The sequence below is a fragment of the uncultured Clostridium sp. genome, from assembly GCF_963527835.1.
Classification (GTDB): domain Bacteria; phylum Bacillota; class Clostridia; order Clostridiales; family Clostridiaceae; genus Clostridium.
The window spans coordinates 1-52,138 of sequence record NZ_CAURTC010000027.1 but is presented as its reverse complement, the minus strand read 5'-3'; the positions used below and the strand labels follow the sequence as shown (position 1 = coordinate 52,138).

Sequence of the window (52,138 nt, the reverse complement as noted above, 5' to 3'; positions counted from 1 at the left end):
ACCAATTCAAGCATTCTTACACGAGGTGTCGCACTTAACTTGACAATTCATCAAAATAAAAAAATGAGGTGCATAGGAATTAATCTTTGCACCTCATTTTATGAATATTATAGGAGGACAAAAAAATACCAACCACATTAATATTGTAGATCTAAAAATTATGCCTATTAGATGCCCGTAACAGGGTTATATTTAATTTTTCCAGTGCAAAAAGTATCTTTAACATATTCTAAAAGTTCCATAGAAGTAGAAGCAATAGAAACACAGGGAGAAGGAAATTGTTTTTTTATATAAAGAGTAACAGATTATATTGCTATTAAGTAACTATAAATAAGTTATAATGATGGATTTCAAAGGTCATGCTTTATCTTTAGCACAAGACCCTTCGACAGAAATGTAGGGGGATTTAGTTTATATTTCTATTAATTGACAATGTATTTATAATAAGTTATAATAATTTAAAATTAACGAAAAAAATTATTTGTATAACCTCAAGAATATGGTTTGAGGGTATCTACCAGGAACCGTAAAATCCTGATTACAAAGAAAAGGATACGTCTTTTTTCTTTGTAATCAGGATTTTTTATTTTAAGCAAAATTTAATTAGTAATTTTAGGAAGGTCGTGTCTTATGAAAATTGATATGGATTTATTGAAGAAAAGAATTAAAGCAGCTAATAAGGAGGTAAAGGCAGATACTGTTGTGAAAAATGGGAAAATACTAAATGTTTTTACTGGAGATATCACGAAAGGAGATATAGCTATTGTAGATGGAATTATAGCAGGTATTGGTCAGTATGAGGGAGAAGAAATTATAGATGCACAGGATAAAGTTATAGTCCCTGGATTTATTGATGGACATATGCATATAGAAAGTACAATGTTGACACCACATGAATTATCAAAGGTTCTTATTCAACATGGTGTTACTACAGTAATGGCTGATCCTCATGAAATTGCAAATGTTGCAGGTACAGCGGGGATTAACTTTATGTTAAATGCATCAGAAGAATTGCCTATAGATGTATTTATTATGCTTCCTTCATGTGTTCCAGCAACTTCATTTGAAAATAGTGGAGCAAAACTTGATGCAGAGGATTTACAACCTTTTTACACACATCCAAGGGTTTTAGGACTCGCAGAATTTATGGATTTTTCGTCTATAGTGAATTTAAATGAAAAAATGTTACAGAAAATTATTAATGCTCATTTAAATGGAAGTATTGTAGATGGACATGCTCCGGGACTTAGTAAAGAAGAGCTAAACGTATATATATCTACAGGGATTTATGCAGATCATGAATGTGCTAATGTTAAGGAAGCAAAGGAACGTTTAGAATTAGGTATGTATTTAATGATTAGGGAAGGTACAGCAGCTAAAGAATTAAAAAAACTAATAAAAGTTGTAACTCCAATAAATTCAAGAAGATGTATGTTGGTTACAGATGATAAGCTACCTGATGATTTGATTGATGAAGGTAGCGTAGATCATAATGTTAGGCTTGCAATAAAAGAAGGACTAGATCCAGTTACAGCGATTCAAATGGTAACAATTAATGCAGCAGAATTTTTTGGTCTTCGTAGTTTTGGAGCAATAGCACCAGGGTATCAAGCTGATTTATTAATATTAGATGAATTACAGAACATTTCAATAGATAAAGTTTTAAAGAAGGGAAAATGTGTTGTAGATAATGGGAAAATAAAGAAAGAAGAATTTAAAATAAATGATAACAGTAAAGAATTAGCTATAAAGTTACCGAAGATAAATATGAAAGAGTTAGAAAAAAATGATTTTGAAATACCTTTATCTTCTGATTTATGCAATGTAATAGAAATAGTTCCTAATAGTCTAATAACACATCATAGAGTTGAAAAAGTTGATACAGATAAAGGCAATTTTAGTGCATCAATTTCTAATGACCAATTAAAGATGGCTGTAATAGAAAGGCATCACGCAACAGGAAATATTGGATTGGGAATTGTTAAAGGCTTTGGTATAAAAAATGGAGCAATTGCAACAACGGTAGCTCATGATTCCCATAACATTGTAGTTGTTGGAACTTCTGATGAAGAAATGTTTTTAGCAGTTAATCATCTTAAAAAGATGAATGGAGGAATTGCAATTGCTTCAGGTAAAGAAATTATAGCATCCTTACCTCTTGCTATAGGAGGATTAATATCTGAGAATGGCTATTTAGAGGTTCAAGAACAACTTAAAATTTTAAATCAAGCTTTAAGTACAATAGGAGTTGATGCAGATTTTAATCCTTTTCTAACTTTATCATTTTTAACTCTTCCAGTTATTCCAGAAATTAAGTTAACAGATACAGGATTGTTTGAATTTAAAACATTTTCTCATATAAAAGTCCAAGCTTAAAAAAATTATATTCATAGACTTTTTATTGATGTTATTTCTTGGGAAATAACACAGTATATAAGCAACTTCATCATAGTGCTATGATGAAGTTGCTTTAAATATAATTAAGATAAAGAATAATTAGATAGAATAGTTGGGTTTTACATATTACCTTTTGCTTTTAGAATGAAACTTACGAAAATTTAAAATTTCGTAGGTTTTTAAATTTGCAAAAATTTAGGAAAATATTCTATAATTTATCTAAGGCATTTAAGTAATACACAGGCAGATTATGTAAAGGAGAAATTATGAATAAAATTAAGTTTAGAAATTTTATAAAAAAGATATTATTATTAGTAATGATTTTTACAGTTAATGGATCAACCATTGCATTTGCAAGAGCTGGAGGTGGTGGGCATTCAAGCTCATCTCATAGTAGTTCATCAAGTAGCAGTTCTTCAGGAGGTGGTAATTTATTTGAACTTATAGGTATTTTTATTGTGTTGCTTTGTATTTTTTCAGCTGCAAAATTTGTTTTTAAATTAATATTAGATAAAAGAAAAGCTAAAAGTATTTCAGTAATAAAGAAATTATATCAAAATGATAATAATTGGAATTATAATGATATGAAGAGAGATATTGAAGAAGCCTTTTATAAAGTGCAAGCTGCATGGATGGAAAGAAATCAAGAGTTAGCAAAAGAATATATGAGTGATAAATTGTATAATAAACATAAATTAGAAATTAAAGAGATGAGGATTAAAAAAGAAATAAATATTCTTGAAGAAATGACGTTATTAAGTGATGACCCTATTGGAATACAGGATTTTGAAGGTATTAATAAAGATTGCATATGGGTTCATATTAAGGCAAAGTCAAAGGATTATACAGTTGACGAAAAAAACGGCAAAATAGTAGAAGGGGACGCTGATAAGATTGTTCATTTTGAAGAATATTGGAAGTTTATAAGAAATGAATATAGATGGATATTAGATGAGATAAGGCAAATAGATGATATAAGGGCTTTAAAGTTCTTTAAAATAAAAGTTAATAATTAGAAAATTTAATGAACACAATTTCCCTCAATTAAATAAGAATACATTTTTATATAATAGTTTAAAAGTATTTGTTCACATCTTTTAATGGATTTTCATTAGGAGATGTGTATTTTTATGTAGAACTAAAATTTCATTACAATTTTAAAGAACAAAAAACATAAATTTTTCTGTACATTTTAAATAGTGGTATCTATGTTAATATAACAAAAATGTAATATTAATGATATATAATTCCATTTATGATATAAATAGAAGCGTATAAAATAATATATATGAATTTAATAATATTAGTTAATACAAGAAAAAAGGGAGAATTATAAATGGAAAACATATTAAGTGTAGAAAAAATTGAAAAATATTATGGCAGTAAGGGTAATATAACAAAGGCTATAGATAATATTAGTTTTAAAGTGCATGAGGGAGAGTTTGTTGGAATAATGGGACCTTCAGGAAGTGGTAAAACTACATTACTTAATTGCATATCAACTACTGATAATGTCACTGTTGGAAAGATAATGATAAATGGTAGTGATATTACAAGGTTGAAATCAAAAGAATTAGATAAGTTTAGACAAAATGAGTTAGGTTTTATATTTCAAGACTTTAATTTATTAGATACACTTACAGGTTATGAGAATATTGCTTTAGCATTAACAATAAAAGGGGAGAAAAGTTCAAAAATAGATGAAAAAATTAAATTAGTAGCAAAACATTTAGAAATAGGTTTGGTATTAGATAAATATCCTTATCAAATGTATGGTGGACAAAAGCAAAGAGTTGCTTCAGCAAGAGCAATAGTAACTAATCCATCTTTAGTCCTTGCTGATGAACCAACAGGGGCGCTAGATTCAAAATCAGCTAGACTATTACTTGAAAGATTTAAAAGTCTAAACGAAGATTTGAATACTACCATACTAATGGTAACTCATGATGCCTTTACAGCAAGCTATGCTCATAGAATACTTTTTATTAAAGATGGAAGAATCTTTAGCGAGTTAGTAAGAGGTAATGATACTAGAAAAGACTTCTTTAATAAAATTATAGAAGTTATATCTCTTCTTGGAGGTGATGATAACAATGTATTTTAAGCTAGCTGTATGCAACATAAAAAAGAGTTATAAGGATTATACTATATATTTCTTAACACTAATACTAGCTGTTTGTATATTTTATAGCTTTAACTCTATAGATTCACAAAAGGCACTTATTAATATGAAATCTTCAAATGCAAATTACATAACCAAATTAACTGAAGTTATGTCTGGTATGTCAATATTTATATCAGTAATATTAGGTAGTTTAATATTGTATGCAAATAACTTTTTAATAAAGAAACGTAAAAAAGAATTAGGAATATATATGACTTTAGGTATGGGAAAAAGAAAAATATCTAGAATTTTAGTAACAGAAACCTCTATTATTGGAATTATATCTTTAATTGCTGGTCTTATCTTAGGCGTGGGAGCATCACAGGTTTTATCTACTTTTACATTAAAGTTATTTGATGTTGGAATGAGTGAATATAGATTTACGATTTCAATAAGTTCTATAGGTAAGACTATATTATACTTTGGAATAATGTTTTTACTTGTAATGATATTTAATGTATTTGTTATTTCTAAATACAAGATAATTGATTTACTTGCAGCAGATAGACAAAATGAAAAAATAAAATTTAAAAATCCTCTTATATATTTATTTTCATTTGTGTTATGTATAGCGTCACTAGTATTTGCGTATAAATCTATACTAGAGATAGGCATAGATACAAGAAATCCTATGTTTAAGATATCACTAGTCATTTCTATAGTAGGTACAGTATTATTATTCTTTAGTTTATCTGGAGTTATATTATATATAGTAAATAATAATAAAAATGTATATTTTAAAGGATTAAATATATTTGTAGTAAAACAAATAAATAGTAAAGTTAATACGAATTTCATATCAATGTCAGTAATATGTTTAATGTTATTTATTACAATACTTGTATTCTCTACGGGAATAAGTCTTAAAAAAGATTTTGAAGCAGGAATTGAAAAAATAACACCTTTTGATGCCAGTCTAATATTATATGCTGATGGTGAAACCAAAAATGTAGAAGATATATTTGATAAAATTGATTTTAAAATAGGTGAAAATGAAAAATATGAAATTTGTAATCAATATGGCTCAGATGCAAAACTGGGCGAGTTATTTACAGCTATAGATGAAAAATTTAAAAGTTGGCAGGCAGGTTTTGTAAAAATATCTGATTATAATAAAATGTTAAAATTAAAGGGTGAAAAAGAAATAAATTTAAACAAAGATGAGGTGTTAATCTTGTCTAATGATAACAGATTTATTAAGTCAATTAATGAAGAATTAAAAAATAGCAATAAAGTTAATATTAAAGGAAAAGAGTATGTGGTGAAAAATCATGAGGCTATAGAGGGAAATCTCAACACTAATGGAATACCAGATAATAATTGCACAATAGTTATAAATGATGAGTTTTTATCACATTGTAAAGTTTTTGAATCAGTACTTAATGTAATGTATACAGATAAAAATAGAGAAGAAAACAATGAAAAATATGAAGAGATTCACAAGAATTCCGTAATTGGTGGTAAGTATGAAAGTTTAAATATTTCACATATAAGCGCTTATTCAAAGGATGGCGTTTATTCTCATGAAGAAGGATCCACAACATCAATATTATTTGTTGGAATATATTTAGGTATAGTATTTTTAATAACCAGTATGGCTGTATTAGCTCTTCAACAATTATCAGAAGCTAGTGATAGTATAGAAAGATATAAAGCTTTAAAGAGAATTGGTGCAAACAAAAAAATGATAAACAAAACAATCTTTATTCAAACTTTGATACATTTCAGCCTTCCAGTGATTCTTGCACTAATTCATTCAGTTATTGGTGTTATAGTAGTTAATAAAGAGATAAGTACTTATAACCAAATGGATATTAGATTTTCAGCTTTAATAACAGCTTTAATATTTATTGTAGTTTATGTAGGGTATTTCTATACAACATATACAGGATATAAAAATATAGTAAAAAATAGTATTTAGCCTTATAATAATTATTAAAGTTATTAAATTTTATTTTTCAAAGTTAAGGCACATTCCTAAAAATAACAAATCCAATATGTTTGTATATTTTCTTTCATGTGCCTTATCGTAGGAGGAACATAATGAAGAAAATTATTATTATTGAAGATGATGAAGTTATAAGAGAAGAATTACAAAACTTTCTAAAAAAATATGGGTATGAAGTAAAAGCTCCTATAGATTTTAATAATATAATAAAATATGTAGAAAATGAGCATGCAAATCTTATATTACTAGATATAAATCTTCCTGTCTTTGATGGTTATTATATATGTAGGGAAATACGTAAAATATCAGATATTCCAATTATAATAGTTACAAGCAGAGATAGCGAAGTAGATGAATTAATGAGTATGAATTTAGGAGCAGATGATTTTATAGCAAAACCTTATAATACAGAAATACTACTTGCGAGAATAACAAATATTTTAAAAAGAACATATGGAAACTTAAAAACTAATAATATATTAAATTATAGGGATTTTAATTTAAATCTTTCAAATGCAACCATCATTTATAAAGACAAATCCTTAGAGTTAACTAAAAATGAGGTTAAGATACTTTCTTGCTTAATAAATAATAAGGGGAACATAGTAAAAAGAGATTCACTTATGGAATACTTGTGGAAAGCAGATTATTTTGTAGATGACAGCACTTTAAATGTTAATATTAATAGATTAAGAAAAAAGCTTGAAGAGATAGGGATAGAAAATCCAATAGAAACAAGAAGAGGGTTAGGGTATATTATGCCATGAGTATAGGTGAATTTATTAAAGATAAAACTGTTGTAATACTATGGAACATTCTGATGTTTATTGTATTAGCAGCTATAATGCTTGTTATTAATGTTAAATTAATTATAATTGTATTTGTTTTTTGTATCTGGTTTTTTCCATTGGTTTCATATATGGCTTTAGAATTCATAAAATGTAAAAATTATTATAATGAAATTAATAGCATATTAGAAAACTTAGATAAGAAATATTTACTTCCAGAGTTAATAAAAGAAACAACCTTTATCCATGGGGAAAAACTTAACTATATACTTAAAGAAGTAAGCAGAGATATGCATGAAAATGTAAAGTACTACAAAGACATGCAAGCAGGTTATAGGGAATACATAGAGACATGGGTACACGAAATTAAAACACCAATGGCTTCCACAAAGCTAATAATTGAAAATAATCAAAATGAAGTAACTAATAAAATAGACTTTCAAATAGATAAAATTGATGGATTTGTACAACAGGTGCTTTATTATTCTAGAAGTAATAATGTTAATAAAGACTATATTATAAAACAACTTAGCCTTGATAATGTAGTAAGAAATGTAGTCAAAAGAAATTATAGAGATTTTATTCATAAGAAAATAAAAGTAGATATAAAAGGTATTAATGAAATTGTATATAGTGATAGAAAATGGACTGAATTTATTATTAATCAGATAATAGGAAACTCTATAAAGTATTCAAGTAGTAAAGAGCCAATGATAAGTATATATTTAGCTAAGAAAGATAATTCAGTGATATTAACCATAGAGGATAATGGAGTCGGAATAGTAGATAAAGATATAAATAGAGTCTTTGAAAAAGGCTTTACTGGTGAAAATGGAAGAAGATTTAGTAAAAGTACAGGAATTGGTTTGTATCTATGTGAAAAGCTTTGTTTAAAATTAGGATTGAAAATTAGTATTGCCTCTAAGGTAAATAAAGGGACCATAGTTACATTAATATTTCCTTTTTCAGCTATGGCAACTTTTACAGATGATTAAGAAGTATATAAGCAACTTCATCATATGTGATGAAGTTGCTTTAAATAATAATTAAGCTAAAGAATAATCATATAAAATAAATTAAATTTATTTCTTAATTATAGTCCGCTATCACCATAATTTGATAATGCTCTAGCACTAGGATCGTCTACAGCACAGCCTTCCCATTCTTTGTTTGGCATCCAAAAATCAACTATCATTTCTGCTTGGCCTGGATAGTATTTTTCAAAAATTTCTCTATATAACAATGATTCTTTCGTGAATGGTTGAGCATGATATTTGTACTTTTTACTTAGTTTATTGAAATCTTCACCACTATAGACTGTTTCTGCATACTCCTTTAAATGATCTACCATAGAATGTCCTACAGCATCGCTAAAGGCTGCTTTTTCACGATATAAAATATTATGTGGAAGATAATCACCTTCAAAAGAATGTCTTAAAAGGTATTTTCCCATGTTATATTTGTTTAATTTCTTTTCAGGGTCAATAGACATAACATATTTTACAAAATCTAAATCACCAAATGGCACTCTTGCTTCTAAAGAATTAGATGCAATGCAACGGTCTGCTCGAAGTACATCATACATAAAGAGTTCTTTAATTCTCTTTTGTGATTCTTTTTGGAATTCTTCTGCATTTGGCGCAAAATCAGTGTATTTATATCCAAATAATTCATCAGAAATTTCACCAGTTAAAAGTACTCTAACATCAGAAATCTCATGTATTTTCTTGCAGATTAAATACATACCAATACTAGCTCTTATTGTTGTAATATCAAATGTTCCAAGAAGTTTAATAATTTCTTCAAGTGAGTCAAGAACTTCTTCTTTTGTCATGTAAACAACAGTATGATCACTATGAATATAATCTGCAACTTCTTTTGCGTATTTTAAGTCAATTGCATCTTCTGTCATACCTATAGCAAAGGTTTTTATTGGTTTATCAGGATACATTTTTTGAGCAATTGAACATACTAATGAGCTGTCTAAGCCACCACTTAATAAGAATCCCACTGAAGCATCAGCATCCATACGTTTTTCTATAGCAGCTACTAATTTGTCATGAATGTTACTACAAATAACGTCTAAGTCATCTTTACAGTAATCACCATCTACCGATGCGATATCACAGTAGCATGTAAATTTACCATCAGCATAATAATGTCCTGGTGGAAATGATATAATCTTTTCTGTAAGACCAACTAAATTTTTAGCTTCACTAGCAAACATGATTTTACCACATTCAGAATAGCCATAGAATAGAGGACGAATTCCAATTGGATCTCTTGCTGCAATGAAAGTATCCTTTTCTCCATCATAGATAACAGCCGCGTATTCTGCATCTAATTTTGAGAACATATCTAGCCCGTATTCTAAGTACATTGGAAGTAATATTTCGCAATCACTATCAGAAATAAATTTATGCCCTTTTGCCATTAGTTCCTTTTTTAATTTACGGAATCCATAAATTTCACCATTACAGATAGATGCATCTTTTTTTCTTGTGAATGGTTGCATTCCACCAAAACTTAAATCCATAATAGCAAGTCTTTGAAAACCTAAAATACCAGATGGTAAAGTTAGAATTTCAGTCATATCTGGTCCTCTAGATTCAGTTCTTTGTAATGCCTCAGCAAATTTTTCATGTTTCATGTCTGTTCCTGTATAACACATAATTGTACACATATTAATATTCCTCCCCAATTAAATAAAAAATGTAATTATTCAAATATTTCTCTCTATTAAACTTTTTTGTAATAAAAAAAGCCCTTCATCCTATAAACATAGGACGAAAGACTTAAACTTCCGTGGTACCACCTAAATTAGCTTAAAAAAGCTCACTTTAATCAGTACGGAATTAAGTAAATAAATTCGATACTGTCCAAGCTATAACGGTTTGGCTCCGTCCAAGACTACTCTTAATAAATTTCGTTTGGAAGCTCCGGGATGTTCTTCATTATTAGTTTCGTATCAGTCTCTCACCATTACTGATTCGCTTTGACTACCTCATAATAACTACTCTTCCCATCAAGGCTTTTATATTCATTGTTTGAAATGTAAATTTAAATTTATTTCATTTTACTTGGAATTTCATAATCAGTCAAGAGATTTATGAAATAAATATTTCACTTAAGTATAGTAAATAAAACTTCACCAGATTGTGTAGATTCAATTATTGCTAATTTATAAAGATTATTTTTAACTATATTTATGGCTTTAAAGAAAAAAATTGTAGCTATAACACCAGAAAATACTGCAACAGAGAAGGATTGAATAATTTGGCTATTATTTAGTATGCTAACTTCTTTATAAGAAATAAAGGATAAGAAAAGGCTGCTATTAAAATAGGTATAACAGACAAAAGAGTTTGGTTAATATTTATACTTTCAGCATATGTGGAGAATTTTTAGCAGTGAGTAGAAAAAATAATACCTATGATGTAAAATAGTAGTAAGTTTTGAAAGGAGTGATTAAATGTACACAGCAGATTATTTTATAAAAGAATTAAATATGATATCACATCCAGAAGGTGGATTTTATAAAGAGAGTTTTATGTCAAAAGAAAATATATCAACTAGAGGGTTAAATGTTGAAAGTGAAGAATCAAGAAAGCTTTGGACTAGTATATATTTTTTGCTTAGAGATGGTGAAGTTTCAAATTTTCATAGATTAAAATCAGATGAAATGTGGTACTATCATTCGGGCTCTCCATTAACTATTTATATGATTACCCCTAAAGGAGAACTTATTACAGAAGAACTTGGACTTGATATTGAAAAGGGAGAAAAACCTCAAATATTGGTTCCTAAAGATTACATATTTGGTTCTGCAATGAACAATGAAGGATATGCTTTAGTTGGTTGTATGGTATCTCCTGGTTTTGAATTTAAAGATTTTGAATTATTTGAAAGAGATTATTTATTAGAAAAATATCCGAATTATGAACAAGTAATTTTTAAATTAACAAGATAGATATATTTGGACTGTTTTAAAATAGAAAGTAAATTTTTATTTTAAACAGTTCATTTTTTTGTTTAATGGACATAAATATTAAGCCAACTGTTTAGACAAAAATTCTAAATAGTTGGCTTTTTCTTAAAAGTTGAAGTGGAAGTACCAGTACTGTTTTAAGAGCAAGATGGCGTTGGGTTATCTATTCAAGGCAAAGACAGACCTAAGGGAAAAAGTAAAAAGAAAGAGTTGAAATTAACATGGAACACTCTAAAAATAATTTTTTAAAAATTTAACATCTATATTTCACCATTCATTTACATTTGAACATTTTTTTGGTATGTTATTAGTATATTTCATTTAGAAACAAAATATCAAGTACGCACATTTCGTGCTTTTAAGGGGATAAAAGTTATGGAAAATTTAGAAAGTATAATATCAATTAAGGATCTGAGAATGAGCTATGGAGACAAGTATGTGCTTAATGGAATAAATTTAGAGATTCCAAGAGGACAAATAATAGGATATATAGGAACTAATGGTGCTGGTAAAAGTACAACCATAAAAATAATGCTTGGTATAATAGAAGGCTATGAAGGAAAAGTAGAAATATTAGGGCAAGATATAAGTGATGGAAGTGTAGAGTACAAGAAGAAAATAGGCTACGTTCCAGAGCTTGCTGATATCTATGAAAATTTAACTGCGTTTGAGTATATAAGCTTTTTAGGCGGAATATATGAGTTAGAACAAGAAAAACTTATTGAAAGAGTAGGGAAGCTTATGAAGTTATTTGCAATCCAAGGAGCTATGTATTCTAGGATATCATCATATTCAAAAGGAATGAAGCAAAAGTTTCTTATAATATGCAGTTTAATTCATAATCCAGATATATTATTTTTTGATGAGCCTTTAAGTGGACTAGATGCTAATAGTGTAATGATATTTAAAGAAGTCATGAGCAATCTTGCTAAGGAAGGAAAAACTATATTTTATTCTTCACACATAATGGATGTTGTCGAGAAGGTAAGTGACAGGATTGTACTTATTAATAATGGAAAAATAGCTGTAGATGGAAGTTTTGAGGAGCTTAAAAATAGTAAAAAGGAAAGTTCTCTAGAAGAAATATTCAATCAATTAACAGGCTTTAATGAACATGAACATATTGCTAAGGAATTTGTTTCTTTAGTTGAAGAGGTATAGCTATGAAGGAATTTAGAATATTAAAGCTATTGGATAAATTTCAAGAATTATATAAAAAATCAGGTGTTAATTATGATATTATGCGAATGATTTTACAAATAAAATTAACTATGGATGGTCGCAGGGTAAGCACTGTTTTGACAAATAATAAAAAATCTGTTGAAAATGATGATAAGAATAATTATGTATATCTACTTATATTTAATGGATTTTTAAGCATTTTTATTGGACTAATAATGATAAGTGATATTTCAGCCTTGAAAAATATAAATATTGTTGTAGGTGTAAATCTATTTATCATGGTGTCGCTTATGATATCAGATTTTTCAGCAGTTTTATTAGATGTAAAGGAAAAAAATATATTATTGCCAAAGCCTATAGATAGTAAAACGTTTAATGCTGCAAAGCTTACTCATATATGTATGTATCTAATGGGTATATCTCTGTCTTTAAATTTCATTCCTTTAATTATTGGAACAATAAAATATGGAGTGATATTTTCTCTAATTTTTATTATAGAAAATATATTATTAGCTCTAATAGTTATAGTAATAACGGCATTTTTATATACTTTAGTTTTAAAGTTTTTTGATGGAGAGAAACTAAAGGATATAATAAACTATTTTCAAATATTTTTAGCATTTGTATTTACTTTTGGCTATCAGTTATTTAGTAGAATTTTTACCATTGAAGGTATAAAAACTTATTATGTGCCTAAGTTTTGGCATAGTTTAGTTCCATCTATGTGGTTTGCAGCTCCATTTGGAATATTAATAGATGGAGATAAAAATTCTTTTTTAATATTTTTATCTGCAATGGCTATATTAGGCCCAGTTATATTAATTATGTTTTATGTTACAAAAGTAGTACCTTATTTTGAAAAGAACCTTCAAAAGTTAAATGATAATGGAGGAAATGTAAGTCGTGGAAGTGAAAAAAGAAAAGAGTTTATAGCAGGATTAATTTGCAGAGATAAAATTGAAAAGAGCATGTTTATATTTACCCAAAATATGATATCAACAGAGAGAAACTTTAAGCTTAAGGTATATCCATCTCTTGCAATGGCTGTATTTATGCCAGTTTTATTTATTTTTACTGATAGAAGAAAATCATTTGTTGAAAATATTCAAACAAGCTATGGGGGTAAAGTACATTTATTAATGTATATAACTGTATTAATGTTATGTTTCTGCACTGCTTATATAAATAATAGTGATAGTTATAAAGGCGCATTTATATATAAGGTATTACCAATAAAAGATCCGGGGATAATAATAAAAGGAGCAATAAAAGGAACTTTATTTAAATTGGTTATACCAATTTATTTATTAGTAGCCGTAGTGTTTTTCATACTAAAGGGGCCATCAATACTTATAGATTTAATTGTAATGCTCTTAGTTCTTTTAATATCAGCCTTAGAGTATTTTAAAATATCAAATAAGACAATGCCTTTTAGTATGAAATTTGCTACAGCTGATAGTGGTAAGCTTATAAGTCCAGGGATACAGACCGCGATGCTTGTTGGAATATTTGCTACAATACACATAATAATTAGAAATAATATTATATTTGTTGGAATATTTGCATTAGTACTTTTTATAGTTAATATAATTCTTTGGAAAATAAGCTTTAACATAAGTTGGAAAGATGTAGAAATGTAAGAATCCATATGCCTAAACTATGATATTATTTAATACATGAATATGATGTTTCAATCCAAGCAGCATATATATAATATTAAAAAAACTATCTATTAGAATTCGAAGTAACTATATGTGAAGATTTTAAAAAAGTAATAGAGTGTATAAAGCTAAGATCTGACTTCGATATTTAATTGGAGTCAGATCTTTTAAATTTCCCAACCAAAAACATTTGTTTTTTCTTGATATTAAAATACCATATTTATAGAAATAGTTTTATTGTTTTAACTGTCTACTATAAAGGAAATATATTATTACTTTATTATAAATGTTTTTAGCAATTATGACAAAATAATATTTTTATTTTAATAAAAAAATGAAGAAATTGTTGCAACTTTATTAAAAATATATTAGTATATATTTTAATAGTTCAGACGAAGATAGCGGGAGAGTTATGGCTATGGTCATGCACCGAAGAAGTAAATCTTTCAGGTACCTATTTAATTAGAGATGACCGCTATTGGATGAACCCTTGGAGAGATTCGAAATAGAGCACCGAAGGAGAAAGTCGTAAGACGAAACTCTCAGGTAAAAGGACAGGGGAAAGGTAGCATATCTTATAAAAGTAATACATTATCTATTACTTCATTTAGATCTTATCTATTCCCATTTGTATCTCCAATCAAAAAATACTTATATAGGAAAAGGCATTTTTTAGTACATGCTTTTTGAATAAGATGGAGGGATAAAATGGATCAATTAACAAAAGTACTTACTCAAATCGATTTTATAGTATTGGGGGTTCCACTTTTAGTCTTACTAATGGAAACTAGAATCTGTCTTACCGTACGTCTAGGATTAATTCAATAATAATTCTAGAAAATTGTGATCTTAGTAATATAGATTTAAAAACAGTAACATTTAGAAAGGCGGAATACACATGTCAGAAAATCAAAATTTATCGAGAGGACTAAAAAATCGTCATGTTCAATTACTTGCAATTGGAGGTGCAATTGGTACTGGATTATTCCTTGGTTCAGGCAGATCCATTCACTTGGCAGGTCCATCTATTCTATTTGCATATATGATAACAGGAGTGATTTGTTTTTTTATTATGCGTGCTCTTGGGGAATTATTGCTTTCTAATTTAAACTACCATTCCTTTGTAGACTTTGTATATGACTATCTAGGAGATAGAGCAGCATTTATTACTGGATGGACCTACTGGTTCTGCTGGATCTCACTTGCTATGGCTGACTTAATTGCTGCTGGACTTTATATACAATACTGGTTCCCGAATATAGATCAATGGGTTCCAAGCCTTATAGTTCTTGTAATTTTACTAATTATGAACCTTACCACAGTAAAGTTATTTGGTGAAATGGAATTCTGGTTTGCATTAATTAAAGTTGTTGCAATTTTATCACTAATTATAATTGGTACATTTATGATTATTAAAGGATTTTCAGCAGATACTGGTATATCTAGCTTTACAAACCTTTGGAGTCATGGAGGCTGGTTCCCAAATGGGGCAAGCGGTTTTATCCTTTCCTTCCCAATGGTTGTATTTGCTTTTACTGGAATCGAATTAGTTGGTTTAACAGCTGGTGAAACTGAAAATCCAGAACATGTTATTCCAAAGGCTATTAACAATATTCCAATTAGAATTATTATTTTCTATATCGGAGCACTTACTGTCATTATGAGCATATACCCATGGAATTCAATTAATCCAGATAAAAGCCCATTTGTACAGGTATTTGCTGCAGTAGGAATCGCAGCAGCAGCAAGTATTGTAAATTTCGTTGTACTAACATCAGCTGCATCTGCTTGTAACAGCGGTATTTTTAGCACAAGCCGTATGGTTTACTCTCTTGCTAAAGAAAATAATGCACCTGAGTCAATGAAAAAATTAACTTCTCATCAAGTACCTTCTAATGCTACAATGTTTTCTGCAACTGTCATATTGATTTCAGTTATTCTGAACTATATTATGCCGGAAGGGGTATTTGTACTTATTACAAGTATATCAACATTTTGTTTTATCTTTATTTGGGCAATTATAGTCATCTGCCATCTAAGATATCGCAAAACTAATCCTGAACTTGCTGCTAAGAATAAATTCAAAATGCCACTTTATCCAATCATAAACTATATAATTCTAGCATTTTTTGCTTTTGTTATAGTTGTATTGGCACTTAACGACGAAACTCGTGTAGCCTTATTTGTAACACCTGTATGGTTTATAATGCTTGGGGTGATTTACAAGATACTTAAATCAAAAAAGAAAAATGAAGAATATGCAAAAAGAAATTTAGCATAGGTTAACACTAAAAGGGATTTGGCCCTAAAAGGTTATGGATTTGAAATTTAATATTTGTTTAATATTAAATTTATTTAACAACCAAAGTCAAGTCAACTGTTCTGAAATGCACTTCAAATGTTAGACATAAAAATCTAATATTGTGAGGTGCGTTTTAATGAAAAAGAATATGTACAGAAATTTTTAAATGGGTATGATAGTATTTTATTAGTAGTAATTAAGAGTTTTGTCTTAGATCTTCAAAAATAATGTTAGCACCATTAAGGTAATCATAATCATTATTTGAATCTTTAGTTTTTAATAATGACCATGTTGCATTATAAAATTTAACAACATATAAAAAATCTAATAGTTTTTTATAATCTTCTTTTTTATAATAACCGAAATATTGTATTAATAAATCCTTCCTGCAATTATTATCAAGTAGCCATGATATTGTAGCAAGATCCCAAAATACATCTCCCATAGATGAATATTCATAATCAACAAAATATAAGTTGTTATTTGAAAGAATTATATTTGAACAATTAAGGTCATTGTGACATAAGCCTATAGTTGGATTATTATTTAGAATATATTCTAAATGATTTAATTTTTCTAAAAGTGTATTAATATAATTGGGTAAAGAGATATTGAATTTTTTACATAAATCAATTCTAGTTTTTATATGATTAAAAGGTTTGAAAAATTTTTTACAACTTAAATTATGAAAGTCTTTTAATCGACTAGTTAATTTATCAATAAACTCAATAGATGAGAATTCATCTTCAGTAGGCATATTACCATTTATCCAAGGAAGAATCATATTACCATTTTTGATAGAAAAATAATAGGGTTTAGGTGTTAAATTAATATTAGAAGCTGTATTGATAATTTGAATTTCAGTTATTCTATCATTATCTAAATATATATTGGTACAAATTCTAATAAAAAAATCATCACCATTATATGAAACTTTATAGTTATTATTATTAAGTCCCCCAATTCTTTCTACAGAGGTAATGAGATTAGTATTCCAGTTAATATTTTGTTTTAAGAAAAATAACAACTTTGCATTCATTTAGTATTCTCCTAATCTTTTTATAATGAAATAATAAAGCATTATAACAAAAAAGACTAGAAAATGAAATAAGAAATTTTTGCAAAGTTTAATAAAGGATTAATTGTTGTTAATTGTGAATTAATGTAATTGTTTAAATTAAGACGGTTTTAGAAGAAAAATTTTGTTTGACAAGTAATATATTGAACGATATAATCAGTATGAAAATTAAACTGTATAAGGTGTTTTATTGACTTAATAGGGAATTAGGTTAAAATCCTAAACTATCCCAGTAACCGTGAAACTGACGAAATTCTTAAAGATACCACTGCAAAATGCGGGAAGGTTAGAAAAGTAGGATGAAGTAAAGTCGGGAGACCTGCCATATATAGAATTCATATTATCTTCTGAGGGCGAGATAATAAATATTTATTAATTTAATTTATTTTATTTGTTGTGCTTAATAAAAATATAAACTGCAACTAATATAAAATTCTTAATATGTATTTTTAGAGCTACTCTCAAAGGGGTGGCTCTTTTTTTAGAGTTAATATGATTTTTAACTGATAATTTACTAAGCTGCCCTGTAATATTTTTAGGAGGAATAGAAATGAAACACAAAAGAAAACTCATATCATTATTAATGGTTTTAGTAATGTTTATGACGGTTTTAGTAGGATGTACTGAAAAAATAACTACGATGCATGATAGAGAAGGTAATGAATTTGTAGCACCTAAGGAAATTAATAAAATAATTTCAACTGCACCATCAAATACAGAGGTATTAATGGCATTAGGTTTAGGTGATAAATTAATTGCAATAGATAACTACTCAGCAGATATTGAAGGCGTTAATCATGAATTGCCACAATTAGATTTTAGAAATATAGATGTTGAAACTATTATTTCGTTAAAGCCAGACATGATAATAGCATCTGGGCATAATAAAGTAGGGGATGAAGATCCATTTGCTTTAATAAAACAAGCAGGAATAGCAGTTGCATATATACCAAGTAGTTACAGTATTGATGGTATTTATGGTGATATAGAGTTTATGGCACAAATAACAGGTGCTGAATTGAAAGGTAAAGAAGTAGTAGAAAACATGAAAAAAGAAGTTAATGCAATAAAAACTATTTCGGATACTATTACAGAAAAGAAAAATGTTTATTTTGAAATAGGTTCAGGCTCAGGTTTATTTACTTTTGGTAAAGATACTTTTTTAAATGAAATGATAGAAGTTGTTGGAGCTAAAAATATTTTTGGTGACCAAAACTCTTGGATAACAACTTCAGAAGAGTCAGTAATTGCAGCAAATCCAGATGTTATTTTAACAAATAATTTAGGTGCTAATGGAAATGAAAGAACTGCAATAGAAGATATAACTAGCCGTGAAGGATGGGACACAATCACAGCTGTTAAGGAAGGTGATGTGTATATGATTGACAATAATGCTTCTTCAAGACCATCACAAAATATAATTAAAGCATTAAAGAAAATGGCAAAGGTTATTTATCCAGATGAATACAAAGACCTATAAAAATAGAATATTATTAATGCTATCAATTCCGCTAGTATTTTTAATTTTATGCATTGGAACTTCAATTGGGAGTTCCAATATTAGTATTTTAGATATTATTTCAATTCTAGGCCATAAAATTTTTAGTGTTCCATTACGTGATGGAATTGATTCAAGTCAAGTAGTAATAATTTGGAATGTAAGATTACCAAGAGTATTATTGGCCTTTATTGTAGGTGGAGCATTAGGGGTAAGCGGAGCTGTAACTCAGTCAGTTCTTAAAAATACTTTAGCTTCACCATACACTTTAGGACTTTCTTCTGGAGCCTCTTTAGGGATAGGAATATTAATTGTAAGTGGTGCTTATATTCCGTTTTTGGGAAATTTAACAATGCCATTAGTTGGATTTATTTGTAGTTTGATTACAATGGTTATAGTTCTTAAACTTTGTGAAAAAGCAGATAGAACTATGTCAAATAGTAGAATAATTCTTGTTGGCATGGTATTCTCATTATTTTGTAATGCAATATTAACTACAATTTCAGCATTATTTAGCGATAAAATGCAAAGTATTGTAATGTGGCAAATGGGTTCATTTGCAATGAGAGGATGGAGCTACTTTAAAGTTGGAATACCTTTTTATATTATTGGATTAGTTGGTGCAATGATTTATTGTAGGGAAATGGATGTATTAACATTTGGAGAAGAGCAAGCAAAGGCATTAGGTGTTGATACAAATAAGGTTAAAATAAATTTATTTTTATTTGTAGCGGTTCTTACGGGGAGTGCAGTTGCATTAAGTGGAGTAATTGGTTTTGTTGATTTAATAGCACCTCATGTTGTTAGAAAGATATTTGGATCAAACCATTCATATGTAATATCAATGTCAGCAGTATTTGGGGGATGTTTGATGGTAGTAACAGATTTAATTTCAAGAACAATAATTGTACCATCAGAGTTGCCAGTTGGTGCCATAACTGCATTAATTGGAGCACCATTTTTTGCTTATATATACTTTAAAAAATCAAAGTAGGTGAAAAGCATGTTAAAGATAGAAGGGTTAAGTTGTGGATATGATAATTTAGACGTAGTTAAAAATATAGCCTTTCATATTGAAAGAGGGAATAACCTTTGTATAGTTGGACCTAATGGTTGTGGGAAAAGTACATTGCTAAAATCTATAGCAAATTTGATAGATTATAAAGGAAATATTACTCTTGATTCAAAAGAAATACGTAAATTAAATAGAAAAAAGTTAGCAACAAAGGTAGCTCTTATGAGCCAATCAAGTAATATATATTTTCCTTATACTGTTTTCGAAACAGTATTGTTGGGGAGATATGCCCATATAAATGGAGTATTTGGAAAGCCAAGTAATGAAGATAAAGACATGGTATTAAAGTGTTTAGATAATGTTGGTATATTGGATTTGAAGAATAAGCTAATAAATGAATTGTCAGGAGGACAGCTTCAAAGAGTTTACTTGGCAAGAGCATTTGCACAAGATCCTGAAGTAATACTTTTAGATGAACCAACAAATCATCTAGATTTAAGATCTCAAATTCAAATATTAGAATATTTAAAAGGTTGGACAAAGGAAAATAATAGAATAGTAATAGCTGTATTACACGATTTAAATCTAGTTCAAACTTTTGGTGAAAAAGTATTATTATTAAATGAAGGACAAATTATCAAGGAAGGTACACCAAAGGAAGTTTTTAGTGGAGAAGAGCTGAAAGAGGTTTATGGAATAGATATTAAAGGGTTTATGATTAACGCACTGAAAAAGTGGAAGGACAATTAAGTTATATTTATTTTTTAATACGCAAGTATGAAAGGATGTTAATTATGGTTAAAAAGTTTATTATGTCTTATAGTTGTGGTAAAGACAGTACTTTGGCTTTATATAGAATGATAAAATCAGGACATAAGCCAGAAGTTTTGCTTGTTACTGTTGATAGAAAAAATTCTAGATCTTGGTTTCATGGGGTGCCTGAAAATTTAATTAGAGAAATGGCAGATTCTCTGAATATATCTTTATTATTAGTTGATTCAGAGGGTGGAAATGATTATGAAGCGACTTTTACAAAAGCATTAATTTATGCTAGAGAAAAACATGGAATAGATTCTTGTGTATTTGGGGATATTGATTTAGAACCACATAGAGCATGGTGCACGGATAGATGTAATGAAGCAAGCATTGAAGCTGTATTTCCTCTTTGGCAAGAAAATAGGGAAGATTTAGTTTATGAATTTATTGATTCAGGATTTAAAACAGTAATTAAAAATGTAAAGCTTAAGTGTATGTCTGAAGACTTTTTAGGAAAAGTATTAACTACAGATGTTGTAGAACAAATAAAAGCTACAGGTTCTGATGCTTGTGGTGAAAATGGGGAATATCATACATTTGTATATGATGGTCCATTATTTAATTATCCAATAAATTTTTCTAAAAAAGGAATAATAAAAACTCAAGAGTATGGTTATTTAGATATTTAGAATAAACAATAAAACAAAAGTACATATATTTAAATATTATTTTTTATCTAAAACATAAAATTAATAAAATGAATTTTATAATTTTTAAGCAATTTAAGAAACATTTATTAATGGAAGTTACCTTTGAAAAAGATTTTTGACTTTTTTAAAGGTAACTTCTTTTTGTTATATAAAATATGATTAAATGTAGAAAATTAGACATATAAAAACAAAAATGGTAAACTTATAAAGAAAAGTGATTTTAGTGTTTGTGTTAATTACAAGTTTCATATTATATGTACTTATAGGACAAGCAATATCACATAGGTCTTCATATCAAGCAAAGTTAATTTAATAAGTTTATTTGGAATAAACAGTTTTGATGAGATGATTACATAGTTAGGCGCAATGGCATACTTAGAAATTATGCTTGATAGAATGTTCATTTGTTATGATTTTCAGCATAGAGCTGTTCAAAATGCAGTTTCTTCAGGAGTAAGCAAATTTAAAATATTATCGTTTTAAATTTAAAGGAGTAAAAAATGAATAAATTAGATAACTTATTTACTAAGATTATGAATACAATGCTAAAAATTATATTATTAATTATAATTATAACTAGCATTTGTATTTTATTTCCTATACTTATAGATAGCAATGTTGGGACAATAGTATTTGCATTAGCTATAATAATTTCAATGTTATTTGGATATAAAATAATAAATTCGAATATTAGTCATAAACAAAAAATATTTTTATTAATATTCATATCATTTTGTATTAGGATTTTGTGGATTTTAAATGCAAATAACACACCAAATTCTGATTTTAAAGTTATGTATGAATGTGCTAAGGCTTTAATAGCAGGAGATTTAAGTTGCTTTAAAGGAATAGGATATATAGCAAGATTTCCATATTTGACTATATATGTCTTATATATGGCGGTAATACAATATTTATCTCCAGAAAGTAATTTGTTAATTATGAAAGTTATAAATGTATTTTTAGGAACAACAGTAGTGTTATTTGTATATTTAATAACACTAGAATTGTTTAAAAGTAAAGAAAAAGCATTGTTGTCATTATTAATAGCAAGTGTATTTCCACCTTTTATAACTTATACTTCAGTATTTTGTAGTGAAAATTTAGCTATGCCATTTTATTTATTAAGTATTTACTTATTTTTAAGAGGCATTGAATCTGATAAATATAAATTTTTATTGTTCTGTTTCAGTAGCATATGTTTAGCTTTTGGAAATTTATTTAGAATGGTTGCTATTATAATTTTAATTGCATATACTTTATATATTTTAATTTATTATAAAGATAGAATATTGAAAAAGTTAATAAATATAGTCTTCGTTGTTGTTCCATATTTCTTAATTATAGTTTTAGTTAGCAGCATTCTTCAAAAGATAAATATTACAGAAAATCCACTATGGAGAGGAAGCGAACCTAAAATAACTAACGTATTAAAGGGGACTAATTTTAATAGTTTAGGCATGTGGAACATTGAAGATGCAAAATTGGTAGAAGAAAATATAAATAACTATGATGAACTTAAACTAAAATGTAAAGAAGTAATACATGATAGGTTTACAACTGCTCCTACTATTAAAGTGTTGATTTTTTATTTGGGAAAATTAGGAGCACAGTGGTGTATAGGAGATTTTGCAGGATCTCTTTGGACTCAAAAAGATGTTCCAAAAGAAAAAATAATATTTAAGATAGGAATTTTTGGTTCTGCACCTTTTCAAATATTTTATATTATCATATTAACTTTAATTTTTTTAGGATTAAAAAATAAAAAGGGTATGAATTCAAACTCAAAATTAAATTTATTTTATCTAATATTTCTTGGATATATAGCTGCTTATCTAATTACTGAAAATCAAAACAGATATGGATATATGATAAGTTGGTTATTTATTATATTAGCTGTTGATGGAAGTAAGAAAAGTTTATTTAAAGTTATAGATGGCTAAATTTGCAATTTGATCATATTATAATTATATCTTTTATAATTTTTGAAATAAAATAATAAGCATATTTATAATTTACTTATTCTATAATTATATTAAAAAAATTAAAGGTGATTAATTTAAATTTAGATAAAAATATATTACAAGAAATAATAAATATAAGTAAAAAATATGATTATATAAATAAGGTAGTTATTTTTGGATCAAGGGCTAGAGGAGATAATAGTTTAAAAAGTGATATAGACTTGGCTATATACTCAGATAGTGATTTAGGAGAATATATAGAGGATATTGAATTAAATACTAGAACATTACTAGAATTTGATTTTTCTGATATGAAAAATATAAAGGATGAATTTTTTAAAGAGCAAATCAATAAGGATGGTGTAATTATATATGAGAAATATAGATTTTAAATATATGAATTTAAAAAAAGCCTACAATAGATTGATGGAAGTAAGTAAATTATATGATGGTAAAGATGAAATTATAAGAGATAGTTTAATTCATAGATTTAAATTAACTTATGAACTGACACATAAAACACTAAAAGAATTTTTAACATATTCAGGAGTAACATTAGAAAATTCATTTCCAAGAACTATTTATAAAAAAGCATATGTTAACAATTTAATTTCAGATGATCAAGTATGGATTAATTTATTAGAAGATAGAAATAAAATAGAGCATATTTATTATGAAGAGTTAGTAAGTGATATAGCTAATAGAATAGTGAGTATATATATTGGAGCAATTGGTGAATTAGTGAGTAATTTAGAGAAAATAATATAAATATATTTTAAGGATAGGGATGCCTCGCCTCCACCATGAAACCAACGAAAAACACATTGATGAAATATTCAATGTGTTTTTTATGATAATATATTTAAGAAAGGAAGTGTACAAATGCTTAATAAATCAAAAATGGTTATAGTATTAGGCTCCAAGCAAAGACTGTAAGACAATTACAAATAAAGTTTTGTTTGGAGCCATAATCAAAGATTAAATATGGCTTATATGTTTTGTGCAGTCTTTGCCTAACTATTTATAAATTAAAATGATAGATAGGAGAAAAGGTTATGAAGTACAAAAAAGCACAAGAGATATTACCTCAAGATATAATTGAATTAATTCAAGAATATGTAGATGGAGGATACTTATATATACCTACTAAAAACCATACTAAAAAATCTTGGGGAGAAAAAAGCGGATTAAAAAAAGAGTTAAGTGAAAGAAATAAAGAAATTTTTAATAAATATAATAAAGGAATAGCAGTTAAAGAACTGGTTAATCAATATTATCTTACTGAAAGTAGTATTAGAAGAATAATTAGACAACAAAAGGAGGTTGTATAAGAATCTTCTTTACAATCAAGTTTAATACAGACTTATTTATTAACTTATTACCTAGATTAATTTAGTGATATAATTTAATCTGAATTAGGAGATTATTTATAATGGAGGTAGTACAATGAATAAATTAAACGTATTAAAAGTAGAATTTGAATTTAATAGAATTATAGATGCAATATATCCGGTTATATTAAGGGACGACAATGATATGATTTTAATTGATTGTGGTTATCCTAACTTTTTAACATTAATAGAAGAAAGTGCAATAGAAAATGGGATAGATTTAAGTAAACTTACAAAGTTAATTATAACCCATCACGATTTTGATCATATGGGTTCAGCAGCTGATTTTAAACGGAAGTATCCTAATGTAAAAATATTATCATCCATAATAGATGAAAAATATATTAATGGAAAAGAAAAATCTTTAAGATTGCAACAAGCTGAATTAATATATGATAAATTGCCAGAAGAACAAAAAGAAGGTGCGATGAATTTTCAAAAGATGCTTGAATCAATAGAAAATATTGAAGTAGATATGTTATTGAAAGATGGAGATAAATTTGACTGGTGCGGGGGTATGGAAATAATTGAAACACCAGGTCATATGCCGGGTCATATATCGATTTATGTTAAGGAAAGTAAGACTTTAATATCGGGAGATGCATTAGTAATAGAGGATAATAAGTTAGCTATAGCAAATCCAAATTATACTCTAGATATGAGCAAAGCTAAGGAATCTATATATAAATTATTAAACTATGGTATTGATAAGATAATATGCTATCATGGTGGAATATATACAGAAGAAATAAAAAGTTCACTTAAAAGAATATGATTTTAAGTGAAAATCTAATAAATCATATAAATAATAAACTAGAGTACTAAATTGTGGGTATTATTCCTGCGAATCGCCTCCACCATGAAATCCACGATAGAAATTATCCTGGATTTTTTATTGCCATAAAATATTGATGTATATTTACGCAAGCAAATTAAAGATTTTAAAATAAGAGATATATAGAACTGTTCGTATATTACCTTATTATAATAAGGTAGGTTTATTTAATTATATTGGGTTATAGTAAAATGTATTATATAATGGTACAAATGAAAAATATAATCTATGAAGAAAGATAGAGAGAAAAAAATGAAGATTGCAGTTACTACTACAAGAGAAGCGAATGAAAGTTTAAATTATAAAGCAAAAGGTATATCCAAAGATTTAAATATACCATATATAAAAAGAGGTAATTTTAGTATCAAAAAAACAATTTTAAAAGATGATTTTGACTATTTATTAGTAGTTGAAAAAGATAAGATTGTTATAAAGGGACAACATAGTACATTATTCTGGCATCCTAATATGTCAGAACTTAAGATTAAATCAATAAGACAAGGTAATAAAGAAGTTATGATAGAGGCAACAAAATTAAAAGAAGGAAATAGTATATTAGATTGTACATTAGGTCTTGCAGGAGATTCCCTTGTTTTTGCAGCAGTTGTTGGGAAAAGTGGCTTTGTTGTAGGGACAGAAGTAAATAAGTATATAGCTTATTTAAGTAAAAGTGGATTAGAAACTTATAATAATGTTAATGGTGAAACTGTAGATTGTATAAATAATATAAAGGTTGTTAATGAATCATATGAAGAGTATCTTTTAAAGCAAAGTGATAATAGTTTTGATGTAGTATATTTTGATCCTATGTTTAAAGAACCAAATAGAAAGTCAGCATCAATAAATGCCTTTAGAGCTTTTGCAGATCACAAAGGATTAACAAAAGAGATTTTAATGCAAGCACTTAGAGTGTGTAAAAAAAGAGTTGTTATTAAAGAAAGACAAGGTTCTAATGATTTTGAAAAGCTAGGGATAAAAAAATATTATGGAGGCAAAAAAAGTGGTGCAATTATTTATGGAGTAATTGAAAAAAATATTTTTAATTAGCTTGCAGGGGTTATGACTATGCTAAATGTTTTAATGCTAGAACAGAAGAGTATTTTATTTATAGAGATAAATTCATTATAAAATTCAAGTTATTTGGAGATAATAATTTAAAATATAAAAATAAGGAGATGTAATTTATGGAAAATGTAATTATGGCAATAACTATTGATCCCAGAAGTGCTCATGCTCCACAAGTTCAAACTATTTTAACTAAACATGGATGCATTATAAAAACTAGACTTGGTCTTCACGAAGTTAGTCAAAATTCTTGTTCCGAGAAGGGTTTGATAATTTTACATATTCATTCTAGTTTAGATAAAATAAAAATACTTGAAAACGAGTTACTTGATGTTGATGGTGTTAAAGTAAAATATATGTCTTTATAATTAAAAAATTTAAATCTTAACTCCTATTGAATATAGAAATCCACGATAATTGTCGTGGATTTTTGCTATATAAAAATGTTTAACAATAAAGATTTATTAAATGCTAATCTAGTATTGAGATAAATAGAGGTATATAGATTAGATTATTTAATTACGTATTTTTAATTCTCAATTAGTTGCGTACGCAACTAATTTATGATATTATAATATAGTTGCATAGACAACTATATTAAAGGTGGGATAAATATGTGTAAAGAAAATAATAACAATAATGAGTGTGCTAGATACATCTCTCAATTATACAGAAAATCAACTATATTTATAAATAGAGAAGTAGCTAAATATGATATTAGATCAGGACAACTTATGTTTTTAATGACTTTATATAATCAAGATGGAAAAAATCAAGAAGAAATGTCTGAAAAATTAAAAATAGATAAAGGTACAACAGCTAGAGCTTTAAAAAAATTAGAAGAACAAGACTTTATAACTAGAGTTAAAGATACTGATGATAAAAGGGCTAATAGAATCTATTTAACAGAAAAATCTAAAGAAGTAAAAGCTGATGTATATAATGTTTTTGAGGATTGGAACAAAAAAATAAGTGAAAGCTTAACTAATGAAGAAGAAGAAGAGTTAAAAAAATTACTTGAAAAAGTATGTAAAAATATAAACATATAAACAAAAGAGGAGGGGCATTATGAATAATACTCAAAATATACTAGGTACAGAGCCCATAGGAAAATTATTATTAAAATATTCAATTCCAGCAATCATTGGAATGATGGTAAATGCACTTTATAATGTTGTAGATAGAATTTTTATAGGAAATATACCAGGTGTTGGTCCTATGGCAATAACAGGACTTGGAATAACAATGCCAATGATGTCGATAATAATTGCCTTTGGGACACTTATAGGTGTTGGTTCAACGACAAATATATCTATAAAGCTAGGAGAAGGAAAAAGAGAAAAAGCTGAACATATAGTTGGAAATGCAATAAGTTTAGCAGCAATAATTGGTGTTACGTTAACTATATTTGGAACAATATTTTTAAATAAAATACTTACAATCTTTGGAGCTAGTGCTGATACAATAATTTATGCAAAAGCTTATATGAGTGTAATATTAATAGGTACAGTATTCAGCCTAATGTCAATGATGTTTAGTAACTTAATAAGAGGAGATGGAAGTCCAAAACTTTCAGCTATTATAATGGCAGTAGGGTGTATTATAAATATAGTATTAGATGGAGTATTTATATTTGTATTTAATATGGGAATACAAGGAGCAGCACTTGCGACGATAATATCTCAAGCAACTTCATCACTATGGGGATTATCATATTATTTAAGAGGAAAATCAAACGTAAAATTAAAAAAAATAAATTTAAAATTAGATATAAAAATTATAAAAACAATATTTGCAATAGGAATGGCTCCATTTGCAATGCAATTAGCTACTAGCATGGTTCAAGTTATGTTTAATTCTTCATTAAAAAATTATGGTGGAGATTTAGCAATAGGTGCAATGGCAACAATAAGCTCAATAAATATGCTATTTGTAATGCCGGCATATGGTTTTGTACAAGGAATGCAACCTATAGTAGGGTTTAACTATGGAGCTAAAAAATATGATAGAGCTAAAAAGACTTTAAAAATTAGTTTGATGTCAGCTACAACTGTATTTATATTAGGTTCTTTATTTATACAACTTGCACCGCACATTTTAGTTGGAGCATTTAACAAAGACTCACAACTTATGAGTATAACTATTAATGGATTAAGAAAATATGCATTTGCAATGCCTATAATAGGAATATCAATAGTAGGTACTAATTATATTCAATCAACAGGAAAAGCAAAGATGGCTATGCTATTAAGTTTATTAAGACAAGTTATAGTATTAATACCTATGATAGCAATATTACCTAAATTCTTTGGTTTAAATGGGATTTGGTTTGCACAACCAACTGCTGATATTATATCATTAGTTGTAACAGGTATTGTTTTAATTAACGAAATTAGAAAATATGGCGTAAATCAAAAAGATGGATTAATTAAAGAAACAAAAATAGCGTAGTATAACTATTTATATAAACGAAGTATTATAGCATTGGCAAAAGAAGAGAGTAAAAGAGCAGTTATTTAATGATAAATGCAGTGGAGAATGTTATTATTAAATATATTAAAAGATATTATCTCTGAGTCTGTTGATAATATTGAATGTGAAGGAGATAAGCCGTTTGGTTTAGCTCTTTTTCTTTTGTCATCAGATCATGAAGCAGTTGTAATAGCGACTAAGGAATTAATGGAAAATAAAAGGATATATCAAAATAACTTTTAACACTATCTAAATAAATGGAAAAGAAATTCATATTAGAATAATAAAAAAAATTATGTACAAACTAATGATGTATCTGACATTTATTCTATACTAAGCGCTATTATTATAAGCAAGTATGTCAGTGTATAACTATAATATAATTTAGTATTCTATTATAAATAGAAATATTAGAGGAGATAAAATGAAAAATAAAGAAGTGATTACAGATAAATATTTAAATTTAGAAAATACTTATGCTAAACTTCCAGAAAAATTATTTTCAAAACAGAATCCAAGCGAAGTGCCAAGTGCTAAGCTAGTAGCATTTAATAAATCACTAGCAAAGAATCTAGGCTTAAATGAAGAGTTTTTGCAAAGTGATGATGGAGTAGATTTTTTTGCTGGAAATAAAATTTTAGAAGGCACAGTTCCGATTGCGCAAGGTTATGCAGGTCATCAATTTGGACATTTTACAATGTTAGGTGATGGTAGAGCCGTTCTTTTAGGTGAATTCATATCGAAAAATGGAGAAAGATTTGATATTCAGCTTAAAGGCACAGGTAGAACGCCATATTCAAGGGGAGGAGATGGAAAAGCGACTTTAGGGGCAATGCTTAGAGAATACATAATAAGTGAAGGTATGTATGGATTAGGAATTCCAACAACTCGTAGTTTAGCAGTAGTTTCAACAGGTGAAGACGTAATAAGAGAACAAATTTTACCAGGAGCAATTTTAACTCGTATAGCAAAAAGTCATATACGTGTTGGTACATTTCAATTTGTTGCAAACTGGGGAACAATTGAAGAACTTAAAGCATTAGCTGATTACACTTTAAATAGACATTTCAAAAAGGCAGAATATGAAGGTAATCCTTATTTATATTTACTTAATGAAGTTATAAAGAGTCAAGCAAAGCTTATTTCAAAATGGCAGTTAGTTGGCTTTATTCATGGAGTTATGAATACTGATAATATGTCTATTGGAGGAGAAACTATCGATTATGGTCCTTGTGCATTTATTGATAGTTATGACCCTAATACTGTATTTAGCTCTATTGATATTAATGGTAGATATGCTTATGGGAATCAACCTAAAATAGGAGCTTGGAACTTAGCTAGATTTGCAGAAACATTATTACCATTATTAGATGAAGATTTAGAAGCGGCAGTTAAAATAGCTGAAAGTTCAATATCGAAGTATAGTGATTTATATAATAAATATTGGCATACAGGAATGAGAGCAAAGCTTGGAATATTTAATGAGGAAGAGGAAGATAAAAAGTTAATACAATCTCTTTTAACTATGATGAAAAAGTTTAAGGCAGATTATACAAATACTTTTCGTAATTTAACATTAGGTAATCTAAGTGATATAGATATGTTTGCAAGTGAAGAATTTAAGAAGTGGTATGAATTATGGCAAGGAAGATTAACAAGACAAGATCAATCAAGTGAAGAATTAAAGAATCTAATGGAGCAAAGTAATCCAACAGTAATACCACGTAATCATAGAGTAGAAGAGGCTTTAGATGCAGCAGTTAAAGATAATGATTATGGTGTTATGCAACATCTTTTAGATGTTCTTAAAAATCCTTATGACTATTCAAATATTAATGAATATTATTCTACATTACCAAAACCAACAAGTTGTCCATATAAGACTTATTGTGGGACTTAAATGAAGACAGGAATGCAATATATATAATAAAATGTTTATCATGTCCAATTAATTGGATATAATATTAAGTGAGAGATAAAAACACAGTTCTGTTGGTAGTCAGAACCTATAATAAATATATAGCAGTAACCTGCCCTCCTGGGTTGTCCGTTCTCTTAGAAGTTTTTATTTTCAGGAGGAGAAGCTTATGTTAATATCAGTTAAGCTAACAGTTTTATTCAATGAACCTTTTTGGATAGGAGTATTTGAAATTGAAGAAGGGGAATATTATAAAGTTAGTAAAGTAACCTTTGGTTCTGAACCAAAAGAGGAAGAAATCTTTAATTTTGTATTAAAGAATTATTACAGTTTAAAATTTGCCCTGCAAGAAATAGAAGATGAAAAATATTTAAAAAAGAGAGAAAATCCAAAGAGAGCACAAAGGGCAATAAAAAAAGAATTAAAAAGCAAAGGAATAGGGACGAAAGCACAAATAGCAATAAAAGAACAACATGAAACTAATAAGATACAACGTAAGAAAAAAAGTAAAGAAGAAAAGGAAAGTGAGCAAATAAGGAAATTTGAAATAAAGCAAAATAAAAAGAAAAAAAAGCATAAAGGACATTAGAGTTTAATAAGAAGTATAGATACGTTAATGACTTTTGTGAAAATGTAAATTAAATATTTGCTATTAAATATAACTGGAAATTTTATTTCCAGTTATATTTTGTATTAAGTAAGAATTTTTATAGGGTAAGAATGTAAAAATATATATTACGATATAATTATAAACAAAGAGGGGAAAAAATATGAGTAGAAAAATAATATTAAATTTAGCAATGAGTATAGATGGATATATAGCTTCAGAAGATGGCGGGTTTGATTGGATAGTTGGCGATGGTGATACTAAATTAGATACCGAAAACAAGTGGGACTATGGCAAATTTTTAGAAGGTGCAGATGTTGTAGTTATGGGTAAAAAGTGTTATGATCAGAATTTCCATAATGATTTTAAAAATAAAAAAGTATATGTAGCAACTTCAGCTAGTTTAGAGGACCATGACAATATACATTTTGTAAATAGATATATATGCAAAGTAATAGAAGCAGAGAGAAAAAAAGAAGGCAAGTATATATTTCTATTTGGTGGTGGTGGTCTTGTAGATAACTTTATAAAAGCCGATATTATAGATGAGTACATTATAGGAATAATACCTACTATATTAGGAAAAGGTAGACCTTTATTCTTAGAAAATAATCCTAAAATAGATTTACATTTAGATGAATATATATCAGATAAAGGTGTTATGATATTAAAATACTCAAAAAGAAGAGAAGATATGAAGTGTAATATACTTTAAATTAACTTTAATTTTAAGTATAATATTAGCAAAGGTAAAAGATTATTTTAAGTAACAATAAGGTGAAAAATCAAATAACTACTTATGGTAATGATATAAAAATTAGAGCTAAAGCTGCAGCAGCAGTAGATGCAGGAATTCTTGGATATCATATGTATTTAAATGGTAAACAGTTTTATAGTGGTGATGGAATAGTTGCAAAAGATGTTGATAATACAATAGATAATGTAGGTAGAATGGCACGTGAAGGTATGGGATAAACTGATAAAGAGATATTAAAAATAATGGTTGGAGAATAAGAATTAAAAGAATGCTATGGTCAATAAAATAATTATATTAACTAATGATGTTTAGACGGAGATGAGAAATGATAGATTATTATAAAATACTAGGCATAGAAGAAAATGCATCAAAAAAAGAAATAAAAGAAGCATATGAAAAGCAAGTAGAAAAAATTAAAAAGGAAGTAGTTAATGAAAAACGACTTAATGAATTTCTGAAGTTATTTGATGAGGCATATGAAGCTTTAAATAGATTAGAAGAAAGTCCACTAATGGATAAAAATGAAACGCTAATTATGCAACCACAAGAAATAGAAAAGGAACTGGAAGTTAATAATAAAAGTAGAACTTCAGTTTCTAGAAGCAGATCAAAAAGCAAAGTTAGAAATACTAGCGCAAAAAAGAAAGATAATAGTAAAAAAGGATTTTTAGAAAATAACGATAAGAAAAATAATAGGAACGATAATAGAGAAGAAAGACATAGAAAACAAAAAATGGTTGAAAAAAGCCCAAAAAGTAATACTAAACAAATATTTGATTTGTTTATGTTACCATTGAAGATATTAGCTTTACCATTAATAGCTGTATTATCAGTAATAATATTAGTATGTCAGATCATAAATATAGTTTCATGGATAGCATCTAAAGTATTAATAGTTGGTTCTATATCTATAGGAGCGATACATCTATATCAGGTTAAAATGGGACAAGTTATAAATTATAATGTACTGGTTTTGGCTACTTCAGTATTATTAGCATCATTCTTTTTACCTTATATATTAAAGTTTGTGTTAAGCGTTTTTGAAAAATTAAATAATATATTAAAAGACTTTGTTTTTTAATAATTTTTAAATGATACATAAATCATAATATATTTTTTGTTGTCAATGAAATAAATACACATTCCATTAGACTTTTGAAAGAGGGGGAGTGCATACTTTTATATAATTCTAGGACAAGAATGTACCTTATATAGTAGACCTTTTTTGTTTACTTAATAGGGTACATTTTATTTTTAAACTTATTACGTAAAGCATAATAAACAAAAAGAATGAACTTATAATATTTATAAATCATAAGGAATACAATGGATAATATAAGACTGAAAAAGTATTTAGGAGAAAGTATGATTAATAAAGAGAGTGTTCTTTTTAAAAATAGAGAATTTAAGGACTTTTGCATATACCGATTAATTTTTGGAATAAGTTATAGCTTTATGATACCAGTCATACCATTATTCTTTAAATCCATAGGTATGGAGACTGTAACAATTGGTGTTGTGATATCACTTTATGGTGTAAGCAAGACACTTACACAAATACCATTTGGGATTATTTCTGACCATATAGGAGACAAATTAGTATTAAAGTTAACTTTATTTTTTATGACATTTATTCCAGTAGGCTATGTGTTTGCAGATACAAATTTTACTGTTGGAAGTTTATATGTGTTGCAGGGAGCAGTACTTGGAATGGCAGCTCCTGCAACATACTCAATACTAGCCAGAACACTTGATCCAAATAAAAGAGGCGAATGTACTGGCCTTGCAGCAGCAGTTTTTACGTTTGGAGGTGGAATAGGTGCTGCTATTGCAGGACTTATTGTAACTAAACTAAATAGCTATAATATGGTATTTTGCATATCATCATTTGGAATATTTATCGCTTTATTATATGTAATATTTAATGTAAGAAAAATAAAAAGTATCAAAGAAAAAAGTAAAAATAATAGTGAGAGTAAGATAAAAGAAATACTTAAGGAAATACGCCAAAACAACCTTGAATATAAAATTGTAATTTTAGCTTCCAGTGCATTTTTAGGTGATTATATATATTCATGTGTAGTTGCGCTTTTTCACTTTTATGGACAGGAGGTCCTTGGTGTATCAACAGTTTACACTTCTTCTATTATTTCAATTTATTTATTAGTTTTCGGAATGGGAGCACCAATAGCAGGTTATGTAAGTGACAGGATAGGTAACAGAAGGCAGTTCTTTTTCTCTTTTGCATTAATGGATTTAACACTATTAGGTTTAATAATAACAAGAAGTGTTCCTGTATTTACAATTACAATTATAATGTATTTTCTTGGAGCAACTTTTCTTAATGCAGCGCTTCAGAGTTCTATTTCAGAATTTGGAGCTAATCCTAGAATAAAGGGATTTGTTTTTGGCGTTGTTGGTGCTTCAGAATCTTTAGGATATGCTGTTGGACCATTGACTTCAGCATGCATCTACAGTAGTAATAAAAATTATTTCTTTCTTGGACTTTTATTAGTATCTGTTTTAGTTAGCAGTTTATATATGCTTTTCTTTAATAAATCAAAAATGTAAAATATAACAATCTTATATTAACACAAGTTTTACTATAACGTAAAAAGCATAATATATGCATAACAACTACTCTAGTAATAAATACTAAGAATAATCATTTACTATTAGAGGAATTTATTATGAATATTAAAAATAGTGTTATATTTACTAAAAAGAGCTTTTGTATTTTTGCATCCAGCGTTTTGCTTTTGGATTTGTAGAAGCATGTGAGTCTCTAGGATATGCAGTATCACCAATGGTATCCTCTTTTGTTTATGAGTTAAATAAGAGATATCTTTTTGGTATGTTACTAGCATCTTCGTTAATAGTATTGGTAGCTTTTTTAATATTACATAAAAAAGCATTTAATTTAAAACTTTCTTAAAAGTAAATTTTAGGAAAGTTTTTCTTTTATCAATAGTATTATAGTAAAGAATATATCAATGATAAATGGAGGGCACAGAAATTAAAGAATTGTTACAAATTTATTTTGAAAGAAGAGATTTCTTCATAGAGCTAACATTAGAACACTTGAAAATTGCAGGAATGTCTATATTAATAGCCACAATTATAGGAGGAATATTAGGAATAATAATAAGTGAGTACAGAAAAACCTCTACAGTCATTCTTGCTGTGACAAATTTCCTTTACACTATTCCATCTATATCTTTGCTTGGCTTTTTAATCCCATTTTCAGGTATTGGAAATACAACTGCAGTTATAGCGCTGACTATATATGCGTTACTTCCTATGATTAGAAATACATATACAGGCATAGATAATATAGATTCTTCAATTATTGAATGTGCTAAAGGTATGGGGAGTACTCCTTTTGAGATATTATATAAGATTAAGCTTCCACTAGCTACAACGGTAATTCTTGCAGGATTTAAAAATATGGTGATAATGACAATTGCTCTTACAGGTATTGCTTCTTTTATTGGAGCTGGGGGTTTAGGTGTTGCAATTTATCGTGGAATAACAACAAATAACACAACAATGACAATCGCAGGAAGTCTTCTGATTGCATTATTGGCTGTAATTGCTGATTTTCTTATTGGGAGTATTGAGAAAATTATAAAAAGAAAATGGAGGCTGAATTAATGAAAAAAAAGTGCAAAATTTTATCTATTATAATGTCTTTAGTATTAATGATTACATTATGGGGATGCACGAAAAAAAGTGAAACAATTAAGATCGCAACAAAGCCAATGACTGAACAGTTCATATTAAGTGAAATGTTAAAGTTACTTATTGAGAATGATACAGATTTAAATGTTGATATAACAAAGGGAATTGGAGGAGGTACAAGCAATATTCATCCAGCAATTGTTAAAGGGGATTTTGACATTTATTCTGAGTATACAGGTACTGGATGGAGTTTTGTTTTAAAGGAAGATGGAATTCCAGATGATGAAGCATTGTATAGAGAATTAAAAGAAAAATATGAAAGCAATTATGATTTGAGTTGGATTGGACTATATGGTTTTAATAATACCTATGGATTGGTAATAAGAAAAGATTTTGCAGAAAAGTACAATATTAAAACATACTCAGATCTTGCAGTATATTCTAAAGATTTAATTTTTGGTGCAGAATATGATTTTTATGAAAGGGAAGACGGATTTAATGCTTTATGTACAAAATATGGATTAAATTTTAAACAATCAATTGATTTAGATATAGGATTAAAGTATAAAGCAATAAATTCTAAGGAAATAGATGTAATGAATGTATTTACAACAGATGGACAGCTTGCAGACGCAGATGTTGTTATGCTTGAAGATGACAAAAATTTCTATCAAACATATTACTGTGGAACCATTGTACGTAATGATGTGTTAAAAGAGCATTCAGAGCTTAAGGAAGCTTTAATGAAAATGAATAATATAATATCTGAAAAGGAAATGGCAGAATTAAATAATAAGGTAGATTTAAAGGGACAGGATGAAAAAACAGTAGCAGAAGAGTTTTTAAAGAAGAAGGGCTTAATATAAAGATCTTTGTATTATGAAAAGTTGATAATATTATAACTTATAAGGGAGCAAATCATGAATAAAAGAGGGCTTATAGAATTTGAAGGTATATGCAAATCATATGGAAATAAGGAAGTATTAAAAGATTTAAATTTATGCATAGATAAAGGTGAGTTTTTAACTATAATAGGAAGCTCAGGCTGCGGAAAGACAACACTGCTTAAGCTAGTTAATGGTCTGATAATACCAGATAAGGGCAGAGTATCAGTATATGGAGAGGATATATCAAAGATTAGCAAGATTGAGTTAAGAAGAAAAATTGGCTACGTTATTCAGGAGGTTGGATTATTTCCACATATGAATGTAAGAAAAAATATATCATATGTACCAGATTTAATAAATAAGGACAATAAAAGAAGCATACAAGAAAGAACTGAATACTTGATAAAGTCAGTAGGTCTTAGTAAAGAAATCTTAAATCGTTATCCAGGAGAACTTTCAGGTGGCCAGCGTCAACGTATTGGCATTGCAAGAGCTCTAGCAGCTAATCCTAATATAATATTAATGGACGAGCCCTTTGGAGCAGTGGATGAAATAACGAGAAAGCTTTTACAGGAGGAGATTTTACGAATTTATAATGAGCTTAATGTAACAATTATCTTTATAACTCATGATATTCGGGAGGCTTTAAAGCTTGGGACAAGGATGATTGTAATGGATGAAGGTGATATAATACAATCTGGAACTCCAAAAGAAATAAGAGAAAATCCAAAAACTATCTTTGTAAAAGAGCTCATTGGAGCATAAACATACAGTGTATAAAATAGATTTTTATTAGAAATTTGAGAGATAAAATAGAAGAGGATAATAAGAAACCTAAGTATATTAAAACTGTTTGGGCGTTAGTTATAAATTTGGAGATTAATTTAATATATAATAATATACATTTAACATTTATATCGTTTAATTATTTTCAAGCAAGTTTGCTAAAATTGCACGTGGTGAATTTCAAAGGTCATGCCTCGCCTCCACCATGAAACCATCGACAATACAGAAATGTGTTGTCGAGGGTTATTAATATTTAGAATTAGAAATATTGAACCATATCATAAGTAAATGAGGTTTTTACTAAAATTGGTATTTGGCTAAAAATAACTGATATTATCGAATCCCATGATTGATAATATTGGTTTAGAGCGATTCAAGGTGAACCGTACCATAAATGACGCAGACTTTTTTGAAATAAGAGTTTGAGTAATTTTGATATCATCACTAAAAACCACGATAGAAATGTCGTGGTTTTTGATTTAACCTTATTACGTTATAAAAGAATATTTCGAACTAAATTTTCCTCATATTGGCTATATGTTATTACATCAACAATTATAAAATTGATGATATTCTTATAATCTTTGACCTAATCTTCTATAGAATAATGAAGAAGCTAAAAGTTGAAAGAATCAGTTGTCATATTTTATGTCTGAGAATGATCTCATAATATTTACACCTAATTATGCTGAACTATTTGAATCTCTATGCCATTTGGGTCATCTATAAAGAAAAATCTAGATGATGGTAATGGCGAAATTGGCCCTCTTTTGATTGGAATATTTTTGATTTTTAAAAGTTCCATAGCTTCATCAAGTGATTTAACTTCAAAACCAATAGAAAGCCCATCACTTCGTGTCGAAACATTTTGGTTTTTATTATATATCAACTCTACTTTGGTGCCATCAGTTTCTCCAAGCATTGTGATTTCAATATCTTCTCTCACATTGAATCTTTCTGAAATTTTCAAACCAATTATCTCATGATAGAATTTCAGAGATTCCTCCATGTTGCTTACATTTAATGTTATCCAGCAAAAATTCATAATTTATTTCCCCCTATTATATTATCTTATATTATTTCTTTGTTATAGGATTTTAATTAACACCATTATATTTTGCTTTTCAATGTTCTAAGAATGAAGGATGAGAAGTCATTTGGCTTTCGACCTAATATCCACGTCAAAACATTTGGATTACCGATAAATCCATGTTCATTATAATGTTGAAACATCTTTAATAGTGTATTTACTTGATAGTCTCCTACTCCAAGCTTTTTAAATTGTGCTGCAAACATTTCGTCTTGAGGCGTTTCAACTTCGATTTCACGACCAAAATGCTGTTCAATAGCTGCTATCATATCAGACAAAGATAAATTTTCAGGTCCACAAAGTTCATATGTAGCCCCAGTATGACCTGGACTCGTGAGAATTATAGAAGCGGCCTCGGCTAAGTCTTCTAAGTCAACCATACACATGCGAGTTTCTTGAGTAGTAAAAAACTTTTGTTGAAATATACCTTTTTCACTAAGTGACTTCCAAGACTCGAGTATATTCTGCATAAATACTGCTGGCTGAATAATAGTATATGGGATTCCTGAATTCACCAGAAGCTCCTCAACCTTGAGTTTTTTCTGATGATGTGGCATATCTTGAAGTACGGAGTGCAATACTGAATGATATACGAAATGATCTACTTTGGCCGAGCGAGCAGCTTTTATTATCATTTGTCCTATCTCAACTTCAAGAGGATTTACAGCAGAACAAATGTGGTATACAGCACTAACTCCGATAAATGCTTCATCTACAACCTTTTGATCCATCATATCTCCTGTAACTACTTCCATCTCACCTAAGGATTTAATTTCCTGAATTTGTTCGGTTGTATAAACGAAAGCCCTAATCCGCTCACCTTTAGATAATAAAGCCTTAATTATTGCACGACCAGTTTGCCCATTTGCTCCAGTTATAAGTATCATAATAATATCTCACCTTTCTATATTAAAGTAAATTCTTTGATAAAAAATTAAGTAAAGAGGTTAATTCCTTCAATTGACTATCCTCAAGTCCAGACATTAGCTTAGCAACTATGTTGTAGTGTATAGGCAAAATCTCTTCCAATATACATAATCCTTTTGAGCTTAGACGAACTAAATAACCTCTCTGGTCACAAGGGTTGGGGATTTTCTCTATGAAACCTTGATTTTCAAGGCCAGCTATTAATCCTGTCGTAGTTGCCTTAGTAACTTCAGCCTTTTTGCTAAGAGATACTGGAGATAATTGATAATCACTCTGTCGATACAAAAGCATTAAAATTGTAAATTTTCCTTCCGAAATATCATACTTGGAAAAATGTTCATCAAGTATTTTCGAAATATCAGAAGCCGTCCTGAGAAGTGCTATACAAGTTTCAACTGCATCTATATTTATATCCAGAAATCGGCTAGAATAATCATTTAAAATCTCTCGTTTTGGTATATCCCTAAGGCTAAATTTAAAACCTTTCATAATAAAACCTCCTTATTTATATAGTAAGCCGCCTTACTATATTTGTAAAGAAATATTTTATTATAAAACCAAATATAATTTTAACTATTTAATAATATTTACAGTTTATTCTTTTCTCGGAGCTACTGATCCTTCCATATCTTTATATCCTAATACAGCTGCACCTACAGAAACATAACCTTCTGGAATTCCTAATTCCTTTTTTAAAGCTTTTCCTTCTTCTCTAGCAAAGATAAAATTTAAGATATGAATCCAATAAGAACCTATTCCTAAAGCTTGTGCTGCTAACAAAATATTGCCTATCGCTAAGCTTCCATCATTTACGAAAAGGAGTAAAAAGATTTGGTGAGCTACAAAGGGCTTTACCAGATATAAGACAAAGCACCTTAACACAACAGTTAAGGGAACTTGAGCAAGATGGTATTGTTCATAGGGAAGTATATAAAGAAGTACCACCTAAAGTAGAATACTCATTAACAGAAATCGGTAAAAGGTTCTTAAAAGTTACTGAAGCCATGATTGAGTGGAGCAATGAATATATTGAATGTATATAAAGTTGATAAATATTTAAACTTTTAAAAGATGTACTAATTGATAAAACTAAACCGGACATCTTATTTTTATTAAAATTTATATTTTACTGGAGGATTCCTTGAAAAATGTAAAATGAAAAAGTTAATTCCAGTTGTGAGAGTAAATTCTATGCTACTAGCATTTAGTTCTGCATAATTTTATTTCACTGATGAATAACACTATTTAGGAATACTTTCCAAGCCAAATTTAAGCAGGTCACTGGCATCCCCTTGGTAAGAAGAAGCAATAAAAACGCTTAACCTAGAGTGTACTCCAAGTTATTTAATTTTATATTCAAAAATGGAATAATTACGAAATTGTCAATCAAAGTTAAATCAATAATTATTGATTTAATGATTATTTTAATTCCTTTGTTTATCACATTTACATTTCAATCAGGATATTTTTCTAATACTCAAACCAAATCTATTAATTCACAGGAATCTAATTATCGTTAAGCTAAAAGCTGACGCTATTCACTACATTGTTGATACTTTTAATCAGAATACAGTATATATTTTCAACTTCAATAGAATAGTGTCTATTAATAATAATTATGAAAAATCACTATTCCTATATACTCCGTTAGTGAACAATATTTTACCATTCCGAATTAAAATCTTAAATTTATTATAACATAAATTGCTAATGCCATAGCATAAGTCAAAAAAATTAGCATATGACCGTAAAAAAATAATATTAAAGTATTAAATACTATATGAAGTATATATTATAGTCATGAAAACTCTTACCTTTAAAACTGGGTAAGAGTATTTTTATGTGCGCCCAGCATGGGCGACAACTTGGCGGTGAAAGTCCACTGTGGACTTGATAGGGGAACTACTAGCCAAAGACAAGGGCTGACCTACGGACAGTTATTATCAATATTATTTAATTAATTCCATAATTTTTCAAAATTAATTTATTAGGAAATTCGACCATGCAATAAATTGATTTTTATTGAATTTAAGTATAAATAAGTAAATATAAAATCCTATTTTTACTATATATAGTTGTCAATAGGTTCGTTATCCTTGATATATTACAATAGATAAATAAAGAAAGATTAAAATTCTAGAAACATTTGGCAAGTGGCAATTAAATGTTTGTTTGAGGTAGTGGATTTTAAAGGTCGTGCATCGCCACCACCATGAAATCCACGATAGAAATGTCGTGGATTTTTACATATAGGTAATTATTATATTATTTATAGTAATATAAGCATAAGTAAACATGTAGTTAAGCATAATAAAAGTATCCTAAATTATTAAAAATAAATAACTTTTAATAAGAATTCATATTCCCATAATTAATATTTAACTTAAATTTTACACTATATATAGCATAATTAATGATATTATTAATTAATATGTAAAAATATAAATAATAATATTGTTGTATATGTAGTAATAAGAATAATTGATATGGAGTGTGTTTATTATGGAAGAGCAACAAACTATATTAGGATTAACGGAAAAAGAAGTACTAGACAGGAAAGCAAAAGGGCAAATAAATATAGTAGAAGAAAAAAACGTAAAGTCAGATTGGCAGATTATTTCTGATAATGTATTTACATTATTTAATTTATATAATTCTATTATTGCTATTGCTTTAATGATGGTTGGAGCGTATTCTAACTTAGCTTTTATGTTAATAATTATATTAAATGTATGTATCGGAAGTTTTCAAGAAATACATGCTAAAAATATGGTAGCTAAGTTATCTGTACTTACAGTATCAAAGACTGATGTAATAAGAAGTGGAAAAGAGATTAAGATAAATGTTGATGAAATAGTTTTAGATGATACAACTATACTTAATATGGGAAATCAAATCTGTTCAGATTCAGTTGTTATAAGTGGTAAAATAGAAGTAAATGAATCTCTACTTACTGGAGAGTCAGATACCATAGTAAAGATGCCTGGAGACAAACTATTTTCAGGAAGTTATGTTGTTAGTGGAAAATGCTATGCAAAGGTTGAAAAAGTAGGAAAAGATAATTTTGCAGCAGAAATTGCTTTAAAGAGTAAAAAATATAAAAAGATAAATTCAGAGTTGGTAAACTCTATGAAAAAAGTTACAAAGCTTACAAGCTTTATAATAATACCGGTAGGTGTATTATTATTTGTTGAAGCATACTTCTTTAGAGATGAGGTAATAAAGAGTTCTGTAATATCAACATCAGCATCATTACTTGGAATGTTACCAAAGGGATTAGTCTTGTTAATTAGTATTTCTCTTGCAACAGGAGTAATAAAGCTTGCAAAGAAAAAAGTATTGGTTCAAGATTTATATAGTGTGGAGACATTAGCACATGTAGATATGCTATGTCTTGATAAGACAGGGACTATTACGGAAGGTAAGATGCAAGTTTCTAATATTGAAATATTTAATAATGGAATAGTACCAATTACTGTAGAGAGAGCTATGAGTGCTTTTGTTAATGAAATGGGAGATAATAATGCTACTTTTCAAGCTTTAAAAGATTATTTTAAAGGAAATGATAAATTTGAGGTTGTAGATAAAACTCCATTTTCATCTGAAAGAAAATGGAGCTCAATTTCATTTAAGGATATAGGAAGTATAGTAGTTGGAGCACCAGAGAAATTAATGCTTCAAAGTGATTTCGTAATGGAAGATAATCTTATAGAATCACAAAGATTAGGAAAAAGGGTATTACTTATAGGCTTTTCTAAAGATACAATAGAAGAAGGAATATTACCAACATTAGAAATTATAGCAGCAATTGAATTGTCAGATCCATTAAGAAAAAATGCTAAAGAAATGTTAGGATTCTTTAAAGGAGAAGGTGTTACTGTAAAGGTAATTTCAGGAGATAATCCATTAACTGTTTCTAGTATAGCTAGACAAGCGGGTTTGGAAGATTATGAATCATATATTGATTTATCTACTATAAAAAGTGATGATGAAATAATAGATTTAGTAGAAAAATATAGTATATTTGCTAGAGTATCACCAAATCAAAAAAGTTTATTAGTACAATCGCTACAAGCAAAAGGTCACACTGTTGCAATGACAGGTGATGGTGTGAATGACGTTATTGCATTAAGACAAGCAGATTGTAGTATAACTCTTCCAGAGGCAAGTGATGTTGCAAAACAAGTTTCACAAATTGTGCTTTTAAATTCAGATTTTAGTGTTTTAAAAGATGTTTTAATGGAGGGAAGAAGAGTTGTAAATAATATTACTAATGTTGCTAGAATATTCTTTATAAAGACATTATATTCAGTAATGCTATCAGTATTAAATATTATAACTTGTACAGCATTCCCATTTATACCTATACAAATTACATTAATAGATTTAGCTATTGAAGGATATACATCATTCTTTATATCATTTGAACCAAATGGGAAGCAAATAAAAGAACCATTCTTGAGAAGTGTACTAAAGAATGCATTTCCATATTCTTTAGTAATAATAATTAATATTATAATACTATATTTTCTAGCGCCAACTTTAAATATAGAAGCTCCACAGATGACTACAATTATGTATTACATGATTGGATTTACTAGTATTTTAGCCGTAATAAAAGTATGTAGACCATTTAACAAAATGCGTATATTCTTATGTACAACAACAGCTATAGGATTTTTTGTAGCAGCATTTTTATTTAACAATATACTACACTTAAGCAAATTAGGAATGCAGGAGTTAAAAGTATTTTTGGTAATGGCTACATTGAGCACAGTATTAATTTTAATAAAAAATTATTTAATAAGAATGAAATAACTATATAATAATATAAATATGGGAAATAAGGAAAGTATTGATAGTAATCTATATTATCATCTGAGTAAAGAACATTGTACAATTGAAATACAAATTAATACTAAAAGGGATAGAAAAAAGTGTGTTGACAAAAAATAAATATAAGAGAGTTTATTTTATAAAATTAATGTTGACATTTTGAATAATTATGCATATAATAAAAAAGAAGATAACTTAATATTCTCGGTAGGTGAGGTTACTATAGGGATACGGATTGCTGCCGCAAAATAATGGAGACATTATTAGTTGGTTAGCAGGATACGTCGAAAAACAAGGCGTATTTTAATGCAATTTCATTGCCCTATGAAGCTGAAGCTTGAACGAGCAGATAAGAATATTTTAAACTGATTTTCTGTATCCTCGTTTAGCTTGCGCCCAAACGAGGATTTTTTTATTATTTAGGAAATTATATTGTTAAAGAATTTCTGGATAACTTAAATTATAATTTGTTTTAAGATTAAGAATTGAAACCTAAAGAATAAAAGAATAAACATATGCTAAAAATAAGAGAGGTGAGAACAAGTTGGAAACCAGTAGTAGTAAGTGTATGAATTCAGATGGTGATTATTTCATGTATATTAAAGGTATTAAAAATTTAAATCCGAAAAGCCATTTCTTTCGAAAATTGAAATGTTGGTTTCGGTTTGTTTACTATGTCTTTGCATAAATATACATATAATATTCATTGCCTGTTTTCTAAATATAAATTTAGTTAACAGGTTTTTCTATTTTAATAAGATTTTTATATCTATTTTCATACACTCATTTAAATGCAAAAATGAGGAGGAAAATACAAATGATGAAAAAACTAAATGAAAAAAAAATAAAAAGATTTAATGAAGAAAATGAAAAAAATAAAAAAAGAATTTCTATGAAGCTTGTACAATATGCTCTAACAGATTCTGAGGGTATATTTGAAGCGCTAGATAGTAATATTACTGGACTTAAAAATAAAGAAGTTTTCTTGAAAATAAATGAACACGGATTAAATGAAATAACTACTAAAGATAAAAATACTTTATTAAAAAGAATAGCTAACGCTTTTATAAATCCATTTACAATAGTGTTAGCACTTTTAGCTTTAGTATCTTTTATTACAGATTACTTAATTGCAGCAGCTTCCGAAAAAGACTTAACAACTGTGACAATAATTCTTACTATGGTCTTAATTAGTGGTTTACTTCGTATTATTCAAGAAGGAAAATCTAATAAAGCTGGGGAAAAATTAAATAATATGATAAAGACTACTTGTACAGTCATAAGAGAAGGTCATGAGTACGAAACTGAAATGCAAAACTTAGTTTGTGGAGATATAGTAAAACTTTCAGCTGGAGATATGATTCCTGCAGATATAAGAATAATTACTGCTAAGGATTTATTTATAAGTCAAGCTTCAATGACTGGTGAATCTGAGCCTGTTGAAAAGATGAGCCAAAAATCTATTAAATCTTCTAATAATCCATTAGATTATGAAAATCTTGCATTTATGGGAACTAACGTTATAAGTGGTTCTGCTTTAGGAATTGTAATTTCAACAGGTGACAATACTTTATTAGGTACAATGGCAGAAAGTCTTAATGAAAAAAGAGAAAGCACAAGCTTTGACAAAGGAGTTAATTCTGTAAGTTTTGTATTAATAAAATTTATGGCTATTATGGTTCCTGTTGTATTTTTTATTAATGGTTTAACTAAAGGAGATTGGATGGATGCCTTCTTATTTGGTGTTTCAATAGCAGTAGGATTAACACCTGAAATGCTACCAATGATAGTTACTACAAACCTTGCTAAAGGTGCAGTTAAAATGGCAAAGCACAAAACTATTGTGAAAAACTTAAACTCTATTCAAAACTTTGGAGCTATGGATGTTCTTTGTACAGATAAAACAGGAACTTTAACAGAAGATAAAATAATCCTTGAACGTTATCTAGATATTCATGGTAATGAGGATATTAGAGTATTAAAGCATGGTTATTTAGTAAGTGCGTTCCAAACAGGTTTAAAAAATCTTTTAGATGTAGCCATTTTAGAACATGGTCATAAAGACGGATTAAAGGATTTAGAAAATAAATATGTTAAGGTTGATGAAATTCCATTTGACTTCACTCGTAGAAGAATGTCTGTAGTATTAAAGGATGAAAATAAAAAAACTCAACTTATTACTAAAGGTGCAGTAGAAGAAATGCTTCAAATATGTAGCTTTGCAGAATATAAGGGTGAGGTTTGTGAGTTAACAAAAGAAATCAAAGATGAGATAGTAAAAACTGCTGAAAAATTAAATGAAAATGGAATGAGAGTAATAGCAGTTGCACAAAAAAATAATCCTGCATCTGAAGATAGTTTCTCAGTTAAGGATGAAATCAATATGGTATTAATGGGCTATATAGCTTTCTTAGATCCTCCAAAGGAATCTACAATTGATGCAATAGAAGCGTTAAATAAGAATGGGGTAGAAGTTAAGGTTTTAACAGGTGACAACGAAAAAGTAACTAAACATGTATGTAGCAAAGTAAACATTAATGTAAATAAAATTTTGCTAGGGACAGATATAGAAAACATGAGTGATGATGAGCTTAAAGTACAAGTTGAAAAAGTAAATATATTTGCAAAATTATCACCTAGCCAAAAAGAAAGAATTGTTAGTATTTTAAGAAGTAATGGACATGTAGTTGGATTTATGGGAGATGGAATAAATGATGCTGCAGCTATGAGAAAAGCTGATGTAGGAATTTCTGTAGATACAGCAGTAGATATTGCAAAAGAATCCGCTGATATAATATTACTTGAGAAAAATCTAATGGTTTTAGAAGAAGGTGTTATAGAAGGACGTAAAACTTTCGCTAACATTATTAAATATATAAAAATGACTGCTAGTTCTAATTTTGGAAATATGTTTAGTGTCTTAGTAGCTTCAGCATTCTTACCATTTTTACCAATGTTACCTGCACAATTATTAGTATTAAATTTAATATACGATATCTCTTGTATTTCAATTCCATGGGATAATGTAGATGAAGAGTTTTTAATGGTTCCTCGTAAATGGAATGCAGATTCAATAGGATCATTTATGAAATGGATTGGTCCAACAAGCTCAGTATTTGATATTATAACTTATATATTAATGTTCTTTGTAATTTGTCCAATGGTTTCTGGTGGAAATTTTGGTGATGCTAATGTAAATACTGCTTTATTTATTGCAACATTTAATGCTGGATGGTTTATAGAATCACTATGGTCACAAACATTAGTGATCCATATGATAAGAACTCCAAAACTACCATTTATCCAAAGTAGATCATCATTTAGCGTACTAGCTTGTACTACAATTGCTATTCTTATAGGCACAATTATACCTTACACAAAATTTGGTACAATGTTAGGAATGAATGCTTTACCACCAATTTATTTTGCAGCCTTAGCAGTAATAATTTTTTCTTATATGATACTAGTTACAATAGTAAAGAAAATCTATATAAAGAAAAATGGAGAATTGTTATAAAAGCAAAACTTGATACAAATAAAATGTACCCTGTAGGTAGACAATAAAAAAGTCTATCTATAGGGTATTTTTTTAGAATCTTACAAAGAAATAATAATTATAAAATCTTTAAATTTCCGTACATAAAAAATACTCCATTTATAGAAAAAGTTTTATTATTTTAACTGTATACTATAAATGGAGCATATCAAATATGTTACCGAGGGTTTATTATATTTAGAATTAGAAGTAATGAATCATATCACAAATAAGAGAGGTTTTTATTTGTGATATGATTATTTATTTGTAGAAGCCATTAAAAGTTCTAGTATAAGTTTTAAGTTTAAAGAATAAAATAGATATGGAAAATAAAAAAATACAAAGTATTATATTTGTCCAGATGGATCAAAATATAAATGCATATCAGTAACCTTATCAATCTCAAAGGAAAACTCATCGATAGTTTTAGGATTATCATCCTTTAGCCAACGGCAAACTATTGATATGAAGGCTCCCGAAAAAAACTCTGCAAGAAAATCTATACTTACAATAAATTTATATCCTATATCCTCAAGAGATTTTAGCATTAAAACGTATTGAGATATAGTAAGATCATGCAGTGGGGTTATTATTAAATTAATATCATTAATTAAAATAATACTTCTCAAAAAAGCTCTGTTTTTATTTATAAAAGATAATATAATATGAATTTGTTCACCTTTACTATAATCGGTGACTGATTTTTCAGAATCAATTATTTGGTTTTTTATTAGATGAATACTAAAATATAGAAGGTGATATTTGTCTTCAAAGTGATTGTAAAAAGTAGATCTACTAACTAAGGATTTTTCACAAATATCACTTACTGTAGTCTTTTCAAAACCATTTTGACTTACTAAATCAATAAAAGCTTGATTTAATCTTAAATGGGATTTAGTAATCTTAATTTCAGAAAAATTATTAAAATAATTGTACATTTTAACCCTCCGTGTATAATTTTTTACGGATTTCAAATTTTGTAGGTTGGAATATAACGAATATTATAGTATCTTAAAAATAGCTAAAAATCACTCAAATGCATTATTGATTAAATATATTACAAGTATACAAGAACTTGTAATGTTTATCAACACTGATATTATTTTACCGGTAAAATACTTCTGAATTAGTAAGGAGGATGTATTTATGAATTATATTAAGGAGTTACAGAAATTATATATTGAACTTAATACAAATCCAGATAAGGGTTTAGGAACTGAACAAGTAAAGGAAGCAAGAAAAAAATATGGAGAAAATAGGTTTAAAGAAAAAAAACCTATAAGTTTTACAAAAAGGTTTGTTAATCAATTAAAGGATTTTATGATAATTATACTGATTATTGCTTCATTATTATCATTTTTCCTAGCATCAAAAGGCGATGGCAGTTACATAGAGGGTTCTCTTATTTTAGCAATTGTATTAATAAATGCTTTATTGGGTGCAATACAAGAGAATAGCGCTGAAAAAGCTTTAAATTCATTAAAGAAAATGAATACTCATTATTCTAAGGTTATTAGAAATGGTGAACTTGTAGAGTTAAAATCAGATGAACTAGTTCCAGGAGACATAATTGTATTAGAATCTGGAGACTATATACCAGCTGATGCTAGGCTTATTGAAAGTTCAACTTTAAAAGTTGAAGAATCATCATTAACAGGGGAGAGTTTGGCTGTTGATAAGAACGAAAATGCTAAGATAGATAAAGACTGTCCAATTGGTGATAGAGTAAATATGGTATATTCAGGTTGTATAGTAACAAATGGAAGAGCTAAAGCTGTTGTAACAGAAATAGGAATGGACACAGAAATGGGAAAGATAGCAGCTTTCTTAAATAATGAAAAAACAAAGAATACTCCTTTGCAAGAAAAGCTTGCTAAACTTGGTAAGACTATTACAATAGGAGCAATTGGAGCATGCTTAATACTTTTTATAATAGGTATACTACAGGGAGAAAGTGCTTTTGAAATGTTTATTGCAGCAGTAGCATTGGCAGTAGCTGCTATACCAGAATCACTAACAGGGGTAGTTACTATATCACTATCCTTTGGTGTTACAAAAATGGTTAAAAAACATGCCATTATTAGAAGGTTACCAGCAGTAGAAACATTAGGATCTGCGTCAGTAATATGTTCTGATAAAACTGGTACACTAACACAAAACAAAATGACGGTAACAAGAATATGGTCAGAACAAGATGAGATATTAAAGACTGAGAAGAGAATAAGCGATGAAAGTTATAAGGTTTTAAAATTTGCTGCATTATGTTCTAATGCAAAGATAGAGATGAATGGATTAGAAGAAAATGAGTTTGGTGATGCAACAGAAGTTGCTATAGTGAGGGCTTTTAAAGATTATGGATATGCCAAAACTAATTTAAATAATAATTACAACAGAATTCATGAAATACCTTTTGATTCTGGAAGGAAATTAATGATAACTGTTAACGAAATTAAAGATGATAATGCTCAAGCTGAAGGAAAATATTGTGTAATAGTAAAGGGAGCATTTGATGTATTATTGCCAAAATGTATACATGGCGAATTTGAAAAAACTAAGAAAGCAAATTCAGATTTTGCAAAATCTGCTTTAAGGGTAATTTCAGTAGCATATAAATTTTATGATGAATTACCAGATGTTCTAAATGAGGAAACTTTAGAAAATGATTTAACATTGCTAGGGATAATAGGAATTATAGATCCGCCAAGGGATGAGGTAAAAGAATCCATAATAAAAGCTAGAAATGCTGGTATAAAAACAATAATGATAACTGGAGATCATATTATAACAGCAACAGCAATAGCAAAGGAACTATCAATATTAGAAAATGATAGCGAAGCAATTACAGGAAAAGCATTAAATGAGATGACCGATGAAGAATTGCAAAGAAATATAAATAATTATTCAGTTTATGCAAGAGTTAGTCCAGAAGACAAGATAAGAATTGTAAAAGCATGGCAGAGTAATGGAGATGTGGTCGTAATGACAGGTGATGGGGTAAATGATTCTCCAGCATTAAAGGCAGCAGATATTGGTTGTGCTATGGGGATAACTGGTACTGATGTAGCTAAGGAAGCATCAGATATGATTTTAACAGATGATAATTTCTCTACAATAATAGATGCTGTAGAGGAAGGAAGAAGTATTTATGATAACATAAGGAAAACAGTTGAATTCTTTTTAAGCTGTAATATTGCAGAAGTTATAATAGTATTTATGTCATTCCTTCTAGGGTGGGGTTCACCAATTTTAGCAATTCAATTGCTATTGATAAATGTAGTAGCAGATGCACTTCCTGCCTTTGGATTAAGTAAGGAGAAAACGGATGACAACATAATGTCTAGAAAACCAGTAGATAGAAATAATAATATATTAGCAGATGGATTGGGAGTTAAAATATTATTACAAGCTATAATGTTTGCCATAATTACTTTATTTGCATTCTATTTAGGAACGTTTACTAAATTATCAGAAACCATTGCTCCATCAAAAGAAATTGGTATTACAATGTGTTTCTTAGTAATGGCATTTTCATCAATAATCCATGTATTTAATTGTAGAAGTAGTCAATCAATATTTAAAATTAAATTAAAATCAAATAAGGATGTATTAAAAGGTGCAGCTGCTTCATTTATAATAATGTTACTGATTTGTTTTGTGCCTATTTTATCAGAAATATTTGGTGTTGAAACTTTAGGTTTCCTACAATGGATATTAGTAATAATATTATCAGTTTTACCTTTAATAATAGTGGAGATTGTTAAGTATTTTGTAAATAGAATAAAATAATTTATTGGAGCTATATTAAAATAAACTTGATATTAGCAGATAAAAAAGGGGGATTCATAAATAAAATGGACCCTATATAGTAGACACTCATAAAAGAGAGTCTATCTATATAGA

The 52,138-nt window shown here is 28.0% G+C and carries 45 protein-coding genes, 1 pseudogene, 4 riboswitches and 1 other annotated feature; of the genes and pseudogenes, 38 read left to right on the top strand and 8 right to left on the bottom strand.

Going from position 1 to position 52,138, the window contains the following annotated elements:
• The first annotated feature begins 461 nt into the window (after positions 1–461).
• A riboswitch (purine riboswitch) is annotated at positions 462–561 on the top strand.
• Between the two features lie 69 nt (positions 562–630).
• From ade to RYM86_RS12965, 6 genes are all read left to right on the top strand, one after another.
• Entirely contained in the window at positions 631–2,376 is a 1,746-nt protein-coding gene (ade, locus tag RYM86_RS12990) for an adenine deaminase (protein WP_315080974.1), read from the top strand.
• Positions 2,377–2,663: 287 nt separating this feature from the next.
• Positions 2,664–3,413 (top strand): Tim44-like domain-containing protein, encoded by a 750-nt coding sequence (locus tag RYM86_RS12985; RefSeq protein WP_315080972.1) that lies wholly within the window; start codon positions 2,664–2,666, stop codon positions 3,411–3,413.
• Between the two features lie 320 nt (positions 3,414–3,733).
• Entirely contained in the window at positions 3,734–4,501 is a 768-nt protein-coding gene (locus RYM86_RS12980) for an ABC transporter ATP-binding protein (RefSeq protein WP_315080971.1), read from the top strand.
• A complete protein-coding gene (locus RYM86_RS12975; RefSeq protein WP_315080969.1) occupies positions 4,491–6,482 on the top strand; it encodes an ABC transporter permease in 1,992 nt (663 codons plus the stop codon). The genes RYM86_RS12980 and RYM86_RS12975 overlap by 11 nt, the downstream gene beginning before the upstream one ends.
• Positions 6,483–6,604: 122 nt before the next feature.
• Positions 6,605–7,276: a response regulator transcription factor gene (locus RYM86_RS12970; protein ID WP_315080968.1), complete on the top strand. Its 672-nt coding sequence runs from the start codon at positions 6,605–6,607 to the stop codon at positions 7,274–7,276.
• Positions 7,273–8,292 (top strand): sensor histidine kinase, encoded by a 1,020-nt coding sequence (locus RYM86_RS12965; protein ID WP_315080967.1) that lies wholly within the window; start codon positions 7,273–7,275, stop codon positions 8,290–8,292. Before RYM86_RS12970 ends, RYM86_RS12965 begins: the two co-directional genes overlap by 4 nt.
• Before the next feature lie 98 nt (positions 8,293–8,390).
• Here RYM86_RS12965 and asnB read toward each other — a convergent pair whose 3' ends face one another.
• Complete coding sequence (gene asnB, locus RYM86_RS12960) at positions 8,391–9,980, bottom strand: asparagine synthase B (RefSeq protein ID WP_315080966.1); 1,590 nt, start codon at positions 9,978–9,980, stop codon at positions 8,391–8,393.
• Positions 9,981–10,076: 96 nt separating this feature from the next.
• Positions 10,077–10,335: a binding site (T-box leader), on the bottom strand.
• 85 nt (positions 10,336–10,420) lie between these two features.
• The gene (locus RYM86_RS12955) at positions 10,421–10,570 is read right to left on the bottom strand and encodes a multidrug resistance efflux transporter family protein (RefSeq protein WP_315080976.1); all 150 of its coding nucleotides are present in this window, start codon (positions 10,568–10,570) and stop codon (positions 10,421–10,423) included.
• Between the two features lie 199 nt (positions 10,571–10,769).
• Here RYM86_RS12955 and RYM86_RS12950 point away from each other — a divergent pair, with 199 nt between their 5' ends.
• The 4 genes from RYM86_RS12950 to RYM86_RS12935 all read left to right on the top strand — a co-directional run bounded on the left by RYM86_RS12950 (position 10,770) and on the right by RYM86_RS12935 (position 16,409).
• Entirely contained in the window at positions 10,770–11,267 is a 498-nt protein-coding gene (locus RYM86_RS12950) for a cupin domain-containing protein (protein WP_315080965.1), read from the top strand.
• Positions 11,268–11,660: 393 nt separating this feature from the next.
• Positions 11,661–12,446: an ABC transporter ATP-binding protein gene (locus RYM86_RS12945; protein WP_315080964.1), complete on the top strand. Its 786-nt coding sequence runs from the start codon at positions 11,661–11,663 to the stop codon at positions 12,444–12,446.
• 2 nt (positions 12,447–12,448) lie between these two features.
• A complete protein-coding gene (locus tag RYM86_RS12940) occupies positions 12,449–14,107 on the top strand; it encodes a hypothetical protein (RefSeq protein WP_315080963.1) in 1,659 nt (552 codons plus the stop codon).
• A 501-nt stretch (positions 14,108–14,608) separates the two neighbouring features.
• A riboswitch (glycine riboswitch) is annotated at positions 14,609–14,696 on the top strand.
• Between the two features lie 330 nt (positions 14,697–15,026).
• On the top strand, positions 15,027–16,409 hold the full coding sequence (locus tag RYM86_RS12935) for an amino acid permease (RefSeq protein ID WP_315080962.1): 1,383 nt from the start codon (positions 15,027–15,029) through the stop codon (positions 16,407–16,409).
• 217 nt (positions 16,410–16,626) lie between these two features.
• Here RYM86_RS12935 and RYM86_RS12930 read toward each other — a convergent pair whose 3' ends face one another.
• Positions 16,627–17,469: a choline/ethanolamine kinase family protein gene (locus RYM86_RS12930; protein WP_315080961.1), complete on the bottom strand. Its 843-nt coding sequence runs from the start codon at positions 17,467–17,469 to the stop codon at positions 16,627–16,629.
• 202 nt (positions 17,470–17,671) lie between these two features.
• A riboswitch (cobalamin riboswitch) is annotated at positions 17,672–17,850 on the top strand.
• A 208-nt stretch (positions 17,851–18,058) separates the two neighbouring features.
• Between RYM86_RS12930 and RYM86_RS12925 the strand changes: the two genes are divergently transcribed.
• From RYM86_RS12925 to RYM86_RS12810, 24 genes and pseudogenes are all read left to right on the top strand, one after another.
• Positions 18,059–18,988, top strand: a complete 930-nt coding sequence (locus tag RYM86_RS12925) for an ABC transporter substrate-binding protein (RefSeq protein WP_315080960.1) — start codon at positions 18,059–18,061, stop codon at positions 18,986–18,988.
• The gene (locus tag RYM86_RS12920) at positions 18,969–20,000 is read left to right on the top strand and encodes an iron ABC transporter permease (RefSeq protein ID WP_315080959.1); all 1,032 of its coding nucleotides are present in this window, start codon (positions 18,969–18,971) and stop codon (positions 19,998–20,000) included. The genes RYM86_RS12925 and RYM86_RS12920 overlap by 20 nt, the downstream gene beginning before the upstream one ends.
• Before the next feature lie 9 nt (positions 20,001–20,009).
• The gene (locus tag RYM86_RS12915) at positions 20,010–20,771 is read left to right on the top strand and encodes an ABC transporter ATP-binding protein (RefSeq protein ID WP_315080958.1); all 762 of its coding nucleotides are present in this window, start codon (positions 20,010–20,012) and stop codon (positions 20,769–20,771) included.
• A 44-nt stretch (positions 20,772–20,815) separates the two neighbouring features.
• Positions 20,816–21,466, top strand: a complete 651-nt coding sequence (locus RYM86_RS12910) for a diphthine--ammonia ligase (RefSeq protein ID WP_315080957.1) — start codon at positions 20,816–20,818, stop codon at positions 21,464–21,466.
• A 521-nt stretch (positions 21,467–21,987) separates the two neighbouring features.
• Entirely contained in the window at positions 21,988–23,430 is a 1,443-nt protein-coding gene (locus tag RYM86_RS12905; RefSeq protein WP_315080956.1) for a glycosyltransferase family 39 protein, read from the top strand.
• A 107-nt stretch (positions 23,431–23,537) separates the two neighbouring features.
• A complete protein-coding gene (locus RYM86_RS12900; RefSeq protein WP_315080955.1) occupies positions 23,538–23,843 on the top strand; it encodes a nucleotidyltransferase domain-containing protein in 306 nt (101 codons plus the stop codon).
• Positions 23,824–24,219: an HI0074 family nucleotidyltransferase substrate-binding subunit gene (locus RYM86_RS12895; RefSeq protein WP_315080953.1), complete on the top strand. Its 396-nt coding sequence runs from the start codon at positions 23,824–23,826 to the stop codon at positions 24,217–24,219. Before RYM86_RS12900 ends, RYM86_RS12895 begins: the two co-directional genes overlap by 20 nt.
• A 287-nt stretch (positions 24,220–24,506) precedes the next feature.
• Positions 24,507–24,782 (top strand): CD3324 family protein, encoded by a 276-nt coding sequence (locus RYM86_RS12890; RefSeq protein ID WP_315080952.1) that lies wholly within the window; start codon positions 24,507–24,509, stop codon positions 24,780–24,782.
• A gap of 115 nt (positions 24,783–24,897) precedes the next feature.
• Complete coding sequence (locus RYM86_RS12885) at positions 24,898–25,617, top strand: MBL fold metallo-hydrolase (protein ID WP_315080951.1); 720 nt, start codon at positions 24,898–24,900, stop codon at positions 25,615–25,617.
• A gap of 312 nt (positions 25,618–25,929) precedes the next feature.
• Positions 25,930–26,724: a class I SAM-dependent methyltransferase gene (locus RYM86_RS12880; RefSeq protein ID WP_315080975.1), complete on the top strand. Its 795-nt coding sequence runs from the start codon at positions 25,930–25,932 to the stop codon at positions 26,722–26,724.
• A gap of 137 nt (positions 26,725–26,861) precedes the next feature.
• Positions 26,862–27,110, top strand: coding sequence for a hypothetical protein (locus RYM86_RS12875; protein WP_315080950.1), 249 nt, complete (start codon positions 26,862–26,864; stop codon positions 27,108–27,110).
• A 246-nt stretch (positions 27,111–27,356) separates the two neighbouring features.
• A complete protein-coding gene (locus tag RYM86_RS12870) occupies positions 27,357–27,791 on the top strand; it encodes a MarR family transcriptional regulator (RefSeq protein WP_315080949.1) in 435 nt (144 codons plus the stop codon).
• Between the two features lie 19 nt (positions 27,792–27,810).
• Positions 27,811–29,193: an MATE family efflux transporter gene (locus RYM86_RS12865; protein WP_315080948.1), complete on the top strand. Its 1,383-nt coding sequence runs from the start codon at positions 27,811–27,813 to the stop codon at positions 29,191–29,193.
• A gap of 75 nt (positions 29,194–29,268) precedes the next feature.
• Positions 29,269–29,457 carry a hypothetical protein gene (locus RYM86_RS12860; RefSeq protein ID WP_315080946.1) on the top strand — a complete coding sequence of 63 codons (189 nt, stop codon included), beginning with the start codon at positions 29,269–29,271 and terminating at the stop codon, positions 29,455–29,457.
• Positions 29,458–29,638: 181 nt separating this feature from the next.
• Positions 29,639–31,114: a protein adenylyltransferase SelO family protein gene (locus RYM86_RS12855; RefSeq protein WP_315080944.1), complete on the top strand. Its 1,476-nt coding sequence runs from the start codon at positions 29,639–29,641 to the stop codon at positions 31,112–31,114.
• A gap of 187 nt (positions 31,115–31,301) precedes the next feature.
• On the top strand, positions 31,302–31,721 hold the full coding sequence (locus RYM86_RS12850) for a YjdF family protein (protein ID WP_315080943.1): 420 nt from the start codon (positions 31,302–31,304) through the stop codon (positions 31,719–31,721).
• 181 nt (positions 31,722–31,902) lie between these two features.
• Entirely contained in the window at positions 31,903–32,454 is a 552-nt protein-coding gene (locus tag RYM86_RS12845; RefSeq protein WP_315080942.1) for a dihydrofolate reductase family protein, read from the top strand.
• 110 nt (positions 32,455–32,564) lie between these two features.
• A pseudogene (locus tag RYM86_RS12840) lies at positions 32,565–32,714 on the top strand (L-serine ammonia-lyase, iron-sulfur-dependent, subunit alpha); the annotation flags it as partial.
• 107 nt (positions 32,715–32,821) lie between these two features.
• Positions 32,822–33,577, top strand: a complete 756-nt coding sequence (locus tag RYM86_RS12835; RefSeq protein ID WP_315080941.1) for a DnaJ domain-containing protein — start codon at positions 32,822–32,824, stop codon at positions 33,575–33,577.
• A gap of 284 nt (positions 33,578–33,861) precedes the next feature.
• A complete protein-coding gene (locus RYM86_RS12830; protein WP_315080939.1) occupies positions 33,862–35,067 on the top strand; it encodes an MFS transporter in 1,206 nt (401 codons plus the stop codon).
• Between the two features lie 160 nt (positions 35,068–35,227).
• Complete coding sequence (locus RYM86_RS12825; protein WP_315080938.1) at positions 35,228–35,431, top strand: hypothetical protein; 204 nt, start codon at positions 35,228–35,230, stop codon at positions 35,429–35,431.
• 65 nt (positions 35,432–35,496) lie between these two features.
• Positions 35,497–36,150, top strand: a complete 654-nt coding sequence (locus tag RYM86_RS12820; protein WP_315080937.1) for an ABC transporter permease — start codon at positions 35,497–35,499, stop codon at positions 36,148–36,150.
• Positions 36,150–37,043 carry a glycine betaine ABC transporter substrate-binding protein gene (locus tag RYM86_RS12815; RefSeq protein WP_315080936.1) on the top strand — a complete coding sequence of 298 codons (894 nt, stop codon included), beginning with the start codon at positions 36,150–36,152 and terminating at the stop codon, positions 37,041–37,043. Before RYM86_RS12820 ends, RYM86_RS12815 begins: the two co-directional genes overlap by 1 nt.
• A gap of 54 nt (positions 37,044–37,097) precedes the next feature.
• Entirely contained in the window at positions 37,098–37,829 is a 732-nt protein-coding gene (locus RYM86_RS12810) for an ABC transporter ATP-binding protein (RefSeq protein WP_315080934.1), read from the top strand.
• Between the two features lie 700 nt (positions 37,830–38,529).
• Here RYM86_RS12810 and RYM86_RS12805 read toward each other — a convergent pair.
• From RYM86_RS12805 to RYM86_RS12790, 4 genes are all read right to left on the bottom strand, one after another.
• Positions 38,530–38,895, bottom strand: a complete 366-nt coding sequence (locus RYM86_RS12805) for a VOC family protein (protein ID WP_315080932.1) — start codon at positions 38,893–38,895, stop codon at positions 38,530–38,532.
• 65 nt (positions 38,896–38,960) lie between these two features.
• Positions 38,961–39,827 (bottom strand): NmrA family NAD(P)-binding protein, encoded by an 867-nt coding sequence (locus RYM86_RS12800; RefSeq protein ID WP_315080931.1) that lies wholly within the window; start codon positions 39,825–39,827, stop codon positions 38,961–38,963.
• Between the two features lie 22 nt (positions 39,828–39,849).
• Entirely contained in the window at positions 39,850–40,356 is a 507-nt protein-coding gene (locus RYM86_RS12795; RefSeq protein ID WP_315080930.1) for a MarR family transcriptional regulator, read from the bottom strand.
• A 105-nt stretch (positions 40,357–40,461) separates the two neighbouring features.
• On the bottom strand, positions 40,462–40,647 hold the full coding sequence (locus RYM86_RS12790; protein WP_315080928.1) for a nitroreductase family protein: 186 nt from the start codon (positions 40,645–40,647) through the stop codon (positions 40,462–40,464).
• Between RYM86_RS12790 and RYM86_RS12785 the strand changes: the two genes are divergently transcribed.
• The 3 genes from RYM86_RS12785 (at position 40,635) to mgtA (ending at position 48,220) form a co-directional block, all read left to right on the top strand.
• Positions 40,635–40,910, top strand: coding sequence for a winged helix-turn-helix transcriptional regulator (locus RYM86_RS12785; protein ID WP_315080927.1), 276 nt, complete (start codon positions 40,635–40,637; stop codon positions 40,908–40,910). The two genes, RYM86_RS12790 and RYM86_RS12785, sit on opposite strands and share 13 nt — an antisense overlap.
• 1,459 nt (positions 40,911–42,369) lie before the next feature.
• Positions 42,370–44,685 carry a cation-translocating P-type ATPase gene (locus tag RYM86_RS12780; protein WP_315080926.1) on the top strand — a complete coding sequence of 772 codons (2,316 nt, stop codon included), beginning with the start codon at positions 42,370–42,372 and terminating at the stop codon, positions 44,683–44,685.
• 214 nt (positions 44,686–44,899) lie between these two features.
• A riboswitch (M-box (ykoK) riboswitch) is annotated at positions 44,900–45,061 on the top strand.
• A 459-nt stretch (positions 45,062–45,520) separates the two neighbouring features.
• The gene (mgtA, locus tag RYM86_RS12775) at positions 45,521–48,220 is read left to right on the top strand and encodes a magnesium-translocating P-type ATPase (RefSeq protein ID WP_315080924.1); all 2,700 of its coding nucleotides are present in this window, start codon (positions 45,521–45,523) and stop codon (positions 48,218–48,220) included.
• A gap of 365 nt (positions 48,221–48,585) precedes the next feature.
• Here mgtA and RYM86_RS12770 read toward each other — a convergent pair whose 3' ends face one another.
• Entirely contained in the window at positions 48,586–49,176 is a 591-nt protein-coding gene (locus tag RYM86_RS12770; protein ID WP_315080923.1) for a TetR/AcrR family transcriptional regulator, read from the bottom strand.
• A 208-nt stretch (positions 49,177–49,384) separates the two neighbouring features.
• Here RYM86_RS12770 and RYM86_RS12765 point away from each other — a divergent pair, with 208 nt between their 5' ends.
• Positions 49,385–52,024, top strand: coding sequence for a calcium-translocating P-type ATPase, PMCA-type (locus RYM86_RS12765; RefSeq protein ID WP_315080922.1), 2,640 nt, complete (start codon positions 49,385–49,387; stop codon positions 52,022–52,024).
• The last annotated feature ends 114 nt before the right edge of the window (positions 52,025–52,138 follow it).

Coding starts and splice junctions, on each gene's coding strand:
- ade (WP_315080974.1), top strand. CDS start 631: ATGAAAATTGATATGGATTTATTGAAGAAAAGAATTAAAGCAGCTAAT.
- RYM86_RS12985 (WP_315080972.1), top strand. CDS start 2,664: ATGAATAAAATTAAGTTTAGAAATTTTATAAAAAAGATATTATTATTA.
- RYM86_RS12980 (WP_315080971.1), top strand. CDS start 3,734: ATGGAAAACATATTAAGTGTAGAAAAAATTGAAAAATATTATGGCAGT.
- RYM86_RS12975 (WP_315080969.1), top strand. CDS start 4,491: ATGTATTTTAAGCTAGCTGTATGCAACATAAAAAAGAGTTATAAGGAT.
- RYM86_RS12970 (WP_315080968.1), top strand. CDS start 6,605: ATGAAGAAAATTATTATTATTGAAGATGATGAAGTTATAAGAGAAGAA.
- RYM86_RS12965 (WP_315080967.1), top strand. CDS start 7,273: ATGAGTATAGGTGAATTTATTAAAGATAAAACTGTTGTAATACTATGG.
- asnB (WP_315080966.1), bottom strand. CDS start 9,980: ATGTGTACAATTATGTGTTATACAGGAACAGACATGAAACATGAAAAA.
- RYM86_RS12950 (WP_315080965.1), top strand. CDS start 10,770: ATGTACACAGCAGATTATTTTATAAAAGAATTAAATATGATATCACAT.
- RYM86_RS12945 (WP_315080964.1), top strand. CDS start 11,661: ATGGAAAATTTAGAAAGTATAATATCAATTAAGGATCTGAGAATGAGC.
- RYM86_RS12940 (WP_315080963.1), top strand. CDS start 12,449: ATGAAGGAATTTAGAATATTAAAGCTATTGGATAAATTTCAAGAATTA.
- RYM86_RS12935 (WP_315080962.1), top strand. CDS start 15,027: ATGTCAGAAAATCAAAATTTATCGAGAGGACTAAAAAATCGTCATGTT.
- RYM86_RS12930 (WP_315080961.1), bottom strand. CDS start 17,469: ATGAATGCAAAGTTGTTATTTTTCTTAAAACAAAATATTAACTGGAAT.
- RYM86_RS12925 (WP_315080960.1), top strand. CDS start 18,059: ATGAAACACAAAAGAAAACTCATATCATTATTAATGGTTTTAGTAATG.
- RYM86_RS12920 (WP_315080959.1), top strand. CDS start 18,969: ATGAATACAAAGACCTATAAAAATAGAATATTATTAATGCTATCAATT.
- RYM86_RS12915 (WP_315080958.1), top strand. CDS start 20,010: ATGTTAAAGATAGAAGGGTTAAGTTGTGGATATGATAATTTAGACGTA.
- RYM86_RS12910 (WP_315080957.1), top strand. CDS start 20,816: ATGGTTAAAAAGTTTATTATGTCTTATAGTTGTGGTAAAGACAGTACT.
- RYM86_RS12905 (WP_315080956.1), top strand. CDS start 21,988: ATGAATAAATTAGATAACTTATTTACTAAGATTATGAATACAATGCTA.
- RYM86_RS12895 (WP_315080953.1), top strand. CDS start 23,824: ATGAGAAATATAGATTTTAAATATATGAATTTAAAAAAAGCCTACAAT.
- RYM86_RS12890 (WP_315080952.1), top strand. CDS start 24,507: ATGAAGTACAAAAAAGCACAAGAGATATTACCTCAAGATATAATTGAA.
- RYM86_RS12885 (WP_315080951.1), top strand. CDS start 24,898: ATGAATAAATTAAACGTATTAAAAGTAGAATTTGAATTTAATAGAATT.
- RYM86_RS12880 (WP_315080975.1), top strand. CDS start 25,930: ATGAAGATTGCAGTTACTACTACAAGAGAAGCGAATGAAAGTTTAAAT.
- RYM86_RS12875 (WP_315080950.1), top strand. CDS start 26,862: ATGGAAAATGTAATTATGGCAATAACTATTGATCCCAGAAGTGCTCAT.
- RYM86_RS12870 (WP_315080949.1), top strand. CDS start 27,357: ATGTGTAAAGAAAATAATAACAATAATGAGTGTGCTAGATACATCTCT.
- RYM86_RS12865 (WP_315080948.1), top strand. CDS start 27,811: ATGAATAATACTCAAAATATACTAGGTACAGAGCCCATAGGAAAATTA.
- RYM86_RS12860 (WP_315080946.1), top strand. CDS start 29,269: ATGCAGTGGAGAATGTTATTATTAAATATATTAAAAGATATTATCTCT.
- RYM86_RS12855 (WP_315080944.1), top strand. CDS start 29,639: ATGAAAAATAAAGAAGTGATTACAGATAAATATTTAAATTTAGAAAAT.
- RYM86_RS12850 (WP_315080943.1), top strand. CDS start 31,302: ATGTTAATATCAGTTAAGCTAACAGTTTTATTCAATGAACCTTTTTGG.
- RYM86_RS12845 (WP_315080942.1), top strand. CDS start 31,903: ATGAGTAGAAAAATAATATTAAATTTAGCAATGAGTATAGATGGATAT.
- RYM86_RS12835 (WP_315080941.1), top strand. CDS start 32,822: ATGATAGATTATTATAAAATACTAGGCATAGAAGAAAATGCATCAAAA.
- RYM86_RS12830 (WP_315080939.1), top strand. CDS start 33,862: ATGATTAATAAAGAGAGTGTTCTTTTTAAAAATAGAGAATTTAAGGAC.
- RYM86_RS12820 (WP_315080937.1), top strand. CDS start 35,497: ATGGAGGGCACAGAAATTAAAGAATTGTTACAAATTTATTTTGAAAGA.
- RYM86_RS12815 (WP_315080936.1), top strand. CDS start 36,150: ATGAAAAAAAAGTGCAAAATTTTATCTATTATAATGTCTTTAGTATTA.
- RYM86_RS12810 (WP_315080934.1), top strand. CDS start 37,098: ATGAATAAAAGAGGGCTTATAGAATTTGAAGGTATATGCAAATCATAT.
- RYM86_RS12805 (WP_315080932.1), bottom strand. CDS start 38,895: ATGAATTTTTGCTGGATAACATTAAATGTAAGCAACATGGAGGAATCT.
- RYM86_RS12800 (WP_315080931.1), bottom strand. CDS start 39,827: ATGATACTTATAACTGGAGCAAATGGGCAAACTGGTCGTGCAATAATT.
- RYM86_RS12795 (WP_315080930.1), bottom strand. CDS start 40,356: ATGAAAGGTTTTAAATTTAGCCTTAGGGATATACCAAAACGAGAGATT.
- RYM86_RS12780 (WP_315080926.1), top strand. CDS start 42,370: ATGGAAGAGCAACAAACTATATTAGGATTAACGGAAAAAGAAGTACTA.
- mgtA (WP_315080924.1), top strand. CDS start 45,521: ATGATGAAAAAACTAAATGAAAAAAAAATAAAAAGATTTAATGAAGAA.
- RYM86_RS12770 (WP_315080923.1), bottom strand. CDS start 49,176: ATGTACAATTATTTTAATAATTTTTCTGAAATTAAGATTACTAAATCC.
- RYM86_RS12765 (WP_315080922.1), top strand. CDS start 49,385: ATGAATTATATTAAGGAGTTACAGAAATTATATATTGAACTTAATACA.